Below are 50,853 nucleotides of genomic sequence, written 5' to 3'. Positions count from 1 at the left end.
AAGAGTCAAGCACATGGGACAGGCATGTCTTCGCTCTGAATTAAGCAACAAAGCCTACCATACCTTTCCGATTCATGCATGACTGCATCACCCAATAGAGTTGGGTTCCAGTCTGGAGTTGAAAGTTTTTCCCAAGACTTGATCCTAGATTCTCTCAAATTACTGTTATCTTCGAGCGCAGGAGACATAGACAAATACTGAACAGCTCTAACTCCTCTTTCTGACATATTTTCTTTAACTCCATGTGCAAGTAGGCCATTAAAAATCAACATATCACCAGCTTCTAATCGAGGAATAATAATTGGATGCTCCTCTTTATTTACCTTAGGTCTAATAGGGTCACGATCTTTAGGCTGCTTCACTTTCCAATCGTCAAAATGTCTAAACAAACTCGGGCAACATTGAAACCCTCCGGTTTCCGGATTCGAGTCATTCAAAGCAATAATACCCTGAACTCTTTGTGGTAGATTTTCTAAACTCGTGTCCACATCCCAATGTAACGAAATATCAAAACCTTCATCTGTCCGTTTTATTAAATCTCTTGATCTGTTCAATATATTAGGTGGATTAAGATTCACTCTATCCAAAGTAACCCATAGCTCTTCGCAATCCCATATATCAACAAATGCATTGTATACTTTACTGTCTTGGCGTGATTCCCATAACAACTGATGGTGATACACTTCAACAAAACCATATACATAAAGGTCTTTATCGAGATCGCTCCGGTACACTTTTTCTGGATACCATGTTTCTGGTTTCTCCCTATCCATATTTTGAAAATCCCAGGTCATATCAAGTATCTTCTCTGCAAGGTCCTTAGAGATTGCACTCTTTATGATCACAAACCCAAATTCTTGCCAATGTTTCCAGTCTTCTTTACTTAAAACCTTAAGTGGTAAATCTTTAGTTATTTTATTAAGATTTTTTTTTGCGAAGTATGATTCTCCGTCTTCACTTTGGTATCTACCACAGGCCGAATTAAAAAACTTTTCTTTCATAAAATATTATTAAACTTATTTTTCAGCGGTTAATTTGTTTTCGAGTAATGTACTTATTTTTATTTTTTATTTAACCCCACAAATTGAAATGTAACTTTTCAAAAATAGACTGCCAACATGACATTTCCATAACAAAAAACATCAAAAACACAAAATACCGCTCTCCCACCAACGAATAATGTTAATTATTGTGAAGAAAATTTAAAAAATATCACCATAAAAAAATTTTTTATTGAAAATTTATTTTCAAGCGTAGACGATTATGTAACGTTTCAACAATAACCTGCCCGCGTAAATCAAGAAGTATTATTAATATATATGATCTTGGCATATTTAATTTAAATATTAATTTTTACTTAATTTTAATTATCTTATTTTTTTTCGAATAACCACATAATCAATACACTTAATTATCGGTAATTTAAAAATCACCTGTCTAAAAAAACAACAATAAAAAACAGGTACTTAGATAACCCTTATATTTCATAGGATATTTTGTCTAATATTTAGGCAATATTTGAAATTGACAATTTAATCAAAAACAAATGATTTTTATTTAAATCCTATTTTTTAATTTTTCGAATTACAGTGTTGTGATTAAGTTAGCAATTAAGTGCATTAATAAGAAAGGAGAATGCTAAAGGCAGTACCAATCGAAACGAGTTACGCTCTATTCAAGCCTCAAATTTTAATTTGCTAACTGAGGCTTCAGGTGGATCGAAGGGGCTGTTCGCGGAAACTCTAACGACAATCTTCAGCTACAGTACATTTCGCAGCTGCAGAAAACACTTTGCTAGCTCTTTAGATCAACAGGGCATTTAAAAGTATGAACCGCAGAAACTAAAAAAGCTCCAATATCGCTATTGGAGCTTTATATTTATCTCACGTTAGGTGACCGTGGCATTAGCGCCAACTAAACATTCGTACTTCGTTGCCCTCTTCAGGCTTCTTGGGAATATTCAAAGACAGCGCTAAAGAAACCACAGCCATCGCTGCACCAATGTAGAACACTGTCGCAGGCGAAGATAGCCAAATCACACCGAAGGCAACAGGAATTACAACAGCTGCAATATGATTGATCGTAAAAGAAACACCTGCAGTTGAAGCCATATCGGCTGGGTCAGCAATCTTCTGGAAATAGGTTTTAATAGCTAACGCTAAAGCGAAGAATAGGTGATCGACTACGTACAGAGCTGCGGCCCATTCAGCCGTTTGCACTAAAGCATACCCAACAAACACACCGACCAAACCAACATACTCGAAAATCAATGCCTTGCGTTCACCAATTACACCAATTAATCGACCTATACGTTTTGCAAATAAGAAGTTAAACAGGTAATTGATTAAAAACAGTAGAGTGACGTCTGCTGCAGAGTAACCGAACTTTTCAACCATCAAAAAGCCTGCGAATACGGTAAATATCTGTCGTCGGGCCCCACTCATGAAGGTCAACGCGTAGTAGAGCCAGTAACGCTTTCTCAGCACCAGTTTCTTATTTTGTTGAGTCTTGGTTTGAAATTCAGGGAAGCCAAAAGTCATCACCAGTACCAGAACAAAACCTAAGCCGCCAGTAATGCCATATACCCAAACGAAATCGAGCTTTAACTGCTCCAACATCCCCCAGATAGAGCCGTAAGTAAGCAGAGATGCTAACGCACCAACCGAGATCATTTTACCTAGCATCTCTGGTGCTTCTTCTTTACTCAGCCATTGTAGGGATAAAGATTGCTTGAGGGTTTCAAAATAATGAAAGCCCGTCGACATCAAAATGGTGGTAAACAAAAGGCCAGTAAGTGAAGGGAACAAGCCAGTAATCGCCGTCCCGATAGTGAGCATAGCCAGCGATACCAACATGAAGCGCTGCTCGCGGATGAAAGCCAGCACAAACAACACAGTAAAAGCTAAAAAGCCTGGAATTTCACGAACGCTTTGCAGCAAGCCGATATCGGCACCGTCAAAGTTCGCTTTCTCTATCACGAAATTGTTCAACAGAGCCATCCAGCTCGAAAAAGCGATAGGTACAACAATCGAAATCAATAATAAAAAGTTTTGCGGCGTTTTCCAGCTCGCCTTCGATGCACTCATAGCAGCCAAATCCTGAATGATAATGTTACATCATACTCTGCTTTTCTCTTGAGTCACAAATCATTAACACTTCTGGAGAAGTTAAAATGACACGACTTTTATCGTTTGCGTAGGGGAGCGAAAAAACAGCAATCGACGCCTTGAAATGATGAAACATTATGTTACATTTACACCCTACTTGATCACAACCAAGTGACGGGAATGACAACCCTGCGTAACACTCCTCTCTACTACGCGCATCCCAATATCAAAATTTCATTCTAAGCCTACCTGCACTTGCAGAGTTTGCGCTTCTGACTTTTATAATAATAACTCATTGGATTAACTATGTTTCCCATCTCTCATGAGGGGAAGTGGTTTCGATTTTTAATGGTATTCATATTCCTTGGTGCTGCCATGGAGACGGATATCTATCTACCCACATTTCCCGATATATTGAACGACTTCAACACTAACGCGGTTATGGTGCAGCGCATTCTGAGCTATAACTTTATCGGCATCTGTCTTGGTTCCTTACTCTATGGACCACTATCGGATCATTTTGGTCGCCGAAAGATACTAATGTTTGGTTTTAGCGTCTTTCTTGCTGCAAGTATCGGCTGTATTTATGCTTCGAGTATCGAGCAATTACTAGCATTTCGACTGCTTCAAGGCATCGGTAGTTCAGCGTGCGTAATCGTTGGTACCGCAATGATCTTTGATCTGTTCGATGAAGAACCCGCCGCCAAACTGATTGCCGATCTCAACACGTTAGTGGTCAGCTTAATGGCTTTTGCACCTCTTATTGGCGGCTGGATAAGTCTCCATATGGGGTATAAAGCAAACTTTGTCTTTATCGCCATTTTAGTACTGCTTTCTGCGACCAAATGTTTCTTCTTCTTGCCTGAATCTTTAAGTAAAGATAAACGGAAGAAGGTCGCGCCAAAGCGAATAGCAAGCGACTACAAAACCCTATTGTCTTCGTCAGCCTTTTGGTACAACACGCTAGTGACGAGCTTAATTCTTGCCGCCTATATGATTTATGTTTCCAACATGTCGTTATTGTATATAGAGCAATTAGAAGTCAGCCCTGATCAGTTCCCGTTTTTCCAAATGGCAACACTGGGCACATTCGTCTTGGTGAGTTTGAACAACGCACGCTTAATCGACAGGTTTGGCATTGATAAATTAAAAAGTACTGGGCTTGGCTTAATATTTACCACCACGCTCATCTTTTTCTTATTGCCGTCTGAACAACTTAACTCACCATTCATCCTAACAGGGACGATGTGCTTATTTTCAATAGGTGCAGGGTTATCGATTGGATTGTTCTTTGCGAAATCGATGCAAGTTTTTCCAGATCTAACAGGGATCGCAGCATCACTGGTGACAGCTATTCGTCTATTTATCGTTTCTGCAGCGATTGATTTAGGCAGTAATGCGTATGAAGGGACGTCGGAGTCAGTCATACATGTGATGACCGCTGTCGTTGCCTTTTTAGCGGCTATCTCCTCAGTCAATTACTGGCGTCAAAGCCGATTGAAGCAGGCAGAAAATATGGAGTAAATATCTGAATAAAGAGGGGAGCTAGCCTCCCCTCTTTATTGATTGAATACCTTTAAAGGTTTTTATAAAAGGTTAACCACTCGCCTCGCTCTAAGCCGCTAACGTTCACTCCAGTGATGCCACTCGAGGTTGTTGCATTAGAAGGAGAGAATGAAAGGTTAACGTTTTTGAATTGTTCAGAAATACGACTTTCTGTTCCTGTTTGAGAGAGCACATACCCCAAGTTGGTAGAGTTCCAACTTGAATTTCCACTGTCTTCCCATTTTTTGAGGAGTTCTTTTGTTACCAGTTGGCTACCAACTTTAAGAGCCGGACCACTAATATTTCGGAATTGATAGTAATCCACCCCTGAAGAAGTCACTGCAATGACCTTATCCTCTAATACATACAAAAAGTTGATCGCGCTACTTATCAACGCCTGGTGTACAAGTACAGATCTCTTCATGTTATCCACGATATAGAGCGAATTCTCGGTTGTAATAGCGCTCACAATTCCATCCGCCGATGTCGCCATATGGCGAATGGCACCATCAACCGCTAGCCCTCCGAGCTCTTTTTGCTGTGCGGAGTTTGAAATCCACTCGAGCTTATTATCTTCCAAGCCCAATAGAATTTGCTGTTGGGCAACAATGTTCGCGGTTTTCAAATTGCTCTTGTCAATCGTCATCTTAGTCGAGAGGTTTGCAGCATTCACAACTTCAGATGCAACATTACTGCTTAAAGGGTGGTTACCGTAGATAACCAATACTTCACTCTCATCATAAGAGGGGAAAATTTGTGGCGACGAGGCCTTAAGCGGATGACGCAAACTCTTCATGGCGAGCGTGTCGGCACTTAACAACTTGAGTTCTTGAGAACCTACTGAACTACTGGAGCCCTTAACCGCCAACAAGGAACCGCTTTCCAACAAGGGGAGTACCGACGCAAAATTATCATTCATACACGATTGATTTGCGGATGGGTCAACCGCTGGGGTAGGTTTAATAACCGGAGGAAGCTCACCACCACTTCGACTGCTATAAGTATCTATTGCGAAAGCTTTTTTCTCTGCATTGTTACTAGAACTGCTTAACCTTGCTAAAAATACGCCATTGGAACCTTGGTCATTACATACATCACTTGCTGTCGGTGAAACGTAAGCCGTCGGCTTATAAACCTTATAAGCTTGAACGCCATCTAATGCTGGTACCAATTGAACGATTTCGTTCGATTTTACCGCGACCTCGCCACCCCCAGACCCACTTCCGTGACCGTGATCGTCATCGTCATCGTCATCATGACCGTAGTGATCGTCGTGTGAACGAATACTCATCAAACCTGAATTAACTTCAGGCTCTGCATCCCCAATCAGTGTCACAGACTTATTACGTACAGCACTGTCTATTTGCATCACCATATCATCGGCAGTCAAAAATACGATTTGACCGCTAGCTCGATTCAAAGCGACGGATTTCGCACCAGACAATTGCGGTACCGCTTGTGAACCGCGGACAACCAAATCACTGTCAATTTGCAAGTGCCTCGAAGCGATCCCTGAAACGTCTACGTCAGACAGATCTAACGTTTTATGCTCGATCATAAGATCGAGTGCGTGGGCGATATTAGTATATGCTCTTTGCTTACCATCAGTTTGTGCCTTTTTCAGTGATTTTAGCAACACGTTAGACTTATCTTTAGGACCGTATGCTGTGTCTAGTGAGGAAAAATTGACCCCAACGTGATCACCAAGCTTACGTTGAAGGGATGCCTTAGCCTGAGCCAGATCGTTACTAACCGTTGGGTTAAACATCATTTCACTATGAATCAAAGTGGTAAAAGGCGACACCAGTTCAAAGCCAGGAGGGGCGGTCAAAACCGCACCATCGTATTGCCTCAGCTGCGCATGCATAGATACGTTTGCAATACGTTTTTCTAGGTCACTACATACGCCATTCAGATCTGCATCGGCACATACTAATGAATTTTGAAAGGTATAGCTGGAAGGGACAGATCCAACAGGGCTCTCCCCATCAGAGCCCCCCCCACATCCTGTGACCATTAATGCACCACACACAGCAAGTGACAATTTACACATTAAAAAACTATTACCCACTTTCAAACTCATTATTTAAAACCTATTCGACTGACAAATTAATCAATTAAAAGAATATAATTTTGATATTAAATCATTTTCCGAAATAAAAGATCAAACAATATTGATAATCACTATCATTTAAATTAACATCAGCGGCCTTTCTTATGAGTAATTTATAAAATATTTGGAGTTCAAGTGGTAAGGAATCCATACACATTGGTGGGTGTTTCGCTCATGTCCACAATGCTAATGGCTTGTGGTGGCGCAGGATCAGATGAAAAACAGGCACAATCGTTCGTAGAAGCAGATGCAGAAAAACTGTCAGGGGTAGCTCTCGATGGTTACCTACACAAAGCGAAAGTCTGTTTAGATAAAAACCACAATGCTATGTGTGATTCCGGAGATGGAGATGTCTCAACAACAGATTCCAATGGGTACTTTGAATTAAATCTTGATAATGAGAGTTCAGAACAGACGCTCTTGGTTGAGGCAATCGCAAACCAAACCATCGACATGGATATGCCAAACCAGACCATAGATTTAACATTCACACTTGAAATACCAAAAACACACTCCGCGGTTGTTAGCCCGGTCACCTCACTCATCGCCAGCGTCGCACAAAGCAGTGGGATCAGCTTTGACATGGCGGCACAATTGATTGCCCAAGAGCTAGGAGTTGAGAAGCAACTGGCTATCAGTGATTACGCCTCATCAAACTCATCAAATAGCGAAGAATTACATATGCTTGCTCGCGGTTTAACCCGCGTCATTCAAGAAGCACAAAAGGCTTCCATTGAGGCAGGCATAGATCAAATAAATGCTCGTAAAGGCGCTATGTACAAACTCGCTTCGCTGGATCTAGTCGCCTTGAAAGCGCGAACAGATTTACTCTCACATGGTGCACCTGGAACAAACAACACGTTGAAAAAACTTGGTGAGGCGTTCAAAGACCAACTTACAATATCTCAATCGGATATCAGCAGTGGTGCAATCTTAATCGCTCCTCCTGCACCTAAACATATCGAAGTAGATGATGTATCTGATACGTTCAACTGGCAATTTGTCCGTGGTTTCAACCAAAATTCAGATTACAAATACTCATTAGACTCGGGAAATACGTGGGCAACCGTGACCCGAAAACCGATTCATGTCGGATCCCAAGCGCTCAAAGAAGGGGCTGTTCAGGTAAGAGTTGCCGCTTCGAAAACACGAAACACACCAGCAGGAAACATTGCAGTTTCAAATGAAGCATATACGTTAAAAACCGAGCCTGCGGCCCCTTATAAAATTTACGTAGATGATGCAAAAAACCGATTTGATTGGGATTTTGTCGATTCTTTCAATGCTCCAAGCCTTTATGAATACTCACTGGACAACGGAACCAACTGGATCCGGGCAACAGAAAAGCCACAGAATATCGCTGACCTCGACATACCAAGTGGTCATTTACAAGTACGAGTTGCTGAAAATAGTACACTTGGGCATCTAGCTGGTTCCATCAGAGCGGCAACCGCTCCAATGACCGTTACACCACCAAAACCAGAGCAACCGACACTCGATTTTGCCAATGACAACAGCAACCTGATCAATTGGTTCTGGGTAGATGGCTACGAGGCCCCATCATTTTATGAGATAAAGCTTGGCCTTGATAAGGACTGGCAGGATGTAACGGGAGTTCCATTCATACTCGAAAATGCATCATACCCAGAGGGTACGATTTCGATTCGTGTGAAAAGTAACTCATCGAATGCGAGACCGACTGGATATGAACTGACGATCGATTCAGCTTTTACCCATTCAGATAGTCAACCGCTCGCCCCAACCAATCCAATGGTTGACGACGCAAATGATACATTCCAATGGCAGCCCGTTGAAACATTTGAAGAAGTTAGTTCCTACGAGTATTCACTAGATCGAGGGCTTCACTTTAATGCGGTCACCGGTAATCCTCAGCTCGTTGATAATAAAGCTTTTGCCAGCGGACAGGTCTGCGTGCGAGTAAAAGAAAACGCGATAAAGCAGCACCCTCCTGGCGAACTGCTCTGCTCTGATAAACCCTATACTTTCAAACCTGCTGCACCACAAAATCTGGTTGTAAATGATATCGACAACACTCTTGAGTGGAGCATCGTTGAGCCGTATAACCCCGCGGATTATGAAGTGTCGCTCGATTCAGGGGCAACATGGACCAAAGTAGTGACAATGCCCTTCCATGTGGGTAACGAAGCGAGAAGCGCAACAGATGTCCAATTACGCGTAGCAAGAAGTGTTAGCCATGCCAGAGCTAGCGGTGAGATAGCTTCGCCAACGGAAGACTTCACCAAGGTATTCGATATCCCGGTACCCAAGGGAGTAGGAGCAAGGATCATTAACCCCAAATCTGAGGCTAAAGCTAACCTCACCAATGGATATGACTGGGATTACTGGCAAAAAGTCACCATTGGGGGGCAAGAAATCAGTTTCGAATTACCTCAACACTACGAATACACGAACGACCAAGGAAAAACGTGGCATCCCGTTGTATCGAAGCCACAATTTATCGGCACCGAAGCGTATGACAAAGACAAGGTAGCCATTAGGTTAAAAGAAAATGCTAAAGAAACCGTTAAAAACCCTGCGAGCGAACCTCTTTGGGCAACAACAGATAAAACCGGTGAATTCTACGCAATCACATTTGTTCCGATGCAAGATTTAAATACCCCTGCAAAATTTAAAGAAACTTCATATGGACCGAGTTATAAGTGGGATAGTTTCAATTGCATCGCTGAATATGACAATGAGGGCAAAGGTGAGCCGATTTTTTGGGCTACGGAACAGGATTATATAAAAGTTGGCAAAGTGTCCAATACAGTTCGAGGGTTAAAGAATTGCGGTATCAACGATTGGAAGCTTCCTACAATGGAACAAGCCATCGAACTCTCAAAGCAGAGTCGTGCCAATCTACCCAACAATCTAGACAGCTACTTGATAGAGAATGGAAATACGAGTGCTTGGGCCAATGACAATGGCAGTTACGTCATAGTGAAGAATGGTGAGGTTTATAGTACATCAACTGCTTATGTGTACACAACATGGACGCTGCCCACGACCCAAGGCTTATTGAACCTCATCAATAATGAGACGGTAACAATAGACAACACCCCCAAAACAATCAACGAGTTACTCAATGAACAAAAAAATGGAGTTGATGGTGTTTTAGACGAGGCAAAAACCTTCTTAACGGACTGGTTTAGTAAGAACCAAACAGACAATAGTTACGCTTTGTTAGAATTTGCGGCAAATGAAAAATTGGAGACACTGTCGGGCTTAACCGAGAAATGGAAAAGTGGCTCTGATCTTTTCAACTCAAAGATTGCAAAATACGAGTTGCATATCAAGTTGGCTCAACAACGCGGTAATACTAACGATACCCAAGAACTTGAAGACGCCCTCAACCATTTCATAGCAAAAACCTATGAACTAGAGCAAAACACTAAAACACTGGCAACACTGATAGAAGGCGCTGAGTTTGCTCAGAAACTGGCAAAAATTCAGCAAAAAAACGCGACGGTAGATGTAAAAGCCGATTCGCTTCGGGCGTCAAAAAATGAGGGCGAGGCAAAGGCAATGCATGAAGCGAGTTTAGCGCTCAATCAAGCATTGTATATGTTAGCGCAAGAGCACGAGCAGGCAGAAAGTTTCATTGAATCGCTAGATAAGCATATAAGAAACTCTGATGATGAAACGCTGAAAGCACTGTATCGCAACCTTATTCTTCAAATGGAAAGGCTAAAATCTCGCGTTCTTACGACATTTGAAGATGAAGCAAATGACGGTTTAAAGAACTCAGGTTACAAGGTACCAGAGGCTGAGGTGTTATTCGATAACGAACGATTTGCCAAGCTCGATAAATTTGGTCATTACCTCGATAAGACAACCACATATGCACAAGGTTGGCGATGCGTTGAAGACAAGCGTATTCCAGGCAAACGCAGAGTTTGGACGTTACTCAAAGACGGCTTACCACAAGGCGAAGACAAGCTCTTCTACAATGCTTCCGCATCTGGATTACCAAGCATTTTAGGGAGCGACGGGCTTCTCGAAACCACCAATGCCGATGAAGGCATGTGTGGGTTTAAAGATTGGTCAGTCCCAAGTTTGACTCAACTGTGGTCTTTAAAGTCAAAACCAGTAAAACCAGAAAGCGAATACCTGACGTTGAATATAGAGGTATTCCCCCATCATTTAGCTTTGAACCCAGAGTATGACATGCGTACTGATGATGGGACAGTATTTTATTACTGGTCCAAAGATCAAAAAGACAATGCAAATATGCACACTGCACATTTTAAGACAATCAACAAAAGCCAAGAAACAAGCTTTACAAGCACAGACAGTACTAACCAGAAAATTACGTTAGCGCGATTGGTTCGTGAAGAAAAGGTAGCTTTAAAAGACTATGAATATCTGGACGCGATGGGAAAAGTCGTTTCAAACAGAAACGATGCGATATGTGTTAAAGACTCAATCAGCGGCTTAGCATGGCAAATATTTCAAGATGTAAATAAAGATGAATTGAAAAAGACATACCAACAGATTCAACAGGAGATAAAAGTTTGGAATAACAACCAGATGTGCGGCTTGAAAGATTGGCGTATTCCAAGCAAATACCAGCTTTACGGGTTATTTCCCTTAAATACTACGGTCTTTAAACATAATAATCTAAATGATAAATATGTAACCAATAGCCCAGCTGAAAGCGGTAAGTTTAAGACTTTAAATATCACAACATTTTCAGAACGCTCTTATGAAAAAGAAGGTGGCTACAGCCCAAATTCAAAGCTTTATCGACTGGTTGCTGGTGAATAAAGCCAACATATTGGCAATTAATCTTAATATCAACTCCATCAGCCTCTACCGAGGCTGAATTACGCAAGGAATAACATCATGTTGAACAAAAAAAAGCAACGCGGCGCGGCTGCGATTGAGTACGCCATTCTCGCTGCCGCGATGTCTGTAGTCTTACTGTCTGTGGTTGGTGGCAAAGATGGGACACTGACAAACGCGATCACTGATGCCTATAGCACAGTGGTCGAAAAAATAGAGAAAGCACAAGAATCTGAATAAGCCCGTCTACTTATAACATTAAAGGAATAACCATGACTGCCAAGCGGCTCCTGTTGCTGTCGTTATTATGCTCAGTAGTCGCGTTATCTGTCTTACTGTTCAGTCAAGGCAATAACGCGTCAGAAAAAGTCTCAGTGCCAACCACTCAGCAAACCATTAAAGTATTGGTGCCATCTCGTACTATTGACATAGGCCAGAACTACACCCCAAATTCATTTCAGTGGAAAGCCATTCCCTTAGGTGAGTTGGAGAATTACATCGACTATGTGACACCAGAAAGTATCTCAGCCGACCACTCTATGTCTGGTATTGCCCAAACAAAGCTGGTCGAAGGGTCCGTATTGTCACATGCAGACATTACTGAGCCAAAGGGAGGCTACTCACTCTCTTTTAAACTGCAGCCCGGCTATCGCGCTATTTCCGTCCCCGTTGACCAGATCACAGCAAATTCAGGCTTCATCCAACCAGGGGATCGAGTCGATATCCTACTTCTGGGCTCAAAAGATGGTGAGCTGCTTCGTTACGGTAATTCGTCACAAGGGCTATATGTCACCACTATTGTTCATAATGCTAGAGTCTTGGCATTTAATAACACTCAAGCGGCAGAATCTTACCAAAAGGTGAGAGACTCCTATGGTGCGGTCATTCCCGATAACAGCAGCGTTTCTCTAGAGGTTACCCCAGAGCAAGCCAACCAAGTCGTGCTTGCTGAACAACTGGGAAAACTCACTCTCGCACTGCGTGGACAAAACGACACCCAAGTTAACGTTCAACAAGCAAACTCAGTCACACTAGAAGTGATTTCTCCAGACACCACTCAGATATTGCCTGACGTCGGTCTGGTGGAATTTAGAGCCGATAACAAAACGATAAATAATAAAACCGGAGCTGATAACAATGGCTAGTACCTGTCGTTGGTGGGGGATTCTCCTGCTATCAAGCCTTTGCCTCTCTTTTGCATCAGCAGCATCTGCGCTTGATGTGACAATCAATGAGGCAAAAATGATTCGCCTGCCAGAAAAAGCGAAGTCGATTTTCATCTCTAGCACTCATATTGCGGATTACCAAACCTTAACCAACACCAAGGTGATGGTATTTGGCAAACGAGCTGGCAGCGCCACCATCACCGTTTTGAACGAGCAAGAACGCGTTATCTATACCAATAAGATTCGTGTGACTCACAACAGCCGCGAATTCAATGAATTGGTGAAAAACAAGTTCCCAGAAGCGTCAGTTAACGCAGAATCCTTAGGCGGCAAACTGTGGTTAAAAGGCCGTGTTCCTTCCCCAATGATGGCGCACAATATCGTGTCGTTGGCGAAAGGGTATCTGTCTCCCATTGTTAACCAAACTGAGCAGAAAGAAGGCTCGAACACAAACAAAAATAACAGTAGTGACAGTGCACTAACTCAAAGTCAGCCTACCTCCTCCAAAGAAGAGGAGCTGATTAATCAATTGGTTGTCACCATGCCAAATCAAGTCAACATTCGAGTAAAAATCGCCGAAGTCTCTCGAAATGTCTCCAACAAACTCGGAATCAAATGGGGCTCACTCGCCGGAGGCGTAGGACAATTTTACTTTGCAAAGTTTCCTAATGTCAGTAGCTGGGGAAAACCAAGCATCACAACACTGGTTGATGCATTAGCAAGTAACGGCATGATGTCTGTGCTAGCTGAACCTAACTTGACGGCAATGTCTGGTGAAGATGCAGAATTTCTAGTAGGTGGACAGGTTCCACTGCCATTGATTACTGCTGATACCACTCAAATCGAGTACAAAGACTTCGGTGTAAAACTGAACTTTACCCCCACAGTGCTTAGCCAAAATCGTATCAGTCTAAAAGTCAACCCAGAAGTCAGTAATGTCTCGATTGACGGGCAGCAAGTAATACAAGGAGCTAACTTTCCCTCTTTCACTACTCGCAGTGCTTCTACCACCATCGAGCTAGCCAGTGGGCAAAGTTTCGCTTTAGGCGGCTTATTAAAGTCTGAAGACATTGAACAATTACAAAAAGTACCACTTGTCGCGGAGATACCAGTACTAGGAAGTCTCTTCCGTTCGACGGAATTCACTCGCCGAGAAACAGAGTTAATCATCATTGTCACAGCTTATCTAGTGCAACCAACTCGTTCAGATTCTATGCAGCTACCAACCGACGGTCTCATTCCATTAAGCGATGTTGAACGTCTTCTGGCACTGCCGAGAATTCAGCGTAAAAGAACACACGACCAAGAAACATACACCGACAACCAGAAGCCTCGCTTGCTGGGTGACAACGGGTTCTATTACTGAGGACATCATGAACAAATTATCCTTATTACTCCCTGCCCTATTTATGTTTGCGGGATGCGCACCTACGCCAACCACTCAGCAACCATCGGTCGATGTGGTGTCGGTTACGAACAAGTTCTCTCTAACGCTTTCAGGAAAAGCCCTGTCAGATCAGGAAAAGGCGGATATTTCTGATTTCATATCTCGCCGAGGTGCATTAAGTAACTTGATGGTCAAAATAACAAAAACAACGCCGAAAGGTGAAAGTCAGATAGAGAAAGTAAGGCTTCACCTGATCGAATCAGGCCTCTATCCATCACAAATTTGGGTAGCAGACGAGGCTACAGAAGGTAAAGGCGACATCACCATTTTAGTCGAGTCTTACCGCGCCAAAGTCACAGCCTGTGACGCGGGTAAAACGCCAAGAACCACAGTCAACGCCTACCGCACACAGCGCAATTTTGGGTGTGCCAATGCCAATGCCCTTGCACAAATGGTAGCCAACCCTAAAGATCTGATCGTCGGTCAACCGATGAGTGGTACTCAAGGACAAAAAGCTGTCTCTAGTATCGATAACTACTTGGCTCCACCACCCCAAAACCAACAAACAATTAATGGCTCTTCGACGAACACGCTAGGGGGCTCGCTATGAATAAAGTACACCAGTTAACGGTACTCATCGCTGCGTCCGAGCAACTCGACACCCTATCGCTTAAAGCGACATTGAGTGACTTTGGTATTAACCACATTATCACCTCTTCCAATCAAGAGGATGAGGTAGTACGACAGGTCCTAAAACATGGTATCACAACTGTATTTCTCGACGTGATGAGTTGTGAGTTAGCAGAATCGAAACAGGCGGTGCAACGCTTAATTAAGCGTACAGGGTGCCAAATTATTGTGATTGGGCAATCCAATGAAATTTTCATTTACCGTGGCATGCTGGCATCAGGCGCGAGTGACTACTTAGTACCTCCTGTGACGACGCAAGACTTAGAACACGTTTCCTTTACGGCCTTGCAAAACAGTAACGGGAAACGCAATGAAAAAGTCATCTCGGTTGTCAGTACCAAAGGGGGCGCAGGTAGCAGCACTATTACCGCAACGCTTTCTCAACAACTGGCCGAACTAGGTAAGCAAGTCGCTTGCCTAGACCTCGACTTTTCAATGGGCGATTTGGATCTACTACTCAATGTTGAAGGGAACCCAGCATTAATAGAGCTTTTACAATATCCAGAAAGACTTGAACCACTTGTATTCGAGCGCTGCGGGATCAGTGTGGATGAAAAACATACTCTTTTTACTGGCTATCTACCTCTAGATGCCGCGCCATTTTGGCCACAAAAGAGTGCTTTGGACCAATTTACCCAGTTTTGCCTACAAAAAGCAGACTACCTGGTAATGGATATCCCAACTTACTCCTTACGTGATCAAGTTGGCTTCAACGCGCTGAAAAGCGCCGATATAAGAGTCATTGTTGTTGAACCAACACTGGGGGCTATCCGCAACGCTGGCCAAATTATCAAGCGATTACAGGAGCCGTCCTCTTCACAGACGATAGTGACCCTGAATCATTGTAAGTCAGACTCTGCATCAATGATTTCTGTAAAGGACGTACAAAAATCATTGGGCGTCAAAGTCGATATTATCATTCCGTTTTTACCTAACCACTTTATAGGCAATTCATCACTCGGACACCCTGCTCACAAAGGTAATAAAAAGGCTAAGCTTGCGTTCAATTCTCTCATCGAGTTGATCACCGGTGAAGTGCCTCAGAGCAGTCGCCGCTTTTGGAAGCGAGGTGCATAATGTTTGGTCAGAACCCTCAGGTCATTGAACAAGATGTAAACGGTGGCGCACGAATAAATCAATCTAGCGTAACCTCGACACCTTCCATACGTGAGCACTACCATGTTATTCACGAAGAGGTTATCAAGGCCATCGACCCATCGGTTGTAGTTAGCTTAAGTACGTCAGCTCTAGAGGCCCGAATTGCTGAACTCGTGTCGGAAATAGTGATCGCCAAGCAATTGCCATTAGGCCACGGTGATGTGACTCATTCTGTAGAACAACTGCTGCATGAATTTCTAGGTTTGGGACCGCTTCAGCCTTTAATTGAAGACCAAACGGTCACAGACATTATGGTCAATGGTTACCGCGAAGTTTACGTAGAACGTTCCGGCAAACTGCAAAAAACCACGGTTCAATTTCGTAATGAAGAGCAGCTGCTCAACTTAGCACGACGTATCGTGAGCAAGGTGGGTAGGCGAATTGATGAATCGAATCCATTAGTCGATGCAAGACTGGATGATGGCAGTCGTGTCAATGTGATGATTCCACCCTTAGCGCTCGATGGGACCTATATTTCAATCCGAAAATTCAATGAGAATAAACTCTCATTGGCTCAGTTAGAGGGCCTCGGAGCGATGTCAAAATCCATGGTTAAGTTAATCGATATCATCGTTCGCTCTCGTCTTAACGTTCTTGTTGCAGGTGGCACAGGCGCAGGTAAAACCACATTGCTGAATGCGATGTCTTTTAGCATTCCACCTCAAGAACGCATCATTACCATTGAAGACACTGCTGAACTGCGATTGCAACAACCACATGTAGTACGTGCAGAAACTCGCCCAGCCAACGCAGAAGGTTTAACACCGATTACCCAGCGAGAATTGGTCAGGAATGCATTGCGTATGCGACCAGATCGCATCATTTTAGGCGAAGTTCGTGGTGATGAGGCCTTTGAGATGATGCAAGCGATGAACACAGGCCACGATGGTTCTCTGTGTACACTGCACGCTAACTCGGCGGCAGATGCTCTGGTTCGAATGGAAAACATGTTGATGATGAGCCAAGCCACTTTACCGCTCTTCGCGCTACGCCGCCAAATCGCTGACACCATTGATGTCGTAATCCAAGTTGAGCGAATGCGTGATGGGAAAAGGCGTATTGTTTCAATAACAGAAGTACAGGGTATTGAAAGCGAACAATACATTACTCATGACCTTTTTACCTTTGATGCATTGTCTGAGGATCAACAAGGAAACATTATAGGGTGCTACAAAAGTGCTAGATGTGTCCCTCACTTCAACGAGAAAGTCAGACACCACCAGCTAGATAAACAACTAAGAACTGCGATGGAGGTCGACGTTGTATGATCCTAGTTCTAGTAGTACTAAGCACATTACTAAGCCTCTTATTGTTAAGGCGTCGAGCGAGACATGCCAACGTCAATAAACGATTACAGCTTGTCAGCTGTCAGCAACAGGCATCTCGCATCTCGATAAAAAAAGACGACCATATACGTTCTAATAAACTATATGCGCTATTTCGAAGAATCAATGCCTTACTCTGCAACTCAGACAAGGGGTTTATTATTCTTACTGCGATTGGCTTTCCAATTGCAAGCCATGCTTTTTTGCCAAAGGTAGCCCTTTACTACCAGGTAATTGCTGTTGCCGGTTTATGGCTCACGTGTTTCTTCGCTTTGGTTTTCTACCGCCGTAAATTGCAAGTAGAAGAATTCGAGAAAAGTATTATCAGTGTGCTTGGTTTAATTTCTAGAGCCGTTTCTGCAGGCTTATCTGTTCCTCAAGCTATCGACCAAGTCGCGCAAAATGAACAGGGGTTACTCGGTCGTGAGTTCTCATATATTCGTGACAACTTGGCGCTTGGGCTTAGCTTAAGAGACACGTTAGAGGACGCGTGTATTCGCCTTCCTTACCATAGCTTTCGTTATTTCTCTGTTGCTCTCATCCTCAATCAGTCGAATGGTGGTCAACTACGTGACATTCTTCTAGGCCTGAGTCGAACGATGCATGACAACCGAGCGATGAGAAAAAAGGTGAAGAGCTTAACCTCTGAGCCTCGAATGACTGCTCTATTTTTATCTCTATTACCCATCGGCTTAATTGGAAGCATAGCTTGGATAGAACCCACAATGGCCGATCGATTGATCAATACGGAATCGGGACAAAATGTACTTATTTACGTTTTGAGTAGCATCTGTTTTGGCACCTTGATTCTAAACTCCTTAACACGCAATAAAAGGTTCTCTTCATGACCTACTTTGCCTCATTGATGATAGGGACAGGACTACTACTGGCCCTGATTGCGCACCTTTATTCATTTAAACGAGATATCGTCAAAAATAGGCTCATGTCTGTTTCTGCTTATTCTAATAAATACTCAACAACCTCAAGCGATTGGGGCTTTCAGGGTCAAGAATCTCGACGTCGAAAGCTAACCCTAATTGGTTTAAGGTCACCAAATGCAGAAACTTATTTTCTCGTAATAAGGTTCACCCTAATGACCGTTGGCGCCATGATTTGGCACATGACTCAAATCTCGGAGTCGGACGTGTACTCAATAGCGGAATGTATCGCCATCGCCATCGTTACCGGCATTCTTATCGATCGGATTCTCGATTGGTGGGTAAGCCAAGTGCTAATGCAAATTAGTCGTGTCGTGCCTGACGCAATTGATTTGATGGTGATCTGTGTTGCATCAGGTTTAACACTCGAATCCGTATTCCGCTGTGTTGGTGAAGAGATGCGTTCGATCTCTCCTGCATTATCACGCGAGTGGCTGTTAACCGCGACAGAGATATCGGTTCTCGATTCACCACAAACGGCACTTAACAACTTAGACAAACGAATACAACTGCCTGACATCAACAATGTCGTCACCACGATGAATCAAGCACTTCAATACGGTACACCGCTTGCTGACGCTCTGAAGCTTATCGCTTCTGATAGCCGTCAATACTACTTTCTCGAACTGGAGGAGTGGGTCGGAAAAATACCAGCAAAAATGTCGTTCCCTTTAGTGGTCTTCATTATGTTGCCAGTAGTCGCCATTATCATTGCACCAATTATGCTTAATTTAATGCAAACATTGGGGGGAATATGAGACACACCATTCTATGTTGCCTACTTACGATACTCACAGGGTGCCAATCAACAAACAAAACACAAAATGAGCACGTAGAGGACATGAAAGTAGCTGAAGTTGCGCTAATGAACGGCAAGCCTGAGAGCGCCATGGATCTCTATCACAAAATGTTGGTAGCGAAACCCAATGACCCGCAGTTACTACTGTTGATGGGCTCCGCAGCCAATCAAGCCAGTCGTTATGACGAAGCACTGCATTACTTAAAGCGTGCTATCGAGCTTAATCAATCCAGTGCGATTTACCGTGAGTTAGGCCGTTCATGGCTAGCTTTAGGAGAGCTTGAACAAGCAACCTCGGCTCTTGAAGAGTCTGTCCGACTGGAAGCTTCCGATGACGTTGCTCAAAATAGCTTAGGAGTCAGTTACTCGCTCAATAAGCAGTATTCCAAAGCCAGAGAGTGTTACTCAAATGCACTTAGCTTAATGCCTTCAAGCAACGAGTACAGAAACAACCTCGCTATGGCTTGGATACTCGATGGTAAACCAGAGCAAGGGATTCGAATTCTGCACCCGATCTTTGTTAGAGGTGAAGCGAGCGTAAAACTCCAGCTTAACCTTGCTTTGGCTTACGCGCTTTCTGGTGACAGCGAGTCTGCGAAAGCGATCGCTCGTGAGCATCTGTCGCAACCGGAATACGCGAACAATAGCTTGTATTACCAAGCCCTAGCCGCACACGCTAAGCGAGGAGAACAATAATGCTCTCTCGTCAGAAAGGTGCGAATAGCGTTGAGTTTCTAATGATCACCCTACCGTTTCTATTGCTGATACTAGGGTTCTTTGACATCTGCCGTCTGCTACTGGTCAACATCATCTTCGATGTCGCCGTTAATGCAGGTGCTCGAGAAGTCAAAACTAGACCAGTTGGCCCTTTATCAAATCAAGTTTTCATCGACACTATCGACAAGTTCCCGCTGATCGATCGCAGCAAGATCAAGTTGTCGCAACCTTTGTACGTTGAAAACCTACCGGACTTAGTTAACGAGAAGGCGACACCAATAAGCAAAGCAGTATTAGGGGAGTACACGGTATCTTACGCATCCTCATTCGCTCTGCTGCCCAGCCTTTCAACCCATTTTTCAGAACGTACCGGCAACATAACAACCTTGGAAAAAAAGGTATTGGTGAGTTATGACGGTTAATAACACACACACCAAAAAACAAGCGGGATCAGCCGCCGTTGAGTTCCCATTTGTCGTGCTCGCGATGATGTTCATTCTGTGGGGGTTGGTTGCTATCTACCGCTTATTCAGTATGCAGACTCAGTTAGACAATGTTACTTACAACCTAGTGAATGCGATTTCTTCAACTCAACTCAAACCAGAGCAAGGGAAGAATGGTTTACCCGAGACTCTGAAAGGTCCATTACTCGTGCTCGCTGAACGTTATCTGCCGAGTAGTATTGCCCGCGGCGATATTGGGATTTTACTTGAAAGTCGTGTCTTTGATACTGCTGCTTCGACGTGGGAATACGAATATCTTTATGCAGGAAGCAACTGCCAAAGTGACCCACCTATTGAGGACCTTACGGACATGCTTGTTGTAGGCAACGGTGATCCTGCATTGAATGGAACACCATCCACTTTGATTCAACTGACCATATGCGTAAAGACACCATTTGACTACGAACGACTTGATCTTCCAAAAAGCCTAAAAAGCTCATCAGTAGTGGTAGGTAAGCACTATGGTTAACTCAATGTTTAGCGGCCTAGCCCGGCAGCAAAAAGGTTCCATCACTCTTTCCTTTCTTGCACTACTGCTCCCTGCACTATTTATCGCTGTTGGCACTCTGATGATCTGCGCGCAAGTGATGGTTTCTAATCGAGCTGCGCAAGCCGCTGACTCTGCCGCACTGGCTTGTGCTTTTGCTGATGAGGCGACTTCGAAAATGATGCGCGCATACCAAAGTTACTACCACCCAACATTGAAAGGTGTGAGTGGATTAACGCCAGAAAACCAAGGCTGCCGAATTAGCCTAGGTTACTCCGTTACACCGCTACTACCGCATTTCAGCTATGAACGCTATGACCAAAATGTGACTGCAACAGGTGGTGGCTTTAAGGGGGTGGTTGAAAGCAAACACTCTACGATTCCAACAGAGCTGGTATTGGTACTCGACGTATCTGGCTCCATGAGCTCAAACATACAGTCACTAAAATCTATTTTGTCGAATGCCTTGAATACAATTCAATCTCAGAGCAATAACGCTAACGATTTAGATTCAGTAAGGATTTCGATCGTTCCCTTCGATTCTGGAGTGGCAACACATCGCCCGCCTTGGTTATCCGAAGAAAGAGCCGGAATCTACTGTATCGATGGACTTAGCTATCGTAATGGCGATTTCTCTGCGGCGCTGACCGTAGATAACCTCGCGACGCTGCATTCAGAGCGACCGGTGAAGTTTACACCGCCAAGTAAGTGGTTAAGCGACTGTAATCAAGAGTCACCAATGCTGCCCTTGACCAATGTCTTTTCCCGCGTCCAAAACTCGATAAACAGCCTGAAAGCAAATGGCGGTACTCGCTCTTATCAAGGTTTGGTATGGGGAGTGAGGCAGCTTATCCCAAGTTGGCAACAAGCATGGGGAATACACGTAAGCACGGTAGCCGAAACTAGAAGAAAACTGGTGTTATTCACCGATGGCGCTGACGAAGGAAACGCGTTCAATCAACTCGTAAACGCTGGGTTCTGCACTAAGGCTATCAAGCAATACGGCATTGAAATGAATTTCATCGGCTATGGCGTCAGCCCAGCTCGAATTACTCAATTCGAGAACTGTGCAGGAAATCCTTTACGCGTATTCAGTGCCACCAATACGACACAACTTAACGAGTACTTTTCCGACATTTTGGCGGTTGAATACTCAGCAAGCATCCAACTCACTCGCTAATTCAAACAAAGCGTGTGACTCAAAACATCTGAAATTAAAACAAACAAATTTAAAAACAATATGGAGAAATACATGTTTACACGAGCCCTAGCGTTATTAGCGCTGTGCCTTTCTTTACCTGCAATGGCTTATCAAGAAGGCGATGCTTTATCGCAAGACGTTGTCAAGAAACTGCAACTCAACAACGAGGAGCTCACTATTGTCGACTTCTTTGCTGAGTGGTGCGTTTCTTGCCGTAAAGAACTTCCAGAAGTAAACCAACTCTACAAAGAACTCAAAGGCACTGGCGTGACATTCAAAGGTGTTGATGTCGATGAGGATGTTGAAGTTGCTCTTGAGTTTCAAAGGCAACTCGGATTGGAATTCCCAGTAGTCAACGATCCAGAGCAAGCATTGATCGCAGAGTTTAAACCTATCGGTATGCCTGCACTTTATTACATCTACCAAGGCAAGGTTATCAAGATTCGCTTTGGCGCAATCAACAACATTGGCGACGTCATTACTGATGACCTAGTGAAAATGGGAGTGCAGTTGTGATGTTGATGAAAGCCACTCTTGTTGGATTGCTCGCTATTCCAATGACCACGAACGCGGCTCTTGAACTCGACCTGAGTGGTTTAGGAAAAAAGTCCGTTGAACAGCAAACCAGTAATAACAGCACTAATAGCGATGGCCCTATCGTAGAAGAAGAGATCATTTCCGGCACGGTTTACTCCAGTGGCGGCACGCACTCAAACCAAACCACCAAAAGCGCAACTAGACGCAACATCGACATGGTTACACCAAAGGCAAAACAGCTGGTTATCAAAAAAAAAGAGCCAGAAGAGACTAACAAGCCTTCAGCGTTAGCGTTTGTCGATGAATTTCTTGGTATTGAGCCGGTAAAGCCTTGGGAGAAAGGGACGCTAGCTCAAAAAGAGATGAAACCGGGCGGTCCAGTACCAGAATTCGATGTTTTCTCTGAAAAAGTCTTTGCCTACAAACAGGGCTCTGTGGGTGGCAGCGGTGTTGGCGGTGGCGGCTGCGGCTGTAACTAACCATTAAATCGATCCAATAAACTCAATCGACAAAAACACTCAATCAATAAAAAAATATTCAGTACTTCAAAAACAAAATAAGAACAAAATGAAAAAACTACCAATTACGCTGCTAAGTGCAGCGGCAGTGGCTAATGTGGCATTAGCTGAAGATCATGTCTCTGTGCATTACCTTAACTATGAAGAGTATGACGACAGAGTTTCAGCCAAGGACACCATGGTTTCGATTGAAAAAAGTATCGGCTTAGATTGGACCCTAAACGCAGAAATAAGCTACGACAGTGTTTCAGGTGCTTCTCCAGCATGGGGCCCTACGACGCCTACAGCTTCGGAGGCCGACAAAATAAATCGCGCCCTGAAAACCCAGCAAGCTCAAGACAAAACTGACGAAGTCATCCGTGCGGGTTACGATCCTTACCGAGACAGTTATGAGGTCCAGAAAGTCGGCCTAGAAGACACAAGAAAAGCACTCAGCTTGAGTGCCACCTACCGTGACAGACTGCGTAATGAATGGACCTTTGGTGGCAATATATCTCAAGAAGAAGACTACGAGAGCATTGGTATCAATGGTAAAGGTTTGATTTATGCCGATAGCGCTAAAAACCGTTCCTACAGCCTAGGGGGATCTGCTCTTTTCGACCAAACTCAGGCATTTGGCAAATACGTTATTGGCTCTTCTAATAGCCAGAGCTGGGAAGACATCTTCACTGGCAGCTTAGAAGCGGGGTTATCTCAAACCTTTACACCAAATCTGTACAGCATTTTTACCGCTTATGCTGGCTACCGTAGCGGTTACTTGAGCAACCACTATTTGACGGTTCTTCGCGAAGTCGACATTAATGACGATGGCAAAATCGATGATGACGAAGTGTTCTTGGGGCAAGACTCTAGACCAGATACCCGACTGTCTGGCGGTATTAACCTTCAGGCCTTCTACTCGCTGTCCGATAGCATCAAAATCCGACCACGTTACAAATGGTTCATTGATGACTGGGGCGTGATGTCTCACCAAATTGGCGGCAAATTATCTTGGCGTGTCAGTGAGTGGCTAACCTTAGCACCCGGTTATTTCTGGTATACGCAAGATGCGGCAGATTTCTATCGCGACCCTAGCAGCGCTGACCCTTCTTTTGCCTCGACAGGTTACGCAACTTCTGACCTTCGCCTAGGTAACTTCACCGCGAATGCTTATGAGCTTGGCGCGAGTGTTAAGGTCCATAAAACCGTGCGTTTAAATGCGCTGGCGGCTTACTACGAACAGAGCAACGGGTTTGAAGCGCAGTGGTGGGCGGTTGGAGCAACATATGAATTCTAAGCTGCCCTTTGTCCATCGCTTCCATGCCATGACAGTACCATGTGAAGTGCAGATCTTATCGCTTGATTTGACCCACTTCCCAAAGGCGTACGCAAAAAGCATCGCTGATGAGATAGAGCAGAACACACACCGCTTAGAAGACAAATATAACTTCTACAGCGATGATTCATGGCTAACGCGACATATAAATCAGCGTACAACCAGTGAAGTCGAACTCGATTCAGAGTCTGCGGAAGTTTTTGAGCATCTCGACCGATTAAGCCAACTGACATTCGACACGTTTGATACCACCGTTGGCAGCATCAAACATCTTTTACAGCAGAAACCGAAGATGTCACACAGCCATGCCTTTCAAGCCCTCTCTTCCGCGCTGGGCAAGCAGGCATGGGAGCTAAAAGGGGCAATTTGTCTAGAAGAGACGGGCGATCTACAAGGAACAGTCGAACGACAAAGGGCTGTCGTTCGAAAAAGGACAAGGCTACACGTTCCTGATTCACGCACTCGCTTCGATTTTGGTGGCGTCATCAAAGAGTACGCGGTCGACCAAGCGGTAAAGATAGGCAAGCGACTTGGTGCAAGTTCAATGTTGGTGAATTTTGGCGGCGATATCTATGCATTAGGTACAAAGCCAGATGGTTCGCCATTTAACATTGCGGTTCTGAATCCAAGAGACAACAAGACACCTTTTTTTGCCGTTCCGATTACCAACGCGGCGCTGACCACATCAGCCCACAGTGAACGTCAAATGCAGTTCGGCGATAAAGCAACGTCTCATATTTTGTCGAAACAAGACGTAGAAAAGAAGATTCTGTCTGTTACGGCAATAGCTTCTTCCACTTTAGAAGCGGGTGTACTTAGCACTTCCTTGACGCTCAACCCGAACATTTCTGTACCGGAAGAAAGCGCCGTTATTTACATCGACGATCAATTACACATTCACCAAAGCACGGAGTTTTTGCATTCATGAAAAACTACCTACTCACGTTAATTCTATTGTTTAGCAGCTTTTTGCATGCTCAAGACAACGAGTTTCTTCCGGTTGAAGAAGCCTTCCCTGTTACATGGGAAGCCACAGACCAAGGCGCAGTTATCCGCTTTGATACACACTCGGGGTACTATCTTTACCAATCTCGCTTCTCGTTTAAAGAAGAGCCCTCATTATCGACATTAGCTCCTCAATACTCGCTGCCAGGTGAAGAAAAGCAAGACCCTAACTTCGGCAATGTAGTGGTATTTCACGATCCACTTACCGTTACCGTGCCTTACACCGGAAGTGGCAAGCTCACCGTCCGCTATCAGGGCTGTGCAGACAAAGGGCTTTGTTACCTGCCACAAAAACTAGAGTTGGATTTACCTACGCTCAAGGCATTGGCAGACGTCGCTTCTGAGAAGCCATCAAACTCTTTGGTTCAAACGCTAGGTAAGATCAGTGACGGTACCAATGGCTTGTCATCGTTTCTCTCTCAAGCCGGTAAGTTGCAGGCACTGCTTGTCTTCTTCTTGCTTGGCTTAGGTCTGTCTCTCACGCCGTGCGTGCTGCCTATGATTCCTATCTTAGCCAGCATCATAGGTGGTGAAAAAGCGATGACAGGCAAGAAAGGCGCAGCCCTTTCTAGCTCGTACGTTCTGGGTATGGCGACCAGTTATGCCATGACGGGAATTCTGGTCACCACATTAGCAAAAGGCATCAATTTACAAGCAGCCATGCAACAACCTTGGTTGCTCAGCATTTTTGCCGCCGTGTTCATTTTACTAGCGTTAGCTATGTTCGGTTTCTATGAGCTTCAACTCCCTGCCGCACTGCAGCAGAAACTCAACAGTGGCTCAGACAAGTTGGGCGGCGGTAAAATTGCTAGCGTATTCGCGATGGGCGCGATATCTGCACTAGTGGTTTCACCTTGCGTTAGTGCGCCACTAGCTGGTGCATTGCTTTATGTATCCACCACTCAAGACTGGATGTTTGGTGGTGCTACCCTGTTTGTCATGGCTCTAGGCATGGGTGTTCCGCTTATCGCGATCGGTGCTGGTGGCGGTCGCTTACTGTTAAGAAGTGGCGCTTGGATGGTATCGGTTAAGCAAATATTTGGCGTACTGCTACTCGCGGTGGCTATCGTCTTATTAAGCCGCTTCGTAGACCCATCAATCATTATGATCCTGTGGGCGCTCCTTGCTATTGGTACGGGTGTACACTTCGGCGCGTTAGAAGCGGCACAACCGGGCTGGGCACGCACTCGTAAGTTTTCTGCACTATTGCCACTGAGCTATGGCTTGATTCTATTTGTGGGTTATTTCCTAGGAAATTCCGATCCTCTCAACCCGCTTGCGAACCGAGAGTCCGCACAACCTATGGCCATCACGTCTTTTGAGAAAACCGATTCAGTCACTCACTTGGAGCAGCAATTACAAGCAGCAGCCAATGCTGATCAAAAGGTACTAGTCGACCTTTATGCAGACTGGTGTGTCTCTTGTAAGGTAATTGAAACTAACGTGTTCAACGACCAACAAATCAGCCAAAAACTCAAAGAGTGGCAGACCATTAAGCTAAATGTGACAGAAAGCTCGCCAGAACAAATGGCATGGCTCAACAATAAGAACGTGTTCGGCCCACCAGCCATTTTCTTTTACTCACCCGCTAGCGGTGAGTTAGAACCAGCACGAGTCATGGGAGATATCGACAAAGCAGGCTTTAACAGTAAGCTCAAACTTGCTAATCAACTTGTAGCCGCCAGTACAGCGGAACCAGACAGCCTGACAAACTAGAGAGTCGTTCAATAATCAAAAACGCCCAATCAGTGATTGGGCGTTTTTATTTGGTCTGCTGACTGAAGAAGCTTACTTAGACATTTCCAACTGCTGAACCACCGCTTGAGTCAGCTGTTCAGTATAAGGATTGATCTTCCAATGCTCTGGGCTCCAACCTTTTACGAAACGTTGGAAATCAGCCCACGCAACATAAAACAGTGGTCGCCATGCGCGTTCGACGTCTTCAAATGAGAGCTGTGGTTGATAGTGTGCAAGCGCCTCTTTCAAGTGCTGGAAATAAGTATCTAACACCTCATTTTCATACTGTTGGCAATCTCGAGGCCTAATCGCGCTGCTCATGAACAAGGCAACGTCTTTCATTGCACAACCGTGACCAACGTATTGAAAATCGACTGCAGCCGCGTTTTCACTTTCAGGCTCAAAACAGAAGTTCGCGAGCTTAGAATCGCCGTGCACTAAGGTTGGATACGGGCACTCTTTCAATAAACGATCGATACGTTGCGCTTGTTGTTTCAAAGGTAAGTCCGCTAAGGCACTTAGCTCATCAGGACGAGTGTCTAAATGCCAATAAGTACCGACAGGCCACAATGATGCCGACTGCCCTTGATCAACATTGATGTGCTTTGCGTGAAAGTTAGCCAACCATTTTAAGCAAGCATTTCGCTGTTTAACCTCAACAGGCGTATAAGCATGATGCTGCTCGCCTGAGGTTGATTCATCAGAAGCGGCCAGTACATCAAACTGAGAGGTTAATGGGAAACCGCTATCGGCTAAGTCTTGCATCACGATAAGCCATTCGTTGTCTGCTAATTCACATTGTAAACCCACAGGCACGGGGCAGCGCTCATCCCATTGTTGAGTGAACGATTGATACCACGCTGTCTCTACTTGATAGGAATACACTTTACGCTGATGAGACAGCTTAGTGTTCCATCCTTTCGGGTGTTCACTTTTATCGGGCAACGCGACATGTTTAACGATAACGCTGTTGAATCCAGCATCACTACTATCTGTGAAGACTAAGCGTACTAACTCGCCATACCCGCCCCACAAGCGTTGAATCACGTGAATATCGAACCCTTGATGGCAACCGAGTGACGTGGCTATTTTTTGATAAAGCTCAGGAGGTTGCTGACTGGGATTAACATCGGATTCAACAGACTGTTTTGAAGGTATTGATTGAGACATATAACTCGTTGCTACGCTTTATCGGCTAAAAGGTGTGACCATTGTGTCTGTCTTTTCATGTAATGAACAACATAACTGCATACTGGGACAATTGTGTAACCCGCACGCTCAATTTCAGGGAGTACCGATTCCATCATCACCTTACCAAAGCCCTTGCCTTGCAGTTCATCAGGGATTCGAGTGGAAGTGATATGCAGTACCTCGCCATCCTTTTTATACTTAACTACCGCAAACTGATCTGGTTCTAACTCAACCGTGATCTGGTTCGCATCTTGATCCCATTTAACTGCCTGCATTCTCAACTCCTGCAAATAATGGATACGACAAACAATTAAAGTTTGAAGTATGAATTCCTTGTAATAGACTAACGCAAGTGCATATAAATAAAACTAAGTACTTACAATCAAAGAAAATATTATTATAGCGTGTGGTTATAAATAAAATTCAAACCAATTAAAAGCACTCTATAAATTGCGTTAGTACGCCTACTAAATCTAGCACGTAATAACCCCTTGTTAGCAAGTTATCAATATCTAACAGACGCATGTTGGCACATGGAGAACCTATAATGAACGCACCACTGAAGAAGCCTTTGGAGCATAATCAGGCACTGCAAGACCCTCGAAATCGAACCGTCACCACCATTAATAGTACCGATGCGCTGGCTATGATTGAGCATGGCAGTGAGCTAACGTTAAATGTCTCGACACCTGTTGGTACCAAGTTTCTCGCTACCACCAAATTTATCGGCACTCACAGTGATAACTGTATCCTGATTGAGGTGCCGGAGGTCTCTAGTGATGACCTACGCTTTTTCTTTCAGGAAGGCTTTGGGATGACGGCTCGTGCCTACTCTTTGCGAGGCGAAGGCGCTCTGATCCATTTTAGATCTCAGATTCACCACACCATTGGCGAACCCTTTCCGATCATAGTGCTTTCCACACCAAGTACCATGCAAGTGACGCAACTGCGTAAAGAAACGCGCTATGAAGTAAACCTCAGTTCTCGTGTGATCTTTGATGATCAACGCATGAACTGCGAGATTCGAGACCTCTCAAAGAGTGGTTGTCGCTTTGTCACACCACCAACCTCTCGACCAATTCAGGTAGCTGATCGAGTCTCTATCGAAATTACGCCTGAGAACTACAATGGTCCGTTGATTCCGCCACTACGAGGGATTGTGTGTAATCTACAAAGATCAACGCACTACGCACGTTATGGTGTCGAGTTTGATGATATCGGTAAGGCCAATGCCAAGAACCTGCTCAGTAAGCTGAAGTTCGACGGCACCAAACTTCGTTTGCGTAACGCTTAAGCGCTAGAGATTGTAAGAATCAAAAAACAGCCATCGATAATATCGATGGCTGTTTCGTTTAAGGTTAACGGTTATTTAGCTAATCTGCTTAAAGCGTTAAGCTATTTACGCAGTGCGTTGAGTTTAGCCTGAGCGATACCAAAGATAGTATCGATTGGGTAGCTTCCCTCATCACTCGGTTCACCAGCGGCTTTACCCGTGAACAGCTCAATCGCCTCTGTCACATGATCAATCGCCCAGATATTGAACTCGCCCTTTTCCACCGCTTTAACGATGTCACTGCGCAGCATCAGGTTATGAACATTAGAGCGCGGGATGATAACCCCTTGCTCATTAGAACGACCTTTGATTTCACACACATCAAAGAAGCCTTCAATCTTCTCGTTCACCCCACCAATTGGCTGAGACTCACCGAACTGGTTCATAGAGCCAGTAATCGCAATGTCTTGACGGTTTGGCTGCTTAGAAAATGCAGATACAACGGCACAGAACTCCGCCATACTCGCACTATCGCCATCAACGCCACCATAAGACTGCTCGAAGGTGATGTTAGTCGTAAGCGGGACTTTAGCCGTCTTACCAAACACAGAAGAGAGATATGCCGACAAGATCATCACCCCTTTCGAGTGAATGCTGCCGCCAAGGTCTACGTTTCTTTCAATATCAATCACTTCACCGTCACCATAAGCGGTGGTTGCCGTGATTCGGTTTGGCGCACCAAACATGTGATCCGTTGTGCTTAATACCGACAGCGCATTGACCTGCCCTACAGCTTTACCATCGACATGAATCAAAGTTGTGCCGTTGGTGAAGGTTTCCATTACGCTGTCTTGCAGTCGTCCAACACGCATCTGTTGGTTCGATAACGCTTGGTCGACGTGCGATGCACGAATCAGATTCGATTTCGAACCTCTCGCCACATAGTTAGATTCACGAAGCAGATTAGCAATGTGTGCTGAGTGCAGTGACAACTTACCTTGGTCACCCGCCTGACGAGAACTGTGTTCAATGATGCGAGCAATCGCCTTGCGGTCACAGTGGAGCATATTGTTGTCATGGACGATGCTCGAAATGAAGCGCGCATAATGCATTTCAGAATCAGCAGTACGCTTCATCTCATCCTCAAAATCAGCCGTCACACGGAACAGCTCACCAAACTCTGCATCATAATGCTGCAGCAGTTGGTATGTGCGGTAATCACCAAACAAGATGATCTTAACGTCCAGAGGAATAGGTTCTGGGTCGAGCGACACCGCTCCCGTTAACGTCACCTCTTTCTCTAATGAAGTGAAGCTTAACTGACGAGAACGCAGCGCACGCTTCAGGCCTTCCCATACGTAAGGTTGCTCTAGCACTTTTACCGCGTCCATCAACAGCACGCCACCGTTCGCTCGATGTAAGCTACCTGCACGAATCAATGAGAAGTCAGTAAATACAGTGCCTTTAAAGGTTGCCGTTTCTACATAACCAAACAAAGAGTGATAGTTCGGATTCTCCTCGACCACTATCGGTAGAGTGTCTTCCTTCTGGCTCACAATCACGTTTACTTTGTAACGACGCGGCATTTTCTTATCCAAAGAAGCCGTCGCAACTTCGGCCTGCTCAGTGCTCTCTTCTAAGAAAATATCAGCATTATCGACAATGTCTTTACGCAGTGCGGTTAGGTACTTTTTAATGTCTGGGTATTGGCTGTAATCCTTCTTCAATTGCTTGATGAAGTGCGTTATCACATCTCGCGCCGTATCATCATTAAGCTTTTGAATCTTTTCAGTATACGTCTCTTCAAGCTCCGTCAGTTCACGAGAAATGGTTCGCAGCCCAACTTCCAGCGCATCGATGGTTTTATCGAATTGGTCTTGCTCTTCCGGTGACAACAGGTCAAAGCTCTCTTCGGTATGAAGCTCATCGCCGTTCATCGCCACAAACTGGTAATCACCTTGAGTGGTGATCGTCAGGTTCACGCCGTTCTTTTTTGCTTCTTGGCTGATCGCTTCTAACGCTGCTTGTTGCTTGGCTGCTAGCTGATTCTTTAATCGATCAGCACGGCTGAAGTACATCTCATTGTCGAACGCGAGTGGCATCGCTTTGATGAGTTTGCGCATCAGCTTTTCAATATCTTGCTTTAAGCTACTGCCGACGCCACGCGGAAGTTTCAATACCTTAGGTGTACGGATATCCTCGAAATTCGCGATGTAACACCAGTCAAAAAGCTCCTCAACTTCATGAGGGTGTCGGTTGAGATAACGCAAGATCATGGTGCGCTTACCCAGACCATTGCGTCCTATCGCATAAATGTTGTAACCCTTTTCCTTAATTGACATCGCGAACTCAACGGCTTTTTGCGCACGTTCTTGCCCGACGATTTCGTCAATTGGAGCCAGTTCTTTGGTCGACTTGCATGGTAACTTTTCGAGTTCTGCTACCTGATACAGTTGTTCTGCATTGAGTCTTTGAATCGCCATCGCCGCCTCCTTAGTCCTTTACTTCTTGGGTGTAGATAAATTCAGTGTAGATGTAATTGCCTATAAATTTAGTGACTTACGCTACATCGCTGTTCAACCGAACAAATAACACACAATTTAATGCAATTTTACGAATAACAAGCTATTTAATTCACCAAACCTAACATCTGAATGATTTTAATTTGCAATTGATAATAAATATCATTAACATTTTAAAATATTATAAATCGAGGATGTGGATATGGAAATTGAACGATGCTGGATGCACTACCTAAAAGCTGAACAGTTAATGGAGCAAGGTCACTGGCCAGAAGCACAGCGTCTTTATGGTGATGTTCTCAATTCTCTTCCTCACCACATTCAAGATGCGGCATACCAAAGCGATATCAAGCCTTGCCAATTTGCCTGTCTACTTGCGGGACTCAGAGATGCAAGCGTGGCTCAATCTGAGATTCTCAACCGTTTAGGGCAACACCAACAAGCCTTTGATACATTGAATCAGTCTTATGCGTTAATGCAATTTATCTCTCTTGAGAGCACAGAGCTGATTCAACGCACCCACGGGTTACTGGAAAAGCAGAGTGAAGATCTACTTAACCACTTAATCGCATTTTGTAGCGCGCAACGCAGTTCGCATTGGATGCTCGAACTAGAACAAATTCAACGTGCTCATCACCATTTTGGGCAACTTAAAACAACGTCAGAAGTTCAATCTTCACCAAACGTCTTAAATTGATAAGGATATATCATGTCGGACCGGGCTCTTCTTAAAGTCAATAACCTCTCCGTTAGCTTCAAAACCAACGATGGAATCGTTGATGCGGTGAAAAAGGTTAACTTTACCCTTAAATCTAGCGAAACCTTGGCCATTGTTGGGGAATCAGGTTCTGGTAAATCTGTCTCTTCTAACGCACTGATGCGTCTACTGCCAGACAACGCCATTATTGATCCGCAGTCTCAAATTGAGTTTGAAGGCGAGTCTGTTCTCGAAAAATCAGAGCGTGAAATGCAGTCGATTCGTGGCGACAGAATCGGCATGATCTTTCAAGAGCCGATGACATCTTTGAACCCATACCTGCGCGTCGGTATTCAAGTGGCAGAAGCCATTATGTGTCATCGTAAAGTGTCGAAGTCTCAAGCCAAACAGCGTGTGATAGAGCTGTTTAATCTTGTGCACTTGCCAATGCCAGAAAAGTCATACACCAAGTACCCTCACGAATTTTCGGGTGGTCAACTGCAGCGCATCATGATTGCAATGGCACTGATTAATGAACCGGATATTCTGATTGCTGACGAACCGACGACAGCACTCGACGTAACGGTTCAAGCTGAAGTGCTTTCTCTTATCAAAGAGATTCAAGGCAAGATGGGAATGGCAATTTTGTTCATCACTCATGATTTAGGTGTGGTGAAACACTTCGCCGACCGCGTGCTAGTGATGTGTAAAGGTGAACTCGTAGAAGAAGGGATGACTCAATCTCTGTTCGATAGTCCTAAACATGACTACACACGAATGCTCATTAACTCGATACCTAAAGGGGCGAAAGATCCGGTAAGCGCCACAGCGCCAGAGCTTCTGTCTGCTGAAGATATTCGCGTTAAGTTCTTGGTGAAACCGCACTTCATTAAGTCAAAAAACCAGTACTTTCAAGCGGTGAAAGGCATCTCATTGAACCTAAAACAAGGTGAAACCCTCGGTATTGTTGGCGAGTCTGGTTCTGGTAAATCAACACTTGGACGTGCGTTGATCGGCTTATTACCAAGCTCAGGTCGTATTGTTTATAAAGGGCAGGACGTCAGCTTACTCAACGACAAACAGCGCCATAGCCTGAAAAAAGATGTACAGATGGTGTTCCAAGACCCTTATGGTTCCTTGTCACCACGTATGACGGTTGGCGAAATCATCACCGAAGGCTTAACGGTGCATCAACCGCACTTGTCAAAACAAGAACGTTTAGAAAGAGCTCGTAAAGCGCTGATTGAAGTTCGTCTAGAGCCGAACTCAATCAACCGCTACCCGCATGAGTTCTCTGGTGGACAAAGACAACGTATTGCGATTGCTCGTGCATTGATTCTTGAGCCATCTTTCATTTTGCTGGATGAACCGACTTCAGCACTCGATCGCTCAGTACAGCTGACCGTGATTGACCTGCTCAAAGACATCCAAACTAAACACAATATTGGCTTCCTGTTCATTAGCCATGACCTTTCGGTAGTGAAGGCACTTTCAGATCGTGTACTTGTGATGCAGAAGGGTGAAGTGATGGAAGAAGGCTCAGCTGAAGAGATTTTTAATGCGCCGAAAAACGACTACACCAAGAAACTCATCGCAGCGTCATTCGATTTAGAAAATAATTCGGAAAAAAATGCCGCTTAAAGGGAACTAATCAAGATTAACAGCGTCTTATAAGTACATTCTGAAAAAGCATCTAATGGATTGCACTCTAGAATGGATATAGCAAAACTGGTTTGGCCGCCAAAAGAGAAATGTCGCATGGATGCGACATTTTTCGTTTCTGACATATAAAGAAAATCAGTTTAGTGGTTGATAACGATGGTCACGTACATTTACTTGTATTAACAGTCTTTTCAGACTTTCAATTGAGTACAACCTCACTCCACCTACTGTAATCAATATCCAACCGAATCGTTAAAGTGGCTTCCTTATTTCAAATAGCGAGCCTTAACTAAAACAATCTTTATTGACTAGTCGATCGCATTATACGAACACGAATCCATTATCCAAATGCATGCCCGCAATGGCGTTCAACTTACTGAACATTTTCCACTACTCGACCTTAAATCATTGACGGTACAATTAAAGCTATCATCATTTGAAGTTACTTCCCCCAACAAGAATGACACCATTTTACTCAGCATCATGTCATCAATGGTGCCATGATGAGTAAATCGAATATGGCCCATTTTATCAATTAGAACCAATCCAGGAGTCCCCCCTAATCCATATTCGCCCATTGTAATAGGTATTGATCCGCCTGAAGGAGCATCAATTGCGATTGGAAAATCTAGACGGTATTCATGTACAAATGCTTTAAGTGAGTTAAGCTGCATAGCTTCATGGTGTTCGAAAACCGTATGTAGCCCTATGACCTCTAGCGCTTCATCCTTGAAGAAATGTGCTAACTTGGCAGCTTGTGGCAATCCATGACTTACACAACCAGGACAGAGCATCTGAAATGTGTGTAAGGCAATGACTTTACCTCTCAACTCACTAAGAAGCAAAGGAGTATCTGTATTTAACCAGCTCGATACTTTGAGCTCTGGGGCCTTTGACCATTGATTCATGTTAACCCTCCTACTGGTTCGTTTTACCCGGCAGTGATAGATCACCGGATGCAACATCAAAAACATCAACCACACAAAGCAAAGGTGAATGTGCACTAGCATTGACTCTCAGACCAGACGTAACTCCGTCAAATTGTGCCAAATTCAGCGCCTCTACATTGTCAAACCGAAAACTTACATTAACCGAATTTTCTTTGAAGTTGGGTTTATAATCAGGGCTATCAATCAAAATCGGTAAACCTGGCCAAGTTTTGGGTAAATTAGGCTTGGCTCCTTCAGGAATATTTACCACACCAAGTGCACCAACTCCGCACTGCTCATTAGGCTCTAAAACCACCCAGTGACTATGCCAGACATCACCATCATTCGCTTTATTACCATCACCATTCTCGTCATACAATGGCGTATCATCAAAATCTGGATGAGACGTCACAGCTAGCGCGAGTATTCCTGCATTATCGTCGAAACCAACCAGACTACTGTTGAGAGTTGTCGGCCAAACGTAAGAGAACACGTTACTACCTGCAAGTTTGCCTGTTGCCGTAGGCTTAACCTCTCCAGCTCGCTCAGAGACTGCCATATGAAAAGTCGCGATATTCCCTTTCGTCGTGACTTTGGTGTGAATGATGTCAAATGGTGCCAATATGCCAGAACTCACCTGAGAATTAATACCACCTGTGTGATTTGCGTGTGCGAACACCTGACCAGAGCTTGCCACTACCGATACTGCCAATATAGATAAACCTAGTTTAGAAGTTTTCATTTTCTTGCCTTTTAGTTTCGAGTCGACACCAAATAGCATAATCGTATAGAATCCCGCTTGTCAACATTGTTTTTAGTCGATACTATTAATTCATGAATACAGAAATTTTATATCACTTACTCGATAGAGTCGGTAATCTGCTTAGAAATGAAGTGCGGGCCGATTTAACGCCTTATGGCCTTCAGCCTATCCATTTTGAAGCATTGTACTACTTATCAATTTGCAATCGATTTTCTGACACACCAAAAGCCGTAACTGAATACTTGGGTTTAACAAAAGGCACGGTTTCCCAAAGTCTTAAAGTACTGGAAGCCAAAGGCTACTTAATAAAACAACCTGACGTAACAGATAAGAGGGTGACGCATTTAGTCGTATCGCAACAGGGCAGGAAGCTAATAAAAACCGTGTTCCCACCACCGTTGATGAAACGGGCAATAAATACGAATAAAAAGGAAAATACAGGCGTCGATGGCGCAGAATTACAACAGCAATTGCAACTTTTACTGCGTTCAATTCAGAATGAAAACCGTCTACACACCTTTGGTGTATGTGCCACATGTCAACATAATCAACCTTTATCTAAAGGCACCCATCTATGCGGCTTAACTCAATTGCCTCTATCAGATGAAGATATAAAATTGATTTGTATTGAACATCTTGAATAACAACAATATTTTTCCTCTAATGCCAAGGCTCTGTTGCCCCAACCTTGGTAAACTACACATAGCCACAATCAAATACATTACTCATTAAATGTAGTTCTTTCATCTTTTGGAACGATGAGGAGGAGATTAATGTGTGGACGCAAGTATACAGATTAATCATGGGACAGCGTGATAGATGAGACCTCAATGATACTCAAAGCGTTGGACAAGCTTACTAGGTTAAATATGACTAAAACTGTTCGTATTGACTAAGAACGATACGAATAGCTCTATCTGTAAATTTAATTACACGACAAAGTTTCCAAATCAGAAAAACTACTCCTGCCACATCATGTCGTTAGCCCCCACTCTATGACGTTCACAAAATCATATGAAAAAAGAAAGGTTAACAAAGCAAGCGATAACCCACAAAAATTGACAACACTATCAATTAATTGATTAAAAATCTTTAGCCACTAATCAAATTCAAACATTAAAACATATAGATTACGAATATTAGCACCTATTAATACCTCTGCTGATTTTAAATTATTATTTGTATGTGAAAGCTTATTTAAAATAATAATCAATAAATAAAGAAATCATATAACAAGTACTACGTTATATAAAAAACAAAAAAGCATAAACGCCTATCAATAGAAAAAATATATAATTAATTTTTATTAAAAGGATATTCTTGCATTGATTTTAATTTTATAAATAAAGGGGATTTGTATATATTAATAAAAAAAGCATTAAAGAATTAGAGAGAATTATGGAAAGACGATTTATTTTAAAAGGAATTACAGCCTCAATATTTTGCTCAACTTTACCTATGGAAGCATTATCTAAAGGCTTAAAAAATGGTGTTGATATTTATAAGGAAAATTCAGATGTAGATAGGTTTGCTGGAAAAGGGGTGTTTGTTGATGAATATGGAAAGTTCATATTGACTGATCATCACTGGCTACAGATACAGATGTATATCACACATGCTCTTTCACTGCCAACAACAGAAAAAGAGTTTACAACAGAGTTTTCTATACCTGAACACATAGATGTTTCTGGTTTTGATTGGTTAATGAGCTGCTACCAAGAACTCAAGCAATCCGCAGAGAAATGGAATAACAAAACATTCCGTAGTTTATTAGACAACATTCAAGCAATGTCTGGATGGTGTAGTTTCTCTGGAGGAATAATGGAATTTATTTATTGGTCGATAGAAAATCTTCAATATGCTGCAGATATAGGAAATTCAACGCTATTCGAAAATACAAAAGGGCCATTAGTGATGCTTCTCAGAGAGCAACTCAAATTCGCTATACCTCGTGCAGAAGAAGCTGAAAAATTAGCCAGGGAAATGATTGATTTTCAAACATTATTAATAGACCAACAGAGAGACTTAGAAACTTTAGAATCTAGGTATGGAGACTTAATTGGGAATTATGATGAAAACTCAATAAAAGAAGATATAGAGGATCTTAAAAAGGAAATAGATGCTTTAAATAAAGAATATGCGAGGCTTGTAACCATCGCTGCAACAACTCCAACATATGCCTGGGTACCTTTCTGGGGCTGGTTCATTGCGCCTGCTGTCGCAGGAGTTTACGGGTCGCAAGCCGCAGAAGTTAATCGCCAACGAGAAGAAAAAATACAAGAACTAAATGAGCTGGAAATCTCATTAGATCATGGGTTAAAAATCTTCAGGTCATGGCAACTAGCCAGACAGAGTATCCAATCAACCGATATGTTAATCGGACCAGCAACCAATAGCTTAGGCCATCTAATTGGGCAGTGGCAAGCCTTTGTCAGCTCTATGGAGCTAGTGATATCAACAATTGAAGAACTCGACTGTGATTTAAAAGATCCCACTGTGGGATATATCTTAGCTGAATACACAGCGGATTCACTTGGTGATAACTGGCTGGCATTGAGTGAGAAATGCCAAGAATTTATAAACAGCGTAACAATAAGAACATACCACTAAAAGGAAACTTAATATGAGATTTAAGAAAAAGATACTTTTAACAACCATTGCGATTGCAGCACTACAAAGTACTTCTGTATTTTCAGCACAAAACACAATGAACACCTATAAGTCACAAAATTATTCGGGGCAGACCCAATCATTTCAAATTGCCAATGAAGGTCTATTATTGGGGGACCCGACAGTATTTGAAGAAAACGGCGACTTCATACTTTCAACTGACGAATGGTCAGACATTCAATTTTTTGCACAAACGGCATATAGCTTACCTCATACAGAACAAGACATGAAATGGGAGTTTGAGCTAGGTGACTTACCGTTTGTTGGAGTATATCCTCAGCTATTAAGTAACTATCAAGATATACATAATATCTCGATCGAATGGCTAGGAACTAATGGTTATCGAGATCAAATGGTTAGACTGGCACATGACCTTAAAAACTATTCCTTACAAGTTAACTCTAAATCTAATGCTTTATCAAGTCTTGCAGAGTTAATGTATGATGCCGCCTTATATGATGATCAAGAAAAGTTTGATAGATATAAATCTGCATTTAAAAAACAACTCATAAAAATGAGTAATGAAACTCATGAATTTAATGATAAAGCTGGTTTACTTAATGAAAAATTAGGTGAATTCGTATTAACTTTAACAGAGTCCGAAACTAAGCTAGATCGATTAGAAGATGCTTATCAAGATGAACTTGGCAATAACGGAGATATTCTAAAATCTGAAATTGAACGCTTAATACTGGAAAAAGATGCTCTCAATGCAAAGTATGTAAAATGGAAAACCGTTTCTTGGACGACTCTTACATATGCGTGGATTCCACCTTGGGGTACGATTGCTGCAATTACCTGTGCTGCAAAATGTTCAGCAGAAGCAATCGCGTTTAAGGCTGAATTAGAAGCTAAAAAACAAGAGCTTGAAGAAAAACAGCAAGAACTTGATACTCAGTTAAAAGTGTACACCTCTTGGACACTTGCGACAGGTAATATGCATAATATTGAATCCTCTATGGGGGCTGCTCGCCAATCACTTGAAAAATTACAAGGTGGCTGGGCCGATATTACCAATACTTTAGATACGACGATACAAGCTATTGATGGTATTGACACTGACGATGTACTGAATGATCCAGATAACTGGACTGCAGCTTGGAATACGCAGACTGAAGTCGAAGCTGTTCAGGCACTGTGGGCTGAAGTTGGTAATGTCGCTAATAAATGGGCTGCAAATGCATTTATAAGTGAAGCACCAACTAAAAAAATCAATTTTAACTAAATAGCAGTTTGATAATTTTAATAAGCAAACTTAAGTTTGCTTATTTTAAGTTTATATTGAGAAAAAAATGTATAAAAAAACAATTTTAGCTTTAAGTATCATTTTAGCTTCCAATAGTTCGAGTGCGACTCCTTTTACAGACTATTACAATCTCACTGAAGATGAGTTGTACCCATCCTCTTATAAGGATATAGAACAAACAACATCCTACAAGGATGGTGTTATTCAAGGAATGCTTATTAACTCTGATTTATTAATTGAACTTTTAAGATCTAATAAGAATGCTAGAAACATTATTATTATTGCTGACACAATAAATATTGATTCTCCTGTTGTCTCGGACATATCAAATCAGTCAGTTTTAATCTTAGCTAGGAAGATAACTGGTGAACACTCAGTAAACTTATCAGCTTCTGAAGATTCAAGGGCTATGGTTAATGTTATATCAAATGAAATTGATACTAGAATTTCTATTAATACGTTAAATTCTTTTAACCAAGTACACCTAGAAAATGGCCGTCACTACAGATATGTAAAACAAAAAAACCAATCCCCTACGGATTATAATGATGAAAACTTAAACATCAACAGCTATTTAACATCTTCTAACAACAATCCTCAATTTATATTTGATCAAGCATTTGACATGAGTGTCTCTATTTACGATCAAGTACCTAATTTGAGTTTAGATATGTTATCTTGGTACTCAGATATTTTAGGTAAATCGCAATCTTTACTGGATAAAGATATTAACCTAGCAGGATTATACAATTCTATTCAAGCTATAAAAATATTTTTAGAAATGAACAATAATTCAAGTAATTATGTTCCAAAATTAAAAATGAATGTCTATTCTGATTCTTATCAGATAATCCTTGATTCAATGTCTTCATTTCAAGATGAATATAACCAGTTCGAAGATCATACATTAGATATCGAGACTCGAAAAGATGCAGCTCAACTAATGCTGGGTCATCTACAAAGTGCTTTAGAAGCGCAACAGGGAATAATAGATAACCAAAACAAAAAAATCGACAGCTACCAGAAAGTTATAGAAGAACGAAGTGAAGAATTTAAAAAACAAGAGTCTATTGTTGAGGTTCTAGAAAAAGACTTTCAAAAAGGCATACTTGAGTACCAAGCTAATTTTGTCATTGAAACCATGTTTAACTGTTTATCTATCCTAGCTGACCTAGGTCAAGCATTTATTGGAGCATTTACAGGTAATGTTGGTGGCGTTGCTGACTCTGCTGATCAAATAGCAAGTGATGTTAAAGAAACTGTTTTTGATGTTAAAAATTTAAAGAAGCTAGCTGAAAATATAGGTCATATCAAAAAATTAAGTGATAATATTACTGCTATTCTAAAAATGGTCAAAGAGCAGAAGTTTGGGGCTGATCTTCGTGAGCAGATGAATGATATCAATTTAGCCATTCCTGAACTAGAATCCTCTGCACTGAATTGGACACTCACTCAGCAAGATATTTCAGAAATGCTTGGAGCTGCCGAAGCGCTATCAATAAGAGGAGCTAAGGCTTATCGAGCATCTCTTGATCGATTAATGACTTGGGGCTCTGCTGTGACTGGTACTCAGTTAGCATTAATTCAAATGTCTGCTAGGGTTGTAGAGTTAGAGCTCGAAAAAACAGCTATTCTAGAAGATCTAGAACGTGTTGAAGCTTTAATTGAAAAAATAGAAGATGATGAGTCTAACATGTTAGAAGTTCAAAAGTACCTATTCAGGAGCTATAACTTTTTCAAAAGACCATTGTACACAACTCAATTAAATTATAACGCGGCCCTAAAATACAATACATTTAAAAATAGCTCCGTTGTTCCTAAGTTGAATTCCACATACGAGGAATATAATAAAAACTTGGTAACAATGAACCAAGATCTAATAGATCATCTAAGTAGCCTTAACTCTTATCCTCAAAATTATGAGTATACATTCCCATTAGAAAACGAAGATGTTGTCAAAAGCTTAAAAGAAAGTGGTGAGTTTACTATTAGTATTAATAACAATAAATATGTTAGCTTTCAAAGAAATCCATTTGAATATAATATTTCCAGTTTTGCTGGTGGCACATTGAAGGATAGAGATAGAATCAGAGTTAACAAAATTGGTATTCAACTAGTAGGTAATGACTTGCCCGATGGCTATTATAAGTTCCAGGTGAGCCATACTGGTCAATTCCAAGATACATACTTAGGGACTAGCTACACCTTCAACACTAGCCCACAGTATAAGTTTTATTCCTATAAAAGTGTGGGATCACACAACACTATAGTAGAAGATGGCGCCATTGATGAATACTTCGGTCCTTATTATTTTAAACCGACATTGTTATCTAATTGGACATTCAAGCTAAAAGATTTTGAAAGTCATGATCTAAGTAAGCTTCAAGACGTGAAGCTCTCTCTGAGCTTAAACTCAATATCTACACCTTGGAGGAGCTCAAACTTATTCTGATTTAGAAAATTTTTATTAAACTCCTAACATACCAAGCTAGCTACTGTAGATTATTGAAAATCAGGTAGTTAGCTTGTATGAAATGGGAAGGTTTCAGTGATTTAAATCGTTGACAACTCTCTCACATAACTCCATCAAGCACACCTAATCAAGTTCCAGCCCTAAGATTCATTTGGAAAATTGCATAAAACAACATTCTAATTTCTTCTTATTGCTCTTATATTCAATCTTCGAATTGACCGCTTAACGAGCCGAGATCTACGTTGTCATGACATTAACTGGTACAAAGAAAATCAAATCGGTGCGAAATAAGAAGCACAAGGGAGAAAAGATGAAGACAAACACATCTCACCAGCAAGTAATCAACGCCAAAGCTTGTCAGCAGCTTCAGTTGATACTAGCCCAAAAATAGAAACGGAACGTATTGTCACGCAAGAGGTCAAGCGATTGGCTGGTAGCATCGACGCGAGTTTTTATCACTTGGTGCAGAAAATAGTTATGAGGCTTAAAAACTTAGCAGTCGTCGTACGACTCAATAACGGCAGTGTCGACTACGAGTACTTCAGGGCGTAACACCTTGGTGATCATCTTAAAATTAACGATACAAAGACTTGGTCGACTCTCTTACGATTAAATCTATCGGTGGTAGTCGTGCTTCATGCCTCTTACCTGAAAGTAAGTTCAAAATCGATTGGGCACACACCTCTCCAATCTCTTCAATTGGCTGTCTCAAAGTCGTCAATGCTGGCGTGAAATACTTCGACGTTGGCAAGTCATCAAAGCCAATCACAGAAACATCTTCTGGCACTTTATAACCGTGATCGTGTAGCGCCTTAATCGCCCCGTAAGCGGTTTGGTCATTGGCTGCGAACAGAGCGGAAAAGTGAACCTTAGATTCAATCAATTCAACGGTTTTCTCATAGCCAGACTCGCTACTGAAATCGCCCTGTTTGACGAGTTTTGGCATCACTTTAATGCCCGCCTCTTGAAGGGCTTTCTTGTAACCTTCAAAGCGACTTCCCGCATCCGGTTGGCTTGAAAGCCCTTTGATATGAGCAATATTCACATGCCCCTGTTGGAGCAAGTGGAGGGTTGCTATGTAACCACCCAACACATTATCAATGTTAATTGAGCGAACATTATCTGCAACCATGTCATAGCCCACCGCAACCACCGGAATGTCTTGCGCATACTTCGCGATGTCTTCTTTGGTAATGCTGCCTGTCACGATGATCATGCCATCGACATTGCTCTTAGCCAGATACTCTAAAGCGTGTATCTCGAGCTTTTTTTGCCAATGCCCGGTTGCTATCACTAACGAATAGCCTTGAGCTATCAGGGTTTTCTCCATGTCGTTGAGGATACGACTGGTATAAGGGCTATCAGGATGTTGCACCAATACGCCTATCGTTAATGAACGGCGATTGATGTTCTCCTGCATCTGAAAATTGGGCTTGTAGCCGGTGTCTTTGATCGCCTGCTCGATGTTCTGGCTTTTATCATCCGACACATAGGTTGTTCGATTAAGAAAACGAGAAACCGTGCTTGGGGAAACACCTGCGAGCCTCGCTACATCGTATACGGTGGTTTTTTTAGTTTTAGTGCGCATCTCGATACCCTAATCCAGTGACATTTGGGGAGCCCCAGAGCTCCCCACCTATTTCAACGTGCATACCACTGCTTTTGTTGAAACTCGTGTCATTAAGTTAATACATGTAGGCGAAAATCATCCCCGGTCTGAAATAACGACCTGCGGTATATTTCAACCCAGTGCTCAACAGCCATTTGTGAAGAACCATAGCTTGCTCCGCTGAAATTTCACCTTGAACCATATTGACAAATTTATCACTGTCTTTCATCAAGCTAGGATTAACCCGACCGTCAGACAGCACACAGTTTTGCAATTTAAGTGCATTAATCCACTTTTTCGCATCACTTTGTGACAATTTAAAAGACTCTGAAAGATCTTTCTCATCAAATGAGACAGAACAGTTGAACCCTTCTGGTGCGGCAAATGGAATTTTTGAATAGTCATACAGCGCGGTATACACAGTATCCATCAATGTTTCCGCTTGCTGCGACTTACCCGCTAAACTCAACGCTGTCGCGACACTAAACTGCACGCCGATCCACACGTCTTGCGCCTGAAAAGCCTCATGTGGTGAACCATCGGCGAGCGTCATGTTCGCTACCCCAAGTTTAGGGCTGTTAATCTCGAAGTTATGTTTATAAACATAGTCCAATGCACGCTGAATGCGCTGTTGTGGGAAAATACCCTCTAGGCCAATCAGTTTGAGATAGCTGTCGGCAAGCAGTGCATCACCAAAGCTATTGTCTGAATCGGGTACTAGCTGTAGATACTCTTGAGTAAAGGCTTGAGGCGCTGTCTCACTCAACAAGCGTTTCTTAGAGATACGTTGAGCTACCTTACCGATGTTTATTGAAGTATCGGTTTGGTTTAGATAGTCGTTAAGCATATTCTTATCGGCAATCGCATCCCCCGTTAAAGTCAGCCCGAGAGTTTCCAGAGCTTGATAGCCTTCGCCCTTTAGATGCTTGGCTTGGACTGGCGTCACGAAGAAGTGGTAATAACCCTCTTTCTCATCCCACAAGCTCTGCTCAACTGTTGCTAATGCCTTTTTCGAACGTTTTAGGTAACCCGCACTTAGATCGTTTTCGCCCATCAATTGTGCCAACTCACTCGCGGCTTGAAGGCCGGCAACCCAAAGGCTCGCACAGTAAATAGAGATACCGTGAGACGCAAGGTTATCAAAGGTGTCGTCAGTACCTCGGGTTAGCGGTAAATCGTCACCTTCAGCAATCAAGTTCGATAAGAAGTCAATGCTCTCAGTCACAGCCTGCCAGCACTCTTTAACCACTGATATATCTTGTGTGTTTTGGTAGTGACGGTACACCATCAGAATGTATTTCGGTGCTAAGTCCTTCCATTCCTTAACATTATGCCAGCTATACGCATCTGGCTGAATGTCGAACGGGCTCCCCAAATCGTGGATGACTGCACCTCGAATCGCGCGCACACCTTGGTACTTTTCATCAATCAATTCAGCATTCGGTGTTGCTTCATATTCCCAGTAACGGCGCTGAGTAAAGTCTTCAGCCAAAATCGCTTTTGAGAACTCTTTCATCACGCAGCCATCAAGTTCAGGTAGCAAATAGAGCAATGAAAATGAGCCGTAGAAATACACATCCAGTGAATTAAAGAATGGGTAATCAACACACTCTTTCACCAGGAATTTATCTTCTTTATCCCATACTGTTGATTCAGAAAGGAATGATAGTGAATTCATCGCCATCGTCGCATAGCGCAGCGCTGATTCAGGCTGTGATATTTTGCTTTGAGCTTGCTCTAGGAAAGCGGTCTGTTGCTCAATAATCTTCTGCTCAATCACCTCAAGCTTTGGCAAAACATCTTGTAACATCGGTAAGGCAGGATTTGCTTGTGGGTAGAATTGCGTGTAAGCCTTATCTGAGTGCCAGCCATTGAGCATAACTTTACTGTGTGCCATCACCTGTGCGAAACGCAGGTCAACGGATTCACCCGGCTCCAACTCAACCTGAACCACGACCAATGCACTCAAAGCTTCGCGCCCAGTGTAGATGCCAGTTTGGAATTCTGTATTAGTACGGCCTGTTTTCAGTGCGAACTCGGTTTGCTGGGCCACTTTCGAAGTATAAAGCGTTGGCTTAACAGACACCGATACCTTACCAGATTTAGTCAAACGGTTTTCGGCTTGAACACCAAACACCACCTCACCCTCAATGTCACTTTGATAAGGGGACTGACTAGTGAGCTGAACACCAGTAAAACTGTGGCTTTCATCATTGACCTCCACCGCTTTATGCTGCTGAGCAATCGGGTTTTGAGATAAGGTACACGCCGAATCTTGAATCCCATCACGACCTTTTCGGTAGGTTGAACCAATCAAGTTTTGTAGAGGTTGGGCAAGCGTAATCACGCGTGTTTGCTGTGATTCATTAGTAATCTGGAAGTGGTTCCAGTGCATAGGCATAGAGCAGAGGCGCTTATCCTCTTTAACGATCGGCGAGACTACCTTTCGCTTTATATTAATACCATCAAAACTATTATATTGATATTCAGCTAATGGATATAAAGCCTTATATTCGATATCGCTGCCATTAACACTTTCTATATCACTATTATTTCCCGAAGTTAGTGATAGCTGTCTCGTTGTATCATTTATTAACAAACCATTAAAGAAATCTAAGGCTACATATAATTGACAATCAATCGACGATGAATCTGATTCTATTAATAATTGAGTCTTATTAGAAAATTCGACATTCCACTTTATAAACTTATCTTTATTTTCTTTATAGAAATTACCATTTTCTAATGCGGCACGAATGAGGTTAATCGCATTCGAAATGTTTTCTTTATCTATCTTCTTTCCATCGAATAGCGCTGGGTAAAAATTCAGATGAACACTAAGCTCTTGCTCGTTAACAACCTGAAGCGCTTCAATGGTCGGCACATCCATCACTGACGCATAAAAATCATTAAAATTAATAACTTGCTCTGAACAGTCGACAAATATTCCTGGAATAAAGCTGAAGTTTGGCGTGTTACCATTTGGCGTCAATGTAAAAGTATTACCGATACCACCGATCGCCATACCTGTATTTTCTGGTGTCGTAGAAATTGGCGTGTACCAAGGTTGAATAAATTCAACTGCGTCGCCCTTTTTACACAAGTGTTCTGAATTTCCTGAATAGCTTGAATATGGAATTTTATTATTCATGTTAAAACCGCCATTGAATATTTTTTCTTCTTGTTAATATCTTTCAAAAATGGAGACATCAACATGTTTAAAATTATAAATGAAAAATTTGGAAATATTGACTCTGTCACATTAATAAATCAGCAGCATGGTATAGAACTTCAAATAATCAATGGGTTTGGTGCTGTTATAAATAAATACATTGTAAATAACAGTCCATTCTCTTTTATTTTTGGCTATCAGAATTATGATGAACTGATCAACCAGCATCCGTTCTTTTCCCGCAGTGCTAAATTATTTCCTTTTCCAAACCGTTTAAACTTAGGTCGCTACAGTTTCGACAACCAAAACCATCAACTCCCAGCTAACTTCCCTTGGTCTGATCACGCCGTACATGGCTTGCTCTACAACCAACCTTTTTCAATCAAAAACAGCGCAGCCAATGAAAAATCAGCCAGTGTGACACTGCAATATCAGACATCATCTTTGCACCCTGCTTTCCCGTTCGCTTTTAACCTTGAAGTCACCTTCACTATCGACACAACGGGTAAGCTCTCTTGCTCAACAACTGTCTCTAATTGTGGTGATTTCGCCTTCCCATTCGGTGATGCTTGGCACCCTTATTTCTCGCTCGGCAATGACCTAGAACAGTGTGAATTGACTATGTCGCCTTGCGCTGAGGTCGTACATGAGAACGACCTACCCAATGGTGAAAAACAGACTTTTGACCGTTTGTCTTTGGATGACTCCCTGACCAGTCAAAGCCTAAACCACTGCTTTGAATTTGATTCTAAGACAACCAACCAACTGACTTTGACACGTTCAGATTCATCAGCCGCAATTCATTATCAACAAGATGCGAGCTACCCATTTGTTCAGCTATACACTCCGACAAGTGAGCAAAGTATTGCAATAGAGCCCATGACTTGCCCTGCCGATGCATTCAATAACCAGATTGGCTTATTAACGCTTAGTCCGAACCAGTCTCAAACCTTCACTTGGCAATGCCAAGCTACCTATCAACCACAATAAGGCGACCAAAGTAACCGCTGAATGCGAAATCAGCCCCCAGAGAACGCATTGCTAACGAAACAACGACAACGGATAACCAAACGAAAGAGCAATAAAGGGCGCATAAAGCGCCCTTCTCTTTGTTAACCTAAAACCACTTCTACCGTGTGCTCACCCGATGTAAATACCGGTGCTTTGTTGCCTGAAATCAGGTCACCATTGACCTTCATCTCAACCACGCCCTTACATACGTTATTCGGGTTCGTGACATGAATATGATACGTCGCCCCACGGAACTGACGACGAACTTTGAACTCTGGCCACTCTGCCGGAATACAAGGGTCCACCAGCAAGCCATCAATTTCAGGTCGAACACCTAGAATCCACTGCGTACCTGCCACGTATGTCCAAGATGAAGTACCAGACAGCCATGCATTACGACCTAGGCCGAACTGTTTATGTTCGTCGCCCAAGATGTTTTGTGGGTAGCAGTATGGCTCCGATTCGAAAGTATCAATATCGTCGTTCTTAGAAGCCGGATTAATTTGACGGTAGTACTCATAAGCACGCTCGCCGTTGCCCATTTTCGCTTCCGCGATCATCACCCATGGGTTTGAATGCAGGAAGATACCGCCGTTCTCTTTCGCACCCGGTGGATATGTGGAAACGCCACCAAGTTGTGCATCAAAGCCGTTGTAACCAGGAGTTGAAAGCTTGATACCATTGGTCGTGTTCAGCTTGTTGTAAACCGAATCTAGCGCTTGTGTTGCACGTTCTTGTGTCGCGAAACCAGAAATCACAGGCCAGCTTTGACCGTTGGTGTAGATCTGCCCTTGCTCGTTCTTATGAGAACCAATTGGCAAGCCTTGCTCATCAAAGTAACGAACAAACCATTCGCCATCCCAGCCGCACTCATTCACAGTGCTCTGCATCTGTTGATACTGCTCTTTGAACTGAGCAGTCAGTTGTTCCTCACCACGCAACTCACAAAGGTCCAGCATATCAAGCAGGGCTTTACCGTACATGTTAGCGACCATCATAGACTCTGCACCTGTTGGCAGGTTCACCGTGTCATTCCAGTCTGCAAAACCTAATAACGGTAGGCCGTGCTCACCCGTATTGGTGTAGGTAAACTCGATCGCGCGGCACAAGTGATCCCAAACGGTGCCTGTTTCCACAGGGTTGCCCGCTTTGTCTTTTTGATAGAACGGAATCACTTTGTTCAAGAAATCAGCATTGCCTGTCTCTTTCACATATTGAGTGACTGCGTAGATGATCCACAGATGATCGTCGCCGTAGTAATCCGGGCGATCTTCCTCTTCACGTGAGTCACCAGCGTTCGCTTCCATGGTTGATGGGAAGAACTGGTGCATCGCAGAACCATTGATGTTTTGCACTGATAGTAAGCGCTCAATGAACTCACGCGCCTCTTCTGGCATATGAGTAATAACGCCCAATGTATCTTGTGAAGAATCACGGAAACCGATGCCGCGTGCGCCATAGCCAAGCTGATATAGAGACAGGTAACGAGACCAGTTTTTGGTCGTGTGGCATTGACGTGGGTTGTGTACGTTAAGCATCGAGTTCATAGCTGGATCTGGCGTTTCAACCTGAACCGCTTGTAGGTAAGAATCCCAGTGCTCAGCCAGTTCAGCGAATGCCGAATCAACGACTTGGTGGTCACGGTATTTAGCCAGTAAAGGTTGCGCTGCATCTAGGCTCTGTTCTTGCGAAATTTGTACAACCGTACGTTCAGTCTGCTCTGGAGATAACCAACCTAAACGCAGGTTCAGCGCACCGATGTTGTCACCACGCAGACACTCGGTATTACCAAGCTCGTCGTTTTCTAACGCTTGTGGTGCAGCCCATGTACCGTAACCAAACTGACCAAGGAATGATTGGCGATCACCGTCAAAAGACGTCGCAGGGCGATCCGCTGTCATCAGGTTTACTGCATAGTCACGCTTCATGAATGCATACTGCTCAAGCACGGTGTGACCCGACTCTTGCTGGTGTGCTTTCAGTGTCATGGTTTGTGGAACCCAATCCGCATTCAATAGTTGCTTAAGTGCATCGAAGTGAGTGAATTCGTATACAGGCACAACATCAACGTGCAGCGCTTTGTCTGAAATGTTGGTGACTTTGATGTCTTGTAGTAGAACTTGGTCTGATTTTGGTGCGAAGAAGGTCGCTTCACAACGCACACCAAACGCTTCTGCCATGATGGTGGTGTAAGACAAACCCGTGTGGTTTTCAAACTTATCAAGCGGCTTCAGAGTCGGAGTGTAGAAAGGCGAGAAAATTTCTACGTTGCCCCCCTCATCACGCACCTTGAGGTACATGGTCGAACCTTTGAAATCTGAGTTTGGCAGCTGAGCGATGTACTTGGTAATACGGTTCAGTGCCGGGTCGCCCTTACACAACAACACGCCACCGTTGCTATCAACAATGCCACCGAAATCTAATGTGCCTACATAATTACACCATTTGATTGGTGTGCACGGCGTGGTTGCTACGTATTCTTTGTTTTTATCGTCAAAATATCCGAATTTCATCATCACTATCCCTAGCCCCTCCCAAATCAGGAGGAGCCAAAACAATTTGTCGTAAGTAGGTTGGTATC

At 43.1% G+C, this 50,853-nt stretch carries 38 protein-coding genes and 1 pseudogene; 28 read left to right on the top strand and 11 right to left on the bottom strand.

All coding sequences use genetic code 11. From position 1 onward, the window contains the following. Positions 1–5: 5 nt before the first annotated feature. Positions 6–1,001 carry a phytanoyl-CoA dioxygenase family protein gene (locus JC606_RS05280; RefSeq protein WP_198778170.1) on the bottom strand — a complete coding sequence of 332 codons (996 nt, stop codon included), beginning with the start codon at positions 999–1,001 and terminating at the stop codon, positions 6–8. 903 nt (positions 1,002–1,904) lie between these two features. After that, a complete protein-coding gene (locus JC606_RS05275; RefSeq protein ID WP_137409181.1) occupies positions 1,905–3,086 on the bottom strand; it encodes an MFS transporter in 1,182 nt (393 codons plus the stop codon). A gap of 327 nt (positions 3,087–3,413) precedes the next feature. Here JC606_RS05275 and JC606_RS05270 point away from each other — a divergent pair, with 327 nt between their 5' ends. Next, positions 3,414–4,631, top strand: coding sequence for a multidrug effflux MFS transporter (locus tag JC606_RS05270; protein ID WP_198778169.1), 1,218 nt, complete (start codon positions 3,414–3,416; stop codon positions 4,629–4,631). A 52-nt stretch (positions 4,632–4,683) separates the two neighbouring features. Here the strand turns inward: JC606_RS05270 and JC606_RS05265 are convergent, their stop codons facing one another. Continuing rightward, positions 4,684–6,669 carry a hypothetical protein gene (locus tag JC606_RS05265; protein ID WP_198778173.1) on the bottom strand — a complete coding sequence of 662 codons (1,986 nt, stop codon included), beginning with the start codon at positions 6,667–6,669 and terminating at the stop codon, positions 4,684–4,686. Positions 6,670–6,939: 270 nt separating this feature from the next. Between JC606_RS05265 and JC606_RS05260 the strand changes: the two genes are divergently transcribed. From JC606_RS05260 to dsbD, 18 genes are all read left to right on the top strand, one after another. Then, on the top strand, positions 6,940–11,553 hold the full coding sequence (locus JC606_RS05260) for a DUF1566 domain-containing protein (protein ID WP_233090105.1): 4,614 nt from the start codon (positions 6,940–6,942) through the stop codon (positions 11,551–11,553). A gap of 78 nt (positions 11,554–11,631) precedes the next feature. Further along, complete coding sequence (locus JC606_RS05255; protein WP_004740725.1) at positions 11,632–11,811, top strand: Flp family type IVb pilin; 180 nt, start codon at positions 11,632–11,634, stop codon at positions 11,809–11,811. Positions 11,812–11,843: 32 nt separating this feature from the next. Further along, positions 11,844–12,716 (top strand): Flp pilus assembly protein CpaB, encoded by an 873-nt coding sequence (gene cpaB / locus JC606_RS05250; RefSeq protein WP_198778168.1) that lies wholly within the window; start codon positions 11,844–11,846, stop codon positions 12,714–12,716. Beyond that, a complete protein-coding gene (locus JC606_RS05245; protein ID WP_004740723.1) occupies positions 12,709–14,103 on the top strand; it encodes a type II and III secretion system protein family protein in 1,395 nt (464 codons plus the stop codon). The genes cpaB and JC606_RS05245 overlap by 8 nt, the downstream gene beginning before the upstream one ends. Before the next feature lie 7 nt (positions 14,104–14,110). After that, positions 14,111–14,734, top strand: coding sequence for a CpaD family pilus assembly lipoprotein (locus JC606_RS05240; RefSeq protein WP_137407150.1), 624 nt, complete (start codon positions 14,111–14,113; stop codon positions 14,732–14,734). Next, positions 14,731–15,891: a P-loop NTPase gene (locus JC606_RS05235; protein ID WP_198778167.1), complete on the top strand. Its 1,161-nt coding sequence runs from the start codon at positions 14,731–14,733 to the stop codon at positions 15,889–15,891. Before JC606_RS05240 ends, JC606_RS05235 begins: the two co-directional genes overlap by 4 nt. Continuing rightward, the gene (locus JC606_RS05230; RefSeq protein ID WP_198778166.1) at positions 15,891–17,240 is read left to right on the top strand and encodes a CpaF family protein; all 1,350 of its coding nucleotides are present in this window, start codon (positions 15,891–15,893) and stop codon (positions 17,238–17,240) included. Before JC606_RS05235 ends, JC606_RS05230 begins: the two co-directional genes overlap by 1 nt. After that, positions 17,237–18,145: a type II secretion system F family protein gene (locus tag JC606_RS05225; RefSeq protein WP_198778165.1), complete on the top strand. Its 909-nt coding sequence runs from the start codon at positions 17,237–17,239 to the stop codon at positions 18,143–18,145. Before JC606_RS05230 ends, JC606_RS05225 begins: the two co-directional genes overlap by 4 nt. Further along, positions 18,142–18,993 carry a type II secretion system F family protein gene (locus tag JC606_RS05220; RefSeq protein WP_198778164.1) on the top strand — a complete coding sequence of 284 codons (852 nt, stop codon included), beginning with the start codon at positions 18,142–18,144 and terminating at the stop codon, positions 18,991–18,993. The genes JC606_RS05225 and JC606_RS05220 overlap by 4 nt, the downstream gene beginning before the upstream one ends. After that, entirely contained in the window at positions 18,990–19,730 is a 741-nt protein-coding gene (locus tag JC606_RS05215) for a tetratricopeptide repeat protein (RefSeq protein ID WP_198778163.1), read from the top strand. The genes JC606_RS05220 and JC606_RS05215 overlap by 4 nt, the downstream gene beginning before the upstream one ends. Next, on the top strand, positions 19,730–20,173 hold the full coding sequence (locus JC606_RS05210; RefSeq protein ID WP_198778162.1) for a TadE/TadG family type IV pilus assembly protein: 444 nt from the start codon (positions 19,730–19,732) through the stop codon (positions 20,171–20,173). Before JC606_RS05215 ends, JC606_RS05210 begins: the two co-directional genes overlap by 1 nt. Beyond that, on the top strand, positions 20,163–20,723 hold the full coding sequence (tadF, locus tag JC606_RS05205) for a tight adherence pilus pseudopilin TadF (RefSeq protein ID WP_137407143.1): 561 nt from the start codon (positions 20,163–20,165) through the stop codon (positions 20,721–20,723). Before JC606_RS05210 ends, tadF begins: the two co-directional genes overlap by 11 nt. Beyond that, complete coding sequence (locus JC606_RS05200; RefSeq protein ID WP_198778161.1) at positions 20,716–21,921, top strand: vWA domain-containing protein; 1,206 nt, start codon at positions 20,716–20,718, stop codon at positions 21,919–21,921. The genes tadF and JC606_RS05200 overlap by 8 nt, the downstream gene beginning before the upstream one ends. A gap of 72 nt (positions 21,922–21,993) precedes the next feature. Continuing rightward, on the top strand, positions 21,994–22,458 hold the full coding sequence (locus JC606_RS05195; protein ID WP_198778160.1) for a TlpA family protein disulfide reductase: 465 nt from the start codon (positions 21,994–21,996) through the stop codon (positions 22,456–22,458). Then, entirely contained in the window at positions 22,458–22,958 is a 501-nt protein-coding gene (locus tag JC606_RS05190; protein WP_063522939.1) for a DUF4266 domain-containing protein, read from the top strand. The genes JC606_RS05195 and JC606_RS05190 overlap by 1 nt, the downstream gene beginning before the upstream one ends. Positions 22,959–23,046: 88 nt before the next feature. Further along, positions 23,047–24,273, top strand: a complete 1,227-nt coding sequence (locus JC606_RS05185; RefSeq protein WP_198778159.1) for a DUF3570 domain-containing protein — start codon at positions 23,047–23,049, stop codon at positions 24,271–24,273. Continuing rightward, positions 24,263–25,240 carry an FAD:protein FMN transferase gene (locus JC606_RS05180; RefSeq protein ID WP_198778158.1) on the top strand — a complete coding sequence of 326 codons (978 nt, stop codon included), beginning with the start codon at positions 24,263–24,265 and terminating at the stop codon, positions 25,238–25,240. Before JC606_RS05185 ends, JC606_RS05180 begins: the two co-directional genes overlap by 11 nt. Continuing rightward, complete coding sequence (gene dsbD / locus JC606_RS05175) at positions 25,237–27,033, top strand: protein-disulfide reductase DsbD (protein WP_198778157.1); 1,797 nt, start codon at positions 25,237–25,239, stop codon at positions 27,031–27,033. Before JC606_RS05180 ends, dsbD begins: the two co-directional genes overlap by 4 nt. A gap of 72 nt (positions 27,034–27,105) precedes the next feature. On the opposite strand, the gene JC606_RS05170 is transcribed toward dsbD, so the two are convergent. Further along, positions 27,106–28,224 carry an oxidoreductase family protein gene (locus JC606_RS05170; protein WP_137407137.1) on the bottom strand — a complete coding sequence of 373 codons (1,119 nt, stop codon included), beginning with the start codon at positions 28,222–28,224 and terminating at the stop codon, positions 27,106–27,108. Positions 28,225–28,235: 11 nt separating this feature from the next. Next, positions 28,236–28,520 (bottom strand): GNAT family N-acetyltransferase, encoded by a 285-nt coding sequence (locus JC606_RS05165; protein WP_137407136.1) that lies wholly within the window; start codon positions 28,518–28,520, stop codon positions 28,236–28,238. 272 nt (positions 28,521–28,792) lie between these two features. On the opposite strand from JC606_RS05165, the gene JC606_RS05160 reads away from it, so the two are divergent. Next, positions 28,793–29,539: a PilZ domain-containing protein gene (locus JC606_RS05160; RefSeq protein ID WP_137407135.1), complete on the top strand. Its 747-nt coding sequence runs from the start codon at positions 28,793–28,795 to the stop codon at positions 29,537–29,539. A 101-nt stretch (positions 29,540–29,640) separates the two neighbouring features. Here the strand turns inward: JC606_RS05160 and JC606_RS05155 are convergent, their stop codons facing one another. Continuing rightward, on the bottom strand, positions 29,641–32,001 hold the full coding sequence (locus tag JC606_RS05155) for a Lon protease family protein (RefSeq protein ID WP_137407134.1): 2,361 nt from the start codon (positions 31,999–32,001) through the stop codon (positions 29,641–29,643). A 241-nt stretch (positions 32,002–32,242) separates the two neighbouring features. Here JC606_RS05155 and JC606_RS05150 point away from each other — a divergent pair, with 241 nt between their 5' ends. Further along, positions 32,243–32,737 (top strand): hypothetical protein, encoded by a 495-nt coding sequence (locus JC606_RS05150; RefSeq protein ID WP_008218112.1) that lies wholly within the window; start codon positions 32,243–32,245, stop codon positions 32,735–32,737. Between the two features lie 12 nt (positions 32,738–32,749). After that, on the top strand, positions 32,750–34,378 hold the full coding sequence (locus JC606_RS05145; protein WP_198778156.1) for an ABC transporter ATP-binding protein: 1,629 nt from the start codon (positions 32,750–32,752) through the stop codon (positions 34,376–34,378). 389 nt (positions 34,379–34,767) lie between these two features. Here JC606_RS05145 and JC606_RS05140 read toward each other — a convergent pair whose 3' ends face one another. Next, the gene (locus JC606_RS05140; RefSeq protein ID WP_137407133.1) at positions 34,768–35,307 is read right to left on the bottom strand and encodes a redoxin domain-containing protein; all 540 of its coding nucleotides are present in this window, start codon (positions 35,305–35,307) and stop codon (positions 34,768–34,770) included. A gap of 10 nt (positions 35,308–35,317) precedes the next feature. Further along, the gene (locus JC606_RS05135; protein WP_137407132.1) at positions 35,318–36,070 is read right to left on the bottom strand and encodes a hypothetical protein; all 753 of its coding nucleotides are present in this window, start codon (positions 36,068–36,070) and stop codon (positions 35,318–35,320) included. A gap of 92 nt (positions 36,071–36,162) precedes the next feature. On the opposite strand from JC606_RS05135, the gene JC606_RS05130 reads away from it, so the two are divergent. From JC606_RS05130 to JC606_RS23640, 5 genes and pseudogenes are all read left to right on the top strand, one after another. Continuing rightward, positions 36,163–36,735, top strand: coding sequence for a MarR family winged helix-turn-helix transcriptional regulator (locus JC606_RS05130; RefSeq protein WP_137407131.1), 573 nt, complete (start codon positions 36,163–36,165; stop codon positions 36,733–36,735). 754 nt (positions 36,736–37,489) lie between these two features. After that, a complete protein-coding gene (locus JC606_RS05125) occupies positions 37,490–38,701 on the top strand; it encodes an alpha-xenorhabdolysin family binary toxin subunit A (protein ID WP_137407130.1) in 1,212 nt (403 codons plus the stop codon). A gap of 13 nt (positions 38,702–38,714) precedes the next feature. Beyond that, complete coding sequence (locus JC606_RS05120; RefSeq protein ID WP_137407129.1) at positions 38,715–39,986, top strand: alpha-xenorhabdolysin family binary toxin subunit A; 1,272 nt, start codon at positions 38,715–38,717, stop codon at positions 39,984–39,986. A gap of 67 nt (positions 39,987–40,053) precedes the next feature. Further along, the gene (locus JC606_RS05115) at positions 40,054–42,459 is read left to right on the top strand and encodes a hypothetical protein (protein WP_198778155.1); all 2,406 of its coding nucleotides are present in this window, start codon (positions 40,054–40,056) and stop codon (positions 42,457–42,459) included. Positions 42,460–42,790: 331 nt separating this feature from the next. Further along, a pseudogene (locus JC606_RS23640) lies at positions 42,791–42,987 on the top strand (hypothetical protein); the annotation flags it as partial. Positions 42,988–43,054: 67 nt separating this feature from the next. On the opposite strand, the gene JC606_RS05110 reads toward JC606_RS23640, so the two are convergent. Then, complete coding sequence (locus tag JC606_RS05110; RefSeq protein ID WP_198778154.1) at positions 43,055–44,068, bottom strand: LacI family DNA-binding transcriptional regulator; 1,014 nt, start codon at positions 44,066–44,068, stop codon at positions 43,055–43,057. 97 nt (positions 44,069–44,165) lie between these two features. Continuing rightward, entirely contained in the window at positions 44,166–47,240 is a 3,075-nt protein-coding gene (locus JC606_RS05105) for a GH116 family glycosyl hydrolase (protein ID WP_198778153.1), read from the bottom strand. A 63-nt stretch (positions 47,241–47,303) separates the two neighbouring features. Between JC606_RS05105 and JC606_RS05100 the strand changes: the two genes are divergently transcribed. Next, a complete protein-coding gene (locus JC606_RS05100; RefSeq protein WP_198778152.1) occupies positions 47,304–48,251 on the top strand; it encodes an aldose 1-epimerase in 948 nt (315 codons plus the stop codon). A gap of 122 nt (positions 48,252–48,373) precedes the next feature. Here JC606_RS05100 and JC606_RS05095 read toward each other — a convergent pair whose 3' ends face one another. After that, positions 48,374–50,788 (bottom strand): GH36-type glycosyl hydrolase domain-containing protein, encoded by a 2,415-nt coding sequence (locus tag JC606_RS05095; protein ID WP_137407123.1) that lies wholly within the window; start codon positions 50,786–50,788, stop codon positions 48,374–48,376. Positions 50,789–50,853: the final 65 nt, after the last annotated feature.

Origin of the sequence: Vibrio sp. IB15 (genome assembly GCF_016406055.1) — a bacterium.
Classification (GTDB): Bacteria; Pseudomonadota; Gammaproteobacteria; order Enterobacterales; family Vibrionaceae; genus Vibrio; species Vibrio chagasii.
Note: the sequence above shows the minus strand (reverse complement) of the source record. Positions and strands in the feature narration are given on the sequence as shown.

Bases quoted from the DNA above. Each gene is read 5' to 3' on its own strand.
- JC606_RS05200 (WP_198778161.1), top strand. From the start codon at position 20,716: ATGGTTAACTCAATGTTTAGCGGCCTAGCCCGGCAGCAAAAAGGTTCC.
- JC606_RS05115 (WP_198778155.1), top strand. From the start codon at position 40,054: ATGTATAAAAAAACAATTTTAGCTTTAAGTATCATTTTAGCTTCCAAT.
- JC606_RS05120 (WP_137407129.1), top strand. From the start codon at position 38,715: ATGAGATTTAAGAAAAAGATACTTTTAACAACCATTGCGATTGCAGCA.
- JC606_RS05155 (WP_137407134.1), bottom strand. From the start codon at position 32,001: ATGGCGATTCAAAGACTCAATGCAGAACAACTGTATCAGGTAGCAGAA.
- JC606_RS05105 (WP_198778153.1), bottom strand. From the start codon at position 47,240: ATGAATAATAAAATTCCATATTCAAGCTATTCAGGAAATTCAGAACAC.
- JC606_RS05235 (WP_198778167.1), top strand. From the start codon at position 14,731: ATGAATAAAGTACACCAGTTAACGGTACTCATCGCTGCGTCCGAGCAA.
- JC606_RS05150 (WP_008218112.1), top strand. From the start codon at position 32,243: ATGGAAATTGAACGATGCTGGATGCACTACCTAAAAGCTGAACAGTTA.
- JC606_RS05140 (WP_137407133.1), bottom strand. From the start codon at position 35,307: ATGAATCAATGGTCAAAGGCCCCAGAGCTCAAAGTATCGAGCTGGTTA.
- JC606_RS05125 (WP_137407130.1), top strand. From the start codon at position 37,490: ATGGAAAGACGATTTATTTTAAAAGGAATTACAGCCTCAATATTTTGC.
- JC606_RS05275 (WP_137409181.1), bottom strand. From the start codon at position 3,086: ATGAGTGCATCGAAGGCGAGCTGGAAAACGCCGCAAAACTTTTTATTA.
- tadF (WP_137407143.1), top strand. From the start codon at position 20,163: ATGACGGTTAATAACACACACACCAAAAAACAAGCGGGATCAGCCGCC.
- JC606_RS05215 (WP_198778163.1), top strand. From the start codon at position 18,990: ATGAGACACACCATTCTATGTTGCCTACTTACGATACTCACAGGGTGC.
- JC606_RS05130 (WP_137407131.1), top strand. From the start codon at position 36,163: ATGAATACAGAAATTTTATATCACTTACTCGATAGAGTCGGTAATCTG.
- JC606_RS05190 (WP_063522939.1), top strand. From the start codon at position 22,458: ATGTTGATGAAAGCCACTCTTGTTGGATTGCTCGCTATTCCAATGACC.
- JC606_RS05230 (WP_198778166.1), top strand. From the start codon at position 15,891: ATGTTTGGTCAGAACCCTCAGGTCATTGAACAAGATGTAAACGGTGGC.
- JC606_RS05265 (WP_198778173.1), bottom strand. From the start codon at position 6,669: ATGGTCACAGGATGTGGGGGGGGCTCTGATGGGGAGAGCCCTGTTGGA.
- JC606_RS05095 (WP_137407123.1), bottom strand. From the start codon at position 50,788: ATGATGAAATTCGGATATTTTGACGATAAAAACAAAGAATACGTAGCA.
- JC606_RS05245 (WP_004740723.1), top strand. From the start codon at position 12,709: ATGGCTAGTACCTGTCGTTGGTGGGGGATTCTCCTGCTATCAAGCCTT.
- JC606_RS05220 (WP_198778164.1), top strand. From the start codon at position 18,142: ATGACCTACTTTGCCTCATTGATGATAGGGACAGGACTACTACTGGCC.
- JC606_RS05145 (WP_198778156.1), top strand. From the start codon at position 32,750: ATGTCGGACCGGGCTCTTCTTAAAGTCAATAACCTCTCCGTTAGCTTC.
- JC606_RS05160 (WP_137407135.1), top strand. From the start codon at position 28,793: ATGAACGCACCACTGAAGAAGCCTTTGGAGCATAATCAGGCACTGCAA.
- JC606_RS05110 (WP_198778154.1), bottom strand. From the start codon at position 44,068: ATGCGCACTAAAACTAAAAAAACCACCGTATACGATGTAGCGAGGCTC.
- JC606_RS05195 (WP_198778160.1), top strand. From the start codon at position 21,994: ATGTTTACACGAGCCCTAGCGTTATTAGCGCTGTGCCTTTCTTTACCT.
- JC606_RS05260 (WP_233090105.1), top strand. From the start codon at position 6,940: ATGTCCACAATGCTAATGGCTTGTGGTGGCGCAGGATCAGATGAAAAA.
- JC606_RS05225 (WP_198778165.1), top strand. From the start codon at position 17,237: ATGATCCTAGTTCTAGTAGTACTAAGCACATTACTAAGCCTCTTATTG.
- JC606_RS05135 (WP_137407132.1), bottom strand. From the start codon at position 36,070: ATGAAAACTTCTAAACTAGGTTTATCTATATTGGCAGTATCGGTAGTG.
- JC606_RS05210 (WP_198778162.1), top strand. From the start codon at position 19,730: ATGCTCTCTCGTCAGAAAGGTGCGAATAGCGTTGAGTTTCTAATGATC.
- JC606_RS05185 (WP_198778159.1), top strand. From the start codon at position 23,047: ATGAAAAAACTACCAATTACGCTGCTAAGTGCAGCGGCAGTGGCTAAT.
- JC606_RS05240 (WP_137407150.1), top strand. From the start codon at position 14,111: ATGAACAAATTATCCTTATTACTCCCTGCCCTATTTATGTTTGCGGGA.
- JC606_RS05270 (WP_198778169.1), top strand. From the start codon at position 3,414: ATGTTTCCCATCTCTCATGAGGGGAAGTGGTTTCGATTTTTAATGGTA.
- JC606_RS05165 (WP_137407136.1), bottom strand. From the start codon at position 28,520: ATGCAGGCAGTTAAATGGGATCAAGATGCGAACCAGATCACGGTTGAG.
- cpaB (WP_198778168.1), top strand. From the start codon at position 11,844: ATGACTGCCAAGCGGCTCCTGTTGCTGTCGTTATTATGCTCAGTAGTC.
- JC606_RS05170 (WP_137407137.1), bottom strand. From the start codon at position 28,224: ATGTCTCAATCAATACCTTCAAAACAGTCTGTTGAATCCGATGTTAAT.
- JC606_RS05180 (WP_198778158.1), top strand. From the start codon at position 24,263: ATGAATTCTAAGCTGCCCTTTGTCCATCGCTTCCATGCCATGACAGTA.
- dsbD (WP_198778157.1), top strand. From the start codon at position 25,237: ATGAAAAACTACCTACTCACGTTAATTCTATTGTTTAGCAGCTTTTTG.
- JC606_RS05100 (WP_198778152.1), top strand. From the start codon at position 47,304: ATGTTTAAAATTATAAATGAAAAATTTGGAAATATTGACTCTGTCACA.
- JC606_RS05255 (WP_004740725.1), top strand. From the start codon at position 11,632: ATGTTGAACAAAAAAAAGCAACGCGGCGCGGCTGCGATTGAGTACGCC.
- JC606_RS05280 (WP_198778170.1), bottom strand. From the start codon at position 1,001: ATGAAAGAAAAGTTTTTTAATTCGGCCTGTGGTAGATACCAAAGTGAA.